Below are 44876 nucleotides of genomic sequence, written 5' to 3'. Positions count from 1 at the left end.
GATGCAGCGCAAAGGCAATTTGTTCTTCCGTAAACTTGCTGGTCTTCATGAGCTTCTCCTCTTCGTTTGGCTCAGTTTAACCGCTTTTTTCTAATTATCCCTGATACACTTTTTTGGGAGGACGTCACTGACTGTTCACGTAGGTTATCGCACGATAATTTTCGCTGAAATTATAATAATTCTTAGTCGCTCCATAAATTAACCAATTACTGAAATACATGCAGATTAAAAAAACGTATCTTGTGCTTTCCACATAATAAAAAATAAGTGTTACTAAACAAGCTTGAGCGACTATAAAAATGAGAATATTTTTTTTCATCATTCCTCCTTTATTAAACCGCGAATTAAACTACGAAAGGCAATTTCGTGAAATTTACAGCAATTTTGGGACTTAACCCTAAAATGATCCATATCATTGCATCAGTAATTTTCGCCATTTTGGGAGGGGGGCTATAACCTTGCACAACGCACTGACAGGTATTAGTATCGGAATTTAAGCTCTATGAGTGGAGGTGGCTAAGTACGGGAAATACAAAATGGGAGAACACAGAACAGATGCTCCCCCATTTTATTAACAACAGGCCACTAAAACAATACCACTGTTAAAAGTTAACCCCCACTGGTGTCTGCTAACTCACTTGCTTCGAAGGGATCAGCGGCGGTCTTATGGTGATGGTTTGACTCAGGTGATTTTGTACCTGGTAGTAATTCAAAATTAGGCACAAAGCGGACAATAGACGTACGTAGTAAATCAAAATATTTACGATCGCCGTCAAGTTTAGCTTTACCATCTGCAATGAGCTGATCAAAAGTTGCAGTCCCACCCATGATTTTTTCCAGCTCAGTGCGATTGATAGTTAGCGTTAAGTCAGGCTTAGTTGCCTGTTGGCCCTTGATGTTTGTGAGTGCGCTGTTGCTTAACTCCACAACAAATTTTTCACCGTTATCTGGCAGCACAAGGTTCATGACAAAATTAACGCCATCTACTTTTTTAACGTCCATGGCAATTGCCAATGAGTTTAACCATAACTCGGTCGCCATCGCTTTAATCATATCTGGTCCATTTGACTTCGGTGGTGTGCCAGATGGCATGCCATGACGCAGCTCATAAGCAGCAGCCAAAAAGCTGTTCCGAACACTAGGGCTTTCTTTTTGGTAGCCGATTTGCTCAAAAGAGTCCGCCAATAAGTCTTTAGCCTCTTGGTTTGTTGGTTCAGCATAAACCAGCTTGTTCAAAATCTCCATTGCTGCTCTGTATTCGCCTTTGTCATTGAGCTCTTTGGCTTTTCTTATGATTTTCTTAGCACCCCCCATCATTTCAACATACAAAGGGGCTGAGTCTCTGGGTGACAAAGGAATCAATGTTGCAGGATTGGCATCCCAATAGCCTAAGTAGCGATTGATGACTGCGCGACTATTGTGCTCTTCCGAGCCATGATAACTATGGGCGTGCCACTTATTTTTCAAGGAATCGGGTACTTGATATTCATTGTGAACTTCATTGATAGTGACACCTTGATTAGCCAAATGCAAGACTTGATTGTTCAAATGAGCATAAGCATCGCGTTGGGTGCGCATGACATCTTGGACACGTTGGTTGCCAAAACGTGGCCATGAATGTGATGCAAACATGTATTCTGCTTGTGTACCGTAACGATACAAAGCGTTATTAATATGTTTAGACCAAGCTAGAGGGTCACGTACCAAGGCACCGCGTAGCGTATAAATATTGTGAATTGTGCCTGTGATGTTTTCAGCAGCCCAAAATGCTTTAAATTGAGGAAACCAAGTGTTCATTTCAGAAGGAGCTTCTGTACCAGGCGTGCTTTGAAACTCCATGGCCACGCCATCAATTGTAATAGTCTCGAAGTCTTTTGACACATATCGAGATGGTTCGATTAAGCCTAAATTACCCGAAGCCGTGTTTTTGCCAATGGATTGATCAACATGGCCAAATGGGCTACGCGGCAATAATACGCCATATTGAAAGAACATCCGTCGGTTCATGGCATTGCCCGCATATACATTTTCAGCAACAGCATGCTCCATAAAGCCTGCTGGGGCAATAACAGGTACTTTGCCGCTTCTCACGTCCGCCTCATCCACGACACCACGCACACCACCAAAATGGTCCGCATGAGAATGTGAATACACAACGGCCACTACAGGTCGTTTGCCCAGTTTTTCGTTAATGAAGTCCAAGGCTGCTTTAGCTGTTTCTTTAGCGGTCAATGGGTCAAATACAATCCAACCTTTGTTTGTTTTCACGAAACTGATGTTTGCCAAATCAAAACCACGGACTTGGTAGATTTTCCCTGGGACTACTTCATATAGCCCATAGGCCATATTCAAAATAGCTTGACGTTGTAAAGATGGGTGAATGCTGTCAAAATTTTCGCCTTCCTTTAACAGGTAATCATAGCTGCCCATGTCCCAAGCAACGTTACCAGCTTCAGCCATAATTTGTTTGTAATTGGGAGCAGCTATAAAACCCTTTTTTGCTTCTTCGAAATCAGTTTTATCATCAAACGGCAACGATTTGCGTAAACCGTTTTGCAATTCAATTGTAAATTCTGATGGCATTTTTCCTTTTGGATCAAAATGCTTGCCCTCCTTCGCGCCTGGATCAACGATGATCGCACCACCACCAGCAGCTAGAGATGATTGGTTGCTGGCGAGCAGAAATATAAATGGCAATGCTAATTTACTTAAACGAATAGTGTAACTCATAAATTTCCTTTGCTTTCTTTGTGTATTGGAAAATGAAAAACACACCTCAATTTAAATTTGAGGGGAGTTTAAAAACTAAATTATTATCGTGAATTAAACTACGACAGGCAATTTTCAAGAAGTTTCAAAGTGAGCACTTGAGTCGGAGCTTAGTGATTGAAATAAACCATGTGATGCTTCACTTGGTCTTTTTCAATCTAAGTAAATTGCTATTCGTACTATACACCCATTTTAATAATGGTTTATTTTATTGTGCTTAAATGACCACTGTCAACTAAAGTTGACACTTGCCTAAGTTAGGCTTAGGCTGTATTTGCATAAAAATCAGCCCAAGTGAGCACTTTGTTTTGCTATGCTGAAGATTTTCTGACATCAATGCACGATGGGATTACAAGAGCCTAGATAAACCACGCAGTAAATAGAAGAGCAATTATCAAAATCGCAAGAAAGTTCTTTTGCCTACAACCCTCATTTAGAACATCCAGTCTATTCAGATCTGAGTCATAGCTGGAAAGCCACATGACGTGGCATTTGAGTATTCACAAAACCCCAAGCATTTTCAAGAGCAGGCGACCCGCTATTGGGTGCTCTTAACAACAACCGTGCGGCTGGTGCTTTTGGGATCATTTAGTTGTTGTAATGAGGCAGACTCAACTTCTTGCTCTCTCAGTGTTTCAGGAGATGACTCCAAAAACTGATTAATGTAGCGCACATCGTCGTCATGCAATTGACCAATCGCTGCTTTTAAGTTCACATTACCGATGATAGTATTGTACTGAGCCTGTGCCAAATCAATCTTGGTCTGAGCGTCGGTTTGTTGCGCATTAAGCACATCAATGTTGATCCGCATACCCAAATCATAGCCAATGAGGTTGGAGCGCACCGATGCAGCGGACGCTTTTTGAGCCTCCTCTAGCGCCGCGATGGTCTTTAGGCCAGAAACAGCTTGGTTGTATGAGCTTCGCGTGCTCTGAGCCACCTGCGTTTGTATGCTTCGCACCGTTTGAATGCTTTTGGTTGCCAATGCTTCTGCTTCGCGGACCTGTGCACCAATCAAACCACCATCAAAAATAGGCATGGACAATTCGAGTCCGACACTGGTGACTCGACTTTTAACATCTTTGTCGTGATTCAGTTGTGTGGCTTTCCACGTCTGGCTGGCCACAAAATCAAGCTTGGGTAAACGTGCTTGAGCGCGCTTGGTTACTTCGAGCTTGGCAATGTCCAAAGAGAGTTTTGCAATGCGCACATTATAGTTTTCGGCTTGAGCACGCTCCACCCATTTAGCTTGGCTATCTGGCACGGGCATTTTGAGCTTGAACGATGCAGTAAGCGCCGCCAAAGGCTCATTAATGGGCTGGCCAATCATGTCCTCTAACGAGGCTAAGGCATTATCCGCATTGCTTTTTGCCGTAATCGCCTCAGCTTCAGCACGATGATAAGCAGCCGTAGCTTCTTGAACGTCAATGATGGTGGTATTGCCCACATCAAAATTGCGTTGTGCCATTTTGCGCTGTTGCTCAGCAGTGGTCTGTTTGTCCATCGACACTTGCGCTATCTTTTGAGTCAAGAGTGCATTGCAATAAGCCTGCACAACCCGAGAAATCAAATCCTGACGAGCTGCTTGCAATGTCAGCTCGCCAATATTGATATTGGATTTGACCTGTTTGAACGCCGTCAAACTATCGAGTTGAATCAAAGGCTGAGTGAGCGTCACAGAGGCACTGGCAGGATACGTTTCAGACACCCTGTCTTGATTATGAAAGGTTTCGCGGGTTGATCTTAACGCCCCTGCCGCGACAACCGTAGGCAAAAGTACCGCGCGAGCTTGCTTCTTTTGCTCATCGGTGGCTATTTTTTGTGCGCTGGCAGCCTGATACGTTGCATCATTGGCTTGCGCCAACTCATAAGCCTGCCATAAATCAAGCGCGTACACTGGCCTGACCAATAAAGCACTGGCAAGACCGAACACACTGATGACTAAACTGGTTTTTTTCATGGCAGACACTTAAAATCGAAAGGTGTTGCTTGGGTTTGGCTGCTTCAATGCAGGCACAAGCGTTTCAAACAAAACAGTTGATGACCAACTGTTCTCTGATTCACGCTCTACCAAACAGGCGTGCATAACAGGTGCATCAGCAGCACCAATTACCGCAAACATCCGCCCACTCACTTTGATTTTTTGCTTGATGGCATCAGTCAGCACCGACACACTGCCTGCCAACACAAAGGCATCGAATTTCTCACTACTGTGCTTCAAACCATCTGATAACTCAAAATTAATGTTGCGCACATGATGCGCATTCAAATTTTTCTGTGCGAATTGTAAAGTGCGCTCATCAAGCTCATAGACTGTCACACTGCGTGCAAACCGGGCCAGTAAAGCCGCGAGATAACCGTCACCCAACCCCACCAAACCCACTTCATCGGTGGATTGAAGTGACAAGCTTTGAACAATGCGAGCCACCACGCGAGGCGGCAACAAACGCGTACCCGTGTCCACCCCATCAATCACCAACGGCAAATCCGTATCCATATAGGCAAATGACCGATGCGTTATAGGCAAGAACGGCGCACGAGGGACGTCATTCAACGCTGCCAATACCGCAGTATCGTGCACATCCCATGGCCGAATTTGCTGCTCAATCATGTTAAACAGTGCGTCTCGTTTCATCGAACTTCCCTCAGTTTTTATTCAGTGCTTCAGTGTGTGTGGGGATCAGGATTGTTTTTGGCAAATATTTTGCGCAACTTGTGTCCCCAATCATCCAAGTAGGTGTAGACCACGGGCACCACCACCAAAGTCAGCAGCGTCGAAGTAATCGTACCGCCAATCACCGCCTGTCCCATCGGTGCACGACGCTCCGCGCCGTCACCGAGTGCCAGCGCCAGCGGAAACATCCCAAAAATCATAGCAAGTGTGGTCATAAGAATCGGTCGCAAACGTATCTTCGCCGCTTCCATGATGGCCTCTGTGCGCGATGAGCCTTCGGCACGCGCTTGGTTAATGAAGTCGATTAATAAAATAGCATTTTTCGTTACCAACCCCATGAGCAGCACGAAACCCACCATAGAGAACATATTAAGTGACGATTTGAAAATCAGTAGTGCCAAAAAAACACCAATCAACGACAAAGGCAACGTACTCATAATGGCCACAGGCTGCAAAATACTATTGAACTGCGACGCCAGTACCATGTAAATGAACACCACCGCAATTGCCAAAGCGGTTAGAGCATAGCCACTTGACTCTTTTTGATCCTGAGAATCACCAGAAACGACGTAGCGATAACCCATGTCCCATTTCATTTTGGACAGAACCGCTTCCATGTCTTTGGCCACATCGCCCGAGCTGCGTCCCGCAGGATTGGCATCAATTTGAATCTGACGTACAAGGTTCTGGCGCACAATTTCATTGGCCGTCTCACCCTCAGTCAATGTCGCCACATCACCAACCCGAACCAGTACAAGCGAGCCATCGGCATTGGTCGCACCGCTGGCTATGCGCAAGTTAGCAATGTCTGCGGGTTGCGCGCGCTGAGACTCTGACAAGCGCAGTGAGATATCGTAATCTTCATCATTCGGGGCACGCCATGTACCCGCAGTATCGCCCGTGACCAAGTTGGCCAGCGTGTTCGCCAAGCCAGTGGTGTTCACACCAAGATCCGCGGCACGTTGGGCATCCACTTTAAGGTCAATGGCCGGCTTTTTTTCAGCCACAGATGACTCCAAATCTTGCACACCTGAGACTTCTTTCAGCTTAACCATCGCCTCTTTGCTGTAGGCTTCGAGCCGCGTTAAGTCAGGACCTTGAATGTTATAGACCAGCTGCTTGTTGCTGCCTGATGGACCGCCTTCTTGACCTGCCACCTTTGAGATACTGATGCCAGCGATTTGACTCAAACGACCACGTACGGCAGTTTTGAGCTCATCTGTTGAGCGAGAGCGCTCACCTTTTGGTACCAAGCGAATATTGATTCGAGCTGAATTACTGCCCGACGTACCACCACCGATTCGAGCAAAACTGTAGTCAACCTCCGGGAACTCGCTTTTCAGGACTTCTTGAACCTGTTGGGTTTTTGCTGTCGTTTGCTCAAGCGTACTGCCCACCGGCGTTTTGAAACTGATATTCATTTCTGAATAATCACCCTGTGGCAAAAACTCCGTGCCAATGAGCGGAATGATGAGAAAGCTGCTTAAAAACGTCCCCAACGCAATGGCCAAAGTGGCCAACCGATGACGCAAAGACCACCCCAATAAACGCTGGTAGGTCTGAGAAAATCGCTCAACATAACCCTCAAACCAGACCAAAACTTTCGCACCACGTCGTTTTTCCAAAGGCTTATTCGCTTCAGGGTCGTACCAAATAGAAGACAACATCGGGTCAAGTGTGAATGAGACAAACATCGAAAGCAAAACCGCCACCACCACCGTGATGCCAAATGGGTGAAAAAACTGCCCAATCACACCATTCATGTAAGCAATCGGTAAAAACACAGCCACAATACTCAGCGTGGTCGCGAGTACCGCCAAAGCAATTTCCTTCGTGCCATCAAGTGAAGCGGTGTAATGATCTTTGCCCATCTGCACATGGCGCACAATGTTTTCACGCACCACAATCGCATCATCAATCAACAAACCGACAGACAAAGACAGTGCCATCAGCGTCATGGTGTTGATCGTGTAGCCAAGCAAAGAAATAAACGCAAACGTCCCAATCATGGCAACAGGCAAGGTCAACGCGGTAATCACGGTGCTGCGCCATGAATGCAAAAATAAAAACACAATCATGATGGTGAGAATCGCGCCTTCAAAAATCGTATTACGCACCTCATCCACACTCGACTTAATCGACACCGACTGATCTGTGCGCACCGCAATATCAATGTCTGCCGGCAAATTTCGCTTTAAATCATCAAGCACCGCGCGAATACCTGTGGCAACCGAAAGCGTGTTCGTTCCACTGGATTTAGAGATGGACAATGCCAGTGTTGGTTGACCATCAGTCAGTGATGCACTACTTTTTTCTTTGATACCGTCCTCAACTGTCGCCACTTGAGACAAGTACACAGGTTGGCCACCACGTACTCCGATGACCAGCCGCCTAAAGCCCTCAAGGTCAACGATTCGGCCTTTGACCTGCACGATGATTTGTTTCTCTTGGTTGTCAATCGTCCCAGCAGGCAGCTCTTGATTCGCGGCCTTAATCGCATTGGCAATCGCATCCACACCAATGCCCAAACTTTCTAATTTATTCGCATCCAAAATGATGTTGATTTGGCGAGTCACGCCTCCAAAAACGCTCACTTCACCCACACCCGATGCTGTTTGCAGGCGTGGTTTGATGGTGTTTTCCGCGATGTCGGTTAATTCGCGTAAGCTGCGATTGTTGCTGGTCGTGACGACCAATGACATAATCGGCGCGGCATTGGGGTCATTTTGTGACACCACGGGATCGTCGACTTCATCACGCAGACTACGTTTGGCCCGATCAATTTTTGCCCGCACGTCTTGCATGGCTTGATCCATGTCCGTATTGAGCTCAAACTGAGCCACCACCACAGACACCCCCTCATACGATCGTGAAGTGAGTGTTTTGATGCCATTGACAGTATTCAATGCCTCTTCAATCGGCCGCGATACATCATTCTCAACCGAGGTTGGCGCAGCACCCGCATAGGTGGTTTGCACCACAATCACAGGCAAGGTCACTTCAGGAAACTCATCAACCGCCATTTTTTGATAGCCGATGACGCCCAAAACCACCAATGCCAACATCATCATGACGGCAAACACGGGGTTTCTGATACTGACTTTGGTGAACCACATAGAGACAGGCCTTGTGAGTAAGTTTTATTGGGCGGGTGCAGGAGTGATCGCTGCATCATTGAGAATATTGACGGAAACACCTTCTTTCAGCTCACCCAAATCCAATCGGATGACCGTGTCATTCGCCGCCAAACCCGATGTGATTTCAACCGCCGCATCTATCGCATCACTGGCACGCGTACCAATTGTGACAAACTGCTTAACCAACTTGCCATCAGCAACTTTATACACATAAACCTTACCCCCGACCGTGTGAAGTGCCGTCGCTGGCACAGACAAGGTATTCGGACTGGTCGATAAGACAATCTTACCTTGCGCAAACATGCCTGCCTTAAGCAGCCCTGTTGGGTTATCCACTCGAATATACACGAGGTAACTGCGCGAACCGCTTTGCGCCGCAGGATTGACCCGCTCAACCACACCATCAAATAGCTGAGCGATACCTGTCGCAGACAGCTGAACGGTTTGCCCTGCACGAATCATGCCTACCTGCTCTGCAGAAATGGGGGCTGCCAACTCGAAGCTGTCAATATTCACAATCACAAACATCGCTGTATCGCTGCCCACTGTGTCACCCTTTTGTGCCGAACTGCTTGCTACGTAGCCCGCGACAGGGGCGCGAATCACAGTTTCGGATGCGGATTGTTTGGCAATAACCAAGGCTTGTTTGGCATTGTCGAGCTGGGTCTGCGCCGCAGCCACGTTCACATTGAGTTTATCCAAGGCCATCTTTGAGATGAATTTCTCTTCGAATAGCTGTTGGTTGTTTTTATAGTCCTGTAAGGTCACATCGAATGAGCGCTGCGCCGAACTGACATTGGCCTGAGCTTGCGCTAACTGAGCCTGATAAGTCGTGTTAACTAACTCGGCTAAAACTTGATTGGCCTGCACGGCTTGACCTTCTCGCACCAAAACACGCGCCACCTCACCACTGGCACGCGGCCGCACAGTGGTTTGCACATACGGATTGAGCGAACCCGATAAAGGCAGAGTTTGCTCAAAAGTGCTGCCCCCCACAGACACCAGCTCGCCTTGTTTGATTTGCACCTCAGTCACAGGCGCTGGCTTGGCACGCGCCGCTTGAGTCAACGATTGATATAATCGCAGCGCAATCAGTGCAATCAATGCCAACAACAACACCCCCAAGGCAATTTTGAGCCAAGAGCGCGACGAAGCTTGTTCGGCTTTGGGCTTAAAGTAGGGATCAGAATCTGGCATAAAAAATCTCGTTTCTCACAAATTTGGTCAAACAAAAAACTCAAGTGCGTCATCGTAAAGCAGTTTCATGGATAAATCATGAGGCCACAAGCCAAGTATCAGCCCTTAGCCATCAATCTAAAATCCCGCACACGAAAGCCCAAAGCAAACAAAACAGCAAAGTAAACCAACGCACCAGCTCCAATCACAGAAAAAAGCACCGTAATTCGCTCGACTTTTGACTGCCAGCGTCCGTCAGCCACCAACGCTGTCCAATCAACCCAGCGCACCAAGCCATAAACAACCGCCGCCATAAACATCAGCGCGACAAGCAGCCGAACAAAAAAAACCAGCCAACCCTGATGTGCTGACAACGTACCACGCCGCACCAGTAAAGCGGCCAAAATACTGGCATTCAAACACGCCCCCAAGCCAATCGACAAAGCCAACCCCGCGTGCCCGAACAACGGTACAAAAATCAAATTCATGCCCTGCGTGGCCACCAGCACAAAAATCGCGATAAACACAGGGGTTTTGATGTCTTGCTTAGCGTAGTATGCACCGGCCAACACCTTGACACTAATAAGGCCAATTAAACCCACCGCATAGGCTGCTACAGCGCGCGACGTCATGGTGACATCATAAGCATTGAACTTACCGTAATGAAACAACGTGCTCGTCAAAGCCTCAGACATCAAGCCAAGTCCCACAGCTGCGGGCAACGCCAACAAGAACGTCAAGCGCAAGCCCCAACGCAACAAGTCGTTATACTCAGCCACATCATCTAAACTATGCGCCCGAGTCAAACTGGGCAACAAAATCGTTCCCAAGGCCACACCCAAAATCGCGGTCGGAAACTCCATCAGTCGGTCAGCATAGGTAATCCAAGACACCGCACCGTCGCCAAGTCTCGACGCCCAGTTGGTATTGATAATTAAACTCACCTGTGCGACAGACACCGCCAAAGTCGCAGGCAGCATCAGCTTGAGCACACGGCGCACACCCGCGTCCTTAAACGCCGATGATAAATCAAATGAGATTTTTGGCAACATGCCAATGCGTCTCAAAGCGGGTAACTGCCAAGCCAGCTGCACCGCACCGCCCACAAAAACACCGATGGCCATCGCCAAAATCGGCGGTTCCATGTGCGGTGACAACCAAAGCGCAGAGGCAATCAAGATTAAATTCAGTAGCACAGGCGTGAACGCTGGCGTCTTAAAGTCTTTCCACGTATTGAGAATCCCCGCCGCCAAAGCCGCCATGGACATAAAAATGATGTAAGGAAACATAATCTGTGTCATCAAGCTCGCTTGGTCATAACGCAATGAGCCCACTTCAATCCCACTGGCCATGATGAACATGACGCCACTGACCCCCACAATGCCCAGCAACGTCACCATGCTCACCACCCAGAACAGCATGGTCGCCACACGATCTACCAAACGCTTTGTCGCATCTTGGCCATCAATATTTTTACTCTGCGCCAAAATCGGTATAAATGCCTGCGAAAATGCCCCCTCGGCAAACAAACGACGCAACAAGTTCGGAATCCGAAACGCAATAAAAAACGCATCCGTGGTTGCACCAGCGCCAAAAATCCGCGCCATTAATGTTTCTCGCACCAAGCCCACAATGCGCGAGAGCAAAGTCATCCCGCCCACAGAGGCCAAAGTTTTTAATAGATTCATGAAATCACTTATTTAATCAAACAGCAAAGAGCACCACACAAAAATCATGGCAAAAAACCACAATTTTTCACAGCACAACCGACCACAAAACCAACGAAACGTAAAAGTCGTTGCGTCAATCGCCGAAAAATGGTATATTTTACAGCTATTTTCTTGAAACGCCCTTAATTTTTATGGCCTAAACGCCATTTAAACACACAAAGAGCCGCGAAAAAAGTGAGCCGCGCGTTTTGCGCAAAGCGCGTATTTCATCGCATCAAGAATCCAGAAAATCGATTTTCAATTCACAAGTATTAAGGAACCCTTAAAAATGGCAAATTCAGCTCAAGCTCGCAAACGCGCGCGTCAAGCCGTCAAACTCAACGCACACAACTCATCTTTGCGTTCGCAATACCGCACAGCAGTTAAATCTGTTCGTAAAGCTGTCACTGCTGGTGACAAAGTCGCTGCGGCCGCTGCATTACAAAGCGCGATGAAAATCATCGACTCAATCGCCGACAAAAAAATCGTTCACAAAAACAAAGCCGCTCGCCACAAGAGCCGCTTGAACGCCAATGTTAAAGCATTGGCATTGGCTGCGTAAGCGAGTCATGTTTGTTGAGCACGCAGTGCTCTACACAAAAAAAGCGAAACCGACGGGTTTCGCTTTTTTTTGCGCACCGTTCCGAAACAAACGGTTGTTTGAGAAAATATAGACCGAGGCCAAGCAAACACAGGCGGTCAATACAGTCTATAATCAAATCAGGATCCAAAGACACAGGAGAACGACATGTTCACATATGCTTGGTTAATCGTTGGGGCGATACTGCTCGCGGTTGAGCTGACCACAGGCACATTTTATTTACTGATGCTGGCTATCGCCACCATCCCAGCGTGGGTGGCAGATCGACTTGGCGCATCATTTTTCACGCAGTCACTGATTTACTTGGTCTGCGCTACAGTGCTTGTGTGGTTGGTGCGACGCTACCGTAAACAACTCAATCTTCAGCCCAACACCAAAACGCAAGTTGATGACTTGGATGCTGGCGCCATAGTTCAAGTGGTCAACTGGCAAGATGGTGTCGGCCATACCAGTTATCGCGGAACAAATTGGCAAGTCACACTAACCCACCCAACAGAGAAGCCCACAGAAGGTGCTTATCGGATTGTGCGTCTTGATGGCACACGATTGTTGGTTCAACCCATTTGAAACCCGTCTAATTAATCAAGGAGACTTCCATGGAATTCATTACATTCCCACTCATCATCCTCGTACTTGCCGTTGTTTTTGTCTTGCAAGCTGTCAAAGTCGTGCCACAACAAAATGCTTGGGTGCTTGAACGCTTTGGTAAATACAACCGAACGTTATTACCTGGCTTGAACATCATCATCCCATTCATTGACCGTGTCGCTTACCGCCACTCGCTCAAAGAAATCCCCATGGATGTACCGAGCCAAGTTTGCATCACCAAAGACAACACCCAACTGCAAGTAGACGGGGTGATTTACTTTCAAGTCACCGATCCGATGAAAGCATCTTACGGTTCGTCAAACTTTATCTTTGCCATCACACAGCTGGCTCAAACCAGTTTGCGTAGTGTCATCGGCCGCCTCGAGCTCGATAAAACTTTCGAAGAACGCGAAGTCATCAATGCTCAAGTGGTCAATGCTCTTGACGAAGCCGCCACCAACTGGGGGGTCAAAGTCTTGCGTTACGAAATCAAAGACCTCGTACCACCAGCGGCTATTTTGCACGCTATGCAGGCACAAATCACCGCCGAACGTGAAAAACGCGCATTGATTGCAGCTTCTGAAGGCCGTAAACAAGAGCAAATCAACATCGCCACAGGTGAGCGCGAAGCCTTCATCCAACGCTCAGAAGGTGAAAAACAAGCCGCCATCAACAAAGCTCAGGGTGAAGCCGCCGCGATTTTGTCCGTTGCCGAAGCCAATGCCTCAGCCCTGCGCCAAATCGGTGAAGCCACACAAGCGACTGGCGGCCAAACCGCGATGAACCTCAAAGTAGCCGAACAATACGTCCAAGCCTTCCAAAACATGGCCAGCAAAAACAATACATTGATTGTGCCTGCGAACATGGGCGATATTTCAACACTAATTGCCAGCGCCATGAAAATCGTCGAAACTCAAAAGCAATAAATCGGCTTTGCCGCAAACAAACATGCCGTAATAGTGATCAAAGGATCGCAGCCCATACGGGCTGCGATTTTTAAACAGAGAAACAAAACACCATGCCCACACTCACACTCGAATACACACCAAACCTGTCGTTCGACAAACAACACGTCCTCACTGAGCTAAATCGCACCCTAATCGACTCCAAACAATTCTCCGAAGCCGATATCAAAAGCCGTGCCATCTGCATGACAGACTTTATGATTGGGATCAGCACTGAACCTCGCGCCTTCGTCATCATTAAGCTCGGCTTACTTTCTGGCCGCAGCATCGAAACACGAGATGCCATCGCAGATGCATTGCTGAGCAGAACCCAAGCCTTGATTCCAGCGCCCAATGGCGTTCACACCCAGTACTGCATTGACCTCGTTGAGCATGAGCGCGAACGCTATCGAAAAGCGGTTGTCAGCCACCCTCATTAATCACATCCCCACGCAAAAAAGCCTGCGATGACCGCAGGCTTTTTAAATGCATTGAATCAAATACTACACAGGATCATCTTCAGCAGGCATTTCTTCTACTTTCGCTGCTTTGGTTGATTTTGACTTGGGCTCCTCTTTCAACGCACGCATCACAGCGCGTGATTTAACACCGAGGTGGTCTCGAACCAAATTCTCAATCTCGACCGACAATTCAGGATTTTGACGCAAGAACTCACGGGCGTTGTCGCGACCTTGTCCCACACGCTCTTTGCCATAGCTGTACCATGCGCCTGATTTATCCATGATTTTTGCTTCGACTGCCATATCAATGATTTCGCCTTCGCGCGAGATACCTTCACCGTAGATAATATCAAAAATCACTTCTTTGAATGGAGGAGCGACTTTGTTTTTAACGACTTTGACGCGAGTCTCATTACCGACAATTTCATCGCCTTTTTTCAACGAGCCAATGCGACGGATGTCCATGCGCACAGAGGCGTAGAACTTCAGGGCATTACCACCCGTGGTCGTCTCTGGCGAACCAAACATGACACCAATTTTCATACGGATTTGATTGATGAAAATCACAGTACAGTTACTGCGATTAATCGATGCGGTTAATTTACGTAATGCTTGGCTCATGAGACGTGCTTGTAAACCAGGTAACGAATCTCCCATATCGCCCTCAATCTCGGCACGCGGCACCAATGCCGCCACAGAGTCGACGACAATCAGGTCAATAGAGCCTGAACGCACCAAAGCATCAACGATTTCAAGCGCTTGCTCGCCTGTATCAGGCTGAGACACCAGCAACTCTGTCAAATTCACACCCAGCTTCTCGGCATACGCCACATCCAAAGCATGTTCGGCATCGACAAACGCACACGTTCCACCGAGTTTTTGCATTTCAGCAACCACATGCAAGGTGAGCGTGGTTTTACCAGATGACTCTGGACCATAAATCTCAATCACGCGTCCGCGCGGCAAACCACCCACGCCCAGCGCAACGTCCAACCCCAACGAACCAGTTGAGACCACTTGAACATCAGGCTTATCGGCTGAATCGCCCAAGCGCATAATGGAGCCTTTGCCAAATTGTTTTTCAATTTGCGCCAATGCGGCGGCCAATGCCTTGGCTTTTTCGTCACCAGTGTTTTGTTGAACTGCTGGTTTGCTATCGCCTCTTGCCATGATTTGGTATCCTTTTTCGATGAAGTTTTCGGGGGTTTTAACACATTATTAGAATCCGCACTCTAACATAAATCCATACAAAAAGCCCTTATCAGAAGAATTGTTCAGATAAGGGCTTGAAACAGCACCACGACAACTCACGCCTATGATTTTTTCTTGCGTGAACGCTCTTCTTTACTGAGCATACCGTCGCCATTGGTGTCTTTTTTGGCCAAACGTTTGTCCACCCCTTGTGCCGAATGAGCTTTGTATTCATCCCACGTAATCATGCCGTCTTTATTTTGGTCTGCGCCTTTTGCTACAGTCAGTTTTTTGCCTTTAATCTCATCCATGGTGACGCGACCATCACCGTTGACATCGGCTTTTTTGAATTTTTTCTCCGCTTTTTCATAAGATGCCGCCAACAATTCCTCTCGACTAAAGTTGCCATCCTTGTTGGTATCTGTCGATTTAGCCATCGCCACGCCACCGACAAAAATACCCACCACCAACATGCCTAAACGAATTTTCATAACTTTATCTCCTTATCAATTGTTTTTTAATACACAACTCTATTTTTCTGAACCATTTCAAGAAAATCTCATGGCACAGCGCAAAAAGTATAGCAATTAAAGGCGAGAGACTCAAGACGGACAATCAACTTTATACAGCTTCCTTTCAACACCGATGAATAGTTATAAAAAAACACGAGAAAAGGTGAAAACCCATTTTTCCCGTGTTTTTTAAGAACGAGAAGGTTGCGTGAGCAAACCCACAATGACTTAATCGCTATTAGAGCCCAATCAATAGGTTAAGGTTAGATATTTCTTATTTTTGGTGCGCCATCGTCAAGTCCTTGTAAGCGGCAGGAACATTCAACCTAGGGTTGACCCAGTCAAACAGCGCATAGCCACGAAAATCATCCATGCTCACCTGAGCGACAGTTTGCTCAAGCGTCAAACCTTTGTCAATCGCCGCTTGAACGCGAGATTTAATGGCAGCTAAGTAATCAATGTGCCACTTGATATCCGTTTTGCCCATCACAGGACCGTGACCTGGCACGACTCTGGCATCATCAGGTAAAAAATCGTAGACTTTTTGAAGCGTGCTGAGTGTCTCAACCAAATGACCGTCAAGCAGCCACGGCAATGCAGGCTTTGGCGCGATAATCGCATTGCCCGCCCACAAAATTTTATCGTTTTCATACCAGACAAATAAATCACCACCTGTTTGAGCAAAACCAAAGTCAATCACATCAACTCGCACACCACCCAAATCCAGCGTAATTTTACCGTTACTGCCCACCAAAACATCGGCATCTGTCGGGCGAATGTCTTCAATGCCACGGCCTTTACCAAAGTTTTGAATCATAAACTCTGTATCTGCTTTGAAATGCTGATGGATGTACATGCTGGTGTTGGCATGTTGAACAATTTTAACGCCTTTGGGCAAATACATATTGCCATAAGAATGATCCCCATGCGCACTGGTGTTCAAAGCGTAAAGAATCGGTTTTTTGGTTTGTTTGGCGATTAAATCCAATACTTGTTGACTCAAACGCTTATTGAGCATTGTCTCGATGAGCAACACCCCTTTTTCCCCAACAATGAAACCACCACTGGTGGCAACAGGCTTGCCTTGTTTGCTCAACTTAACAGCATCGTTTGCGTAATACGCAAAAATATTCGGTGCCAATTGCTCAGACTCAAGCACAACCTTATTACCATCCCAAACGGGTTCTTGTGCTTGGGCAACATGTGCTGTGAGCGCAAGAGTTGCAGCTGTGCTGAGCACGAGTTTAGTCAAAACATGTTTCATAAAAAATCCTTAGCATTCAAAAAAATTGATGACCACCCTACTTAAAAAACACAACAAAACAGCCGAAAAAATGCGAAATTAATATCTCTACCAAAGACCCATATTGAATTACAATCGTATTCCAATGAGCATCAAAATAAAAACACTGGCCATCCTTTTGATTTTATTGCGATTTTCATAATGCGCCACTTGATTAAGCTTTTTAACCCAAACCACTGACAAAACAGACTCGCACTTTTCAAGCTTTTTATCAAGCATGGTTTACATTATAAGAAGAAAGTATCGCCGAAACTTAAAATATTTTGCATTGAACAATCAAATAAATCGAACATACTATGAGTAAACTAAATTTAGATGCCATCTCCGTCATAGATGCCATTGACCGCTACGGCTCATTTTCAGCCGCTGCCGAACACTTATCCAAAGTACCTTCGGCCATATCATACACAGTGAACAAATTAGAAGAACAGTTGGGCATCTCACTGTTCGAACGCAACGGCTCCCGCGCATCACTCACGCCAGCAGGTTTAGAGCTGCTCCGTGAAGGACGGTTTTTACTGCGGGTTGCTCAGGACTTAGAAGGTCGTCTTCAAAGCATCGCCACAGGTTTTGAGTCTGAGCTTCGCATCTCCATTGATTCGATAGTCCCCATTGAAACGTTGATTCCACTCATCGCCACATTTGAAGCACTCAACTGTGGCACACGACTTCGTCTGAGCCATGAAGTCATGTCGGGAGCATGGGAAGCACTGCGAGACAATCGCGCGGATCTGATTATTGTTGGAGGTGAGGTTCACTCATGGGCACATAGTATGGGTTATCAAACCGCCACATTAGCCAGCATCCCTTTTGCCTTCTGCGTCGCCCCCACGCACACGCTCACACAGACGCAGCGAACGCTAACACCCAATGACCTGAGAGAACACACCGCCATCGTCGTGGCTGATAGCGCTCGCAGCCTCCCCACCAGAACAGCAAGGCTACTATCTGGACAAAAACACATCACAGTACCAAATATAGACTGCAAAATCGCCTTACAAATAGCGGGTTTAGGTCACGGATTCCTACCCCGTGCCACAGCACAAGCTGCACTCAATGACGGCAGCCTCGTCGAATTGCCTGTCGAACAAACCCGCGAAAACGAAACCCTATACCTCGCTTGGCGTAGTGCGACAGCAGGTCGGGCAATGGCATGGTGGCGTGAGCAATTCAAACAAATTTCGCCACAGCATTGGTTGTAATCGCGTTGGGCGTGTGGTCTTTAACGAAATTGAAACATTGTAACCACCGTCGCCCAAAAACCACACTCAAAACTTTTTTAAATACACCTCAAAGAGCTGCGACTTCCCAACACCGTCATTTGGGCTTAGAATCACAGCAACAAACAAGCCAACCACACCAAAAGGGGAATGCCATGACGGCCAACCTTGCCAAGACACCCGCACAATACAATCGCTGGATGAATAGGCGCTTATACGAGACATGCCGTGAACTCACGGATGAGCAATTAAGCGAAGACTGTGGTGCGTACTTCAAATCCATTATCGGCACACTCAATCACCTCTCCATCGACGACAGTGTTTGGATGGCGAGATTCACGAATCAGAGTAGTCCATATCAACAACTAAATGCCATCATTTACTCTGACTTCACAACACTCAAAATGGCACGTGAACGATTGGACGAAGAAATTGTATTGTGGGCAGACTCTGTCACACTAGAGCGTTTACAAACGACCCTGCATTACACCAGCGTGGTCAATCCACAGCCCAAAACCCTGAATATGGATATCGCTGTCACCCATTTCTTTAACCACCAAACCCATCACCGAGGCCAAGTCACCACACTGCTCTCGCAACGCGGCATCGACATGGGTGCGACCGATTTACCGTGGATGCCCACAGACAGTCTCTAAATCATGACCGACCAATCCATCATCGAAGCTACCGAAAAGTGGCTCACCCGCGCTGTCATCGGCCTAAACTTGTGCCCATTCGCCAAAGCTGTCCACACCAAGAAACAGATTCGTTATGTCGTCTGCCACGCGGACAATAAAGCAGACTTAGAGTTAGCACTTGCCCAAGAGCTCGCGCTGCTTGCCTCAACACCTACCCACGAAATTGACACGACATTGCTGATTCACCCCTTTGTATTGACTGATTTTTTTGATTACAACGATTTTTTGAGTGACACCGAAAGTCTGCTCACCCGCATGGAGTTGGATGGTGAGATTCAAATTGCCAGTTTTCATCCTGATTATCAATTCGCTGATGCGCCCCCAGACGACATTAGCCATTACACCAATCGTTCACCTTACCCCACTTTGCATCTGATACGCGAGGCGAGTATTGACCGCGCTGTGGCGGCCTATCCTGACGCGGCGGTGATTTATGAACGCAACATTGAGACATTAAATCAGCTGGGGTTGGATGGTTGGCGACGAATCATGAGCGAATAACACCCTTGCTCTCAGAGTGTTGTATCATGAGACAGGAGCGCCAATGATAATGGCGTAATCGCGATTACCAATAACCCATCTATTTCAAGAGACACTGAAAACCCAATAATTTACACCATTCAATTTGCTCTATAAAATACGTGACTCAAAAACCCCTAAAAAGCCCCACCATGAAACTTTACTCAGACAGCTTTCCCAATCAAGGCGTGATTCCTGCTGAATTTGCATTTGCAGTCATAGATGAAAAAACACGCGTCAAACTCTCAAGCAACAAAAATCCTCATCTGGCTTGGTCTGAAGCGCCCGCAGACACTCAGTCCTTTGCGATTTTGTGCGTTGATGCTGATGCGCCAACCGATGCGACAGACGTCAACCAAACAGACAGAGAAGTCCCCGCTGACTTACCGCGCACAGACTTCTCTCACTGGGTGCTCATCAATATCCCAGCGCACATCAATGAAATCACCGCAGGTCAGTTTTCACATGAAGTTACCCCGAAAGGCAAGGCAGGGCCTGTCATAGCAGGGCAAAAAGACTCGCTGATGCGTCATGGGATCAACGACTACACGCACTGGTTCGCAGGCGACCATGACATGGAAGGTGACTACTATGGCTACGACGGCCCATGTCCACCGTGGAATGACTCGGTCGTACACCGTTATACATTCACCGTGTATGCGCTTGACACGCTCGAGTTAGCGCTGCCTACCGATGGCAAGCTCAACATCGCGAGTGTCCAGCGCCGCATGGCTGATCATGTTTTAGACAGCGCCAGCTGGACTGGGGTGTACACACTCACACCTCGCTTGGCTGCAGCACTGGCGATCTAAGCCAAAAGAATCGTAAAATCGGGCTCGGTGCCATGGGCGCACCGATGGCGTCGCACCTGCTGCGCACATTCGGCTCGGTCAATGTTTATAACCGCACACACGCGAAAACCCTCTGGTGGTGCGAACAAAACATCGGTAGTCAAGCTTTTGACAACTTAGCAGAACTTGCCAAAGCCTCTGATGCAGTATTTTTGTGTATCGGCAATGACGATGATGTGCGTCACACTATACAAACCATGCTGCCACACCTCAAGCCAGCCAGTGTCATTGTTGACCACACCATCACTTCACGCGCTTTGGCACAAGAAATGGCGACATTGTGTGCGAATCATCAAGTCTCATTTCTCGACTGCCCCGTATCAGGCGGTCAAGCAGGTGCACAAAATGGTGTGTTGACCATCATGGCTGGTGGAGATGAAGCGACTTTTGAGCGAATCCACCCGTTTTTACAAGCGTTCTCCAAACACCAACAATACTTCGGTGTCAGCGGCAACGGCCAATCCGTCATTAAGTGTGTACACAAGTGCCTTGCCTGCGACGGCGAGCTTGGTCAGGCCATAGGTAGCCAAGCCGTCAGTGACGAGGATGACGAGATCGCTGTTGTCACTGGGTTTGAGTGCATCTAGTCGAGTCGCCCCGTCGTATGGCGTTTTTTGCAACAAGTCGAGCAAGCTGGACAGGTTATCTCGTGTAAGTGCGATGGTTTCGAGTGTCTCGACACGGTTGCGCACGAGGTGGACGGTAATGTTGGGTGTCACATTTTGATTGAGCAATTGATTCAAATACGCCTCAATGGCAGCAATGGCACGTGTGGTCTGTGCGTCGTTCGCTGAGGCGGATGCGATGCGTCCCAAAACACATCAATATGATTTGGCAAAACACGCGGCGCCTCGATGGCAATTTTGCTGGTGCCTATCGGTAACTGTGCGAGGACATAACGCTGGTTGCCACGCGTTTCAATGTGCCACTAATCGCTTATTTTTCTCGGAATACTAAAGGCAAGCCAATCTTTAGCGACGTAATTCTTCGCGCTGAATGTGAGGTTTTTGCCATTTGATTGAACATTTGGCAGGCCGCGAGTGGCAGTGACTTTTTGAGAGGAGCGCACGCTAAGAGCGAAGTTCTGAATACTGCTCGAGAAACTCATCGGTAGACGCAGTGCGTAATCATCACCACTGACCGTGAGCAATTGATCAATTGTGATTTGTACCGTGCGTGTGCCATTTGCGGGAATTGGGTAGACACGCAAGCGATAAACATTGCCCGCGTTTTTCTCTAATAAACCGGGGTCAAGGTTCTAACGGCGAATTTCTTCAAAGACCTCTTCCGCGCGGGCTTTCGGCACGGATGACGCTGAGCGCAATTTGCCATTGATGTCCAGAGCGAAGCCGCTCACATGCTGCTCGGGCAACAACGGAAATTCGAAACTTCCTTCAAGTTGACGGCTGTTCGGGTTTTTAGCACCACAATAACGACTGTTCGCGCATGATTGGCAAAACTTGGGGGCTCATACTCACGTCTTGCAGCACAATCGGCTGCATTTTTGCGTCATTGATAATGACCCGAGCAGGCGGTAAAAAAGGCGCATCCAGTGTCTGCGCCTGCGCAAAAGGCATAAGCAAACAAAAAAACAGCTGAAGCAATCAGTGTACGGCGCATGGTTTCTCCCACGAAATATCTTCACTTAAGGTATGAGCACAGGCTCGGTTGACAGGCTATTGTCTCAAACCAACAAAAATAGGGTATTTAAGAGCAAATCTAAAGCAATTATCAGGCAAACTTATCATTTCAACTAGCGGCTCAGGTTTGACAAAACCTGTCAAACCCCGTACATTATTGCATCCGTGCGGAGAGGTTCAGACCATGTATTTCACGACTGAACGCCGAAGGTGTAACCCACAAACTCTCAGGCAAAAGGACGCGCGGATGGCTTTGTTTTTCTGGAGAGCGGCAGCTTGGACTGCCCACCGAAGGGGCGTGGCGCTTGATGGTGGCCACACAATCTCTCAGGTATCAAGGACAGAAGGGAATATCTGCAAACTTGATACCGAATACTCCCTCATGATTTTTGCAGCGCGTTGCTTTTGACCCACCCAAGCAACGCGATTTGGTTTTTAAGTTCAATTCTATTCACCATTGATTTCATTCTTAAAGGACACACCATGTTTGACCGAACCAAGAACAACTTAAGCAACACCGACCCAGAGCTTTTAGCCGTCATTCAATTAGAAAACCAACGTCAACAAGACCACATCGAGCTCATCGCTTCCGAAAACTACACCAGCCCAGCGGTCATGGAAGCCCAAGGCTCACAACTGACCAACAAATACGCCGAAGGCTACCCAGGCAAACGCTACTATGGTGGTTGTGAACACGTGGACGTTGTTGAGCAACTCGCCATCGACCGTGTCAAACAACTGTTTGGTGCAGAAGCAGCAAACGTGCAACCCAACTCTGGCTCACAAGCGAACCAAGGTGTTTTTTTCGCCGTCCTTCAACCTGGCGACACCATCATGGGCATGAGTTTGGCCGAAGGTGGTCACCTCACGCACGGCATGAAACTAAACCAATCAGGCAAATGGTTCAACGTCGTCTCCTACGGCCTTGATGCCAACGAAGACATTGATTACGAAGCGATGGAAAAACTCGCACGTGAAACCAAACCCAAGCTCATCATCGCTGGTGCTTCGGCATTTGCATTAAAAATCGATTTTGAACGTTTCTCTAAAATAGCGAAAGAAGTCGGCGCGTATTTCATGGTGGATATGGCACATTACGCAGGCTTGATTGCGGCAGGTGTATACCCGAACCCTGTGCCCCACGCTGACTTCGTCACCACCACCACACACAAATCTCTGCGCGGCCCTCGCGGTGGTGTCATCCTCATGAAGGCCGAGCACGAAAAAGCGATTAACTCAGCGATTTTCCCAGGTATTCAAGGTGGCCCGCTCATGCACGTCATTGCTGGCAAAGCCGTCGCTTTCAAAGAAGCTTTAAGCCCAGAATTTAAAGCCTACCAAGAACAAGTGGTCAAAAATGCAAAAGTGCTCGCTGAAACATTGATTAAACGTGGCTTACGCATCGTTTCTGGTCGTACTGAATCACACGTGATGCTGGTTGACTTGCAGCCGAAAAATCTGACGGGTAAAGAAGCTGAGCGCATCCTAGGTTTAGCACACATGACCTGTAACAAAAATGCCATCCCGAACGACCCACAAACCCCATTCGTCACCAGCGGCATCCGTGTCGGCACACCCGCACTGACCACACGCGGATTCAAAGAGTTAGAAACCGAAAAAATCGCCAACCTCATCGCTGACGTACTAGACAACCCGACAGATGAAGCTATATTGGCTCGCGTACGTGATGAGGTAAAAGTGTTGACGGATGCATACCCGGTCTATCGCTAAAAAACGAGCACCATTCACTCAAAAACCAATGGTTTTGAAGAATAGCAAACCATGCATCGCTTTATTTTTGTCATCAAATCAAAGACATGCATGGTTTGCTTTATTTTTAGAATAAGGCTCCTTGGCTCAATCGACACACCCATCATTTCGCAAAGAACCCATAATTTTTAGGAAAATTGCCATGCTCGTTCAAAAAACCATAAAACCCTTCTTCATATTTATCGGGATTTGTGCAACACTTTTGTGCGCAGCCTGCACCACACAATCCACCCCCATACCTGCCTCAGTCTTAAGAGCGATAAAACAAGAAGAGCTAAAGCACAATGCACGAATTGGTGTGGTGGTCTTAAATCACGAGCGCCAAACTTTAATTGATTACAAGGGGAATGAACGTTTTCCAATGAACAGCACATTTAAAGCTTTTTTGTGTGCAGCGGTATTAAAAAAAGTGGATGAACACTCGTTATCACTTAACGAAGCAATTAAATTTGATAAACGTAATTTAATCACTTACTCGCCAGTCGTCGAAACCATATTATCAGGCACAACCAACCCTTCGGAACTGTGTAACGCCACATTAACATACAGTGACAATACAGCAGCCAACCTCCTACTTTCCAGCATTGGCGGACCTCTTGAGTTCAACCGCTTTATGCGTTCGATCAACGACCAAACGACGCGGCTTGATCGAAAAGAACCTGAATTAAATGAAGCCACACCTGGCGACTTACGAGACACTACAACACCTTTAGCAGCTGCAAAAAGCCTTCACTCAATACTCTTATCTGACGCCTTACAACCACTCTCAAAAACTCAACTCACGCAGTGGATGATGCAAAATAAAGTTGCAGATGCACTATTGAGAAAAGCCTTGCCAGAAAATTGGAAAATTGCCGACAGAACTGGGGCAGGAGGTCATGGCTCTAGATCAATCATCGCTGCGGTCTATCCTCCAGATCAAAAACCTATGATCATCGCGATATACATCACACAAACCAGCGCAAACACACAAGAGACCAATGATATCATTGCTAATATTGGGGACAGCATTTTTACAACCCACATAAACAAAGTAATCCAGTAGCTGCTGAGCTCAATCCTTGCATTTCTCACGCTACTCATCAACTATGAATGAAATATGACCATTTCAACTCGCACACTAAAATTGCTCATCATTTCCCTCACGCTCTTATCGTGCGTGGCGGTGATGTTTATTGCGCCTATTTCTCAGGATGCGGCCTACCATCATTTCGCAGACAAGAGAACGCTGATGATGATTCCGAATTTTTGGAATGTGGTGTCAAACCTCGGCTTCTTGATAGTGGGGATTTGTGGATTGTACCAACTATGGTTCACCCATTCATTGCGTTTGGTAACAGCAGTTAAGACTTCGTATATTGTATTTTTTGCTGGAGTCAGCTTAGTGGCTTTTGGATCTGCCTATTATCATCGGTTTCCATCAAATGTGACACTTGTTTGGGATCGATTACCGATGACCTTAGCATTTATGGCCTTGATGTCATTTTCGTTGGCCGAGTTTTTATCCATTACTTGGGGAAGAGTGGTTTTATGGCCGTTGTTGTTAATGGGTGTCATCTCTGTGGTTTATTGGTACTGGGGCGAGTTGCGCGGTTCTGGCGATTTACGATTTTATGCGTTAGTTCAGTTTCTTCCCATGATTTTATTACTAGTCTTATTTACATTTGGACACCGAGTATTCAAAGATAACTCTGGATATTGGTGGCTGTTACTCGCATATTTGCTGGCAAAAGTAGCAGAGCACTTTGACATTCAAATTGATCAATGGACGTCTGGTTTGATGGCTGGTCATGCATTAAAGCATATATTTTCAGCATCTGGCCTATGGTTATTGCTACGTTGCTTTACAAAACGTACAGAAGCAATGAGCAAGACGCATGGATGATTTTTATTTAAATCGGTCTCTTATTTTAGCGGAGCAAGCCATTAGCTTATCTTCACCCAATCCTCGTGTTGGGTGCGTATTGGTGAAAAATGGTCAGATCATCGGCGAAGGTCATACACAAGCCGCAGGCTCTGCACACGCCGAAGTCATGGCCATACGCAACGCGACCGAACGCGGACTTGATGCAACAGGTTGTACCGTCTATGTGACACTCGAGCCGTGCAGTCACTTTGGCCGAACGCCGCCCTGCGTCAACGCACTAAAGTCAATCCAACCCGCGCGTGTGGTGGTGGCGTTGCTTGATGTGAATCCGCAGGTGTCGGGGCAAGGCGTTTCGGCGTTGCGCTCGGCGGGCATGCTTGTGGATGTGTTGCCTTCGTCTCACCCTATCGCCGTCGCCACACATGAGTTGAACATCGGTTTCATCGAACGCATGACGCGTGGCAAAGTGTACACACGCCTAAAAACTGCAGCCAGCTTGGATGGTAAAACCGCATTGCCCGATGGTCACAGCCAGTGGATTACCAGTGATGCAGCACGCACGGATGGCCACAGGTGGCGCGCGCGTGCAGACGTCATCGTCACGGGCATCGGTACAGTGCTGCACGACAATCCGCAGATGAACGTACGTGGCGCGCGCGTCGCGCACCCACCGATGAAATGCGTGCTCGATAGCTACGCGCGCACGCCACTGAATGCGCGGCTATTTGAGGATGATGCGTCAGTGTGCGTGGTGTGTGCAGATTTAGATGAGTCACACGATGAGCACGCGGGGCAATCGGCGCGATTGGCTGCGTTATGCGCCGCTCACACTGCTGTGCGCATTGTGCGAGTGCCGATGTTGAATGGACGTGTTGATTTGGCGGCGCTGTGGGTGTATTTTCATGAGCAATCATTTAACGAAATTCACGTTGAGGCGGGTGGTGTGCTCAATGCGGCATTGTTATCTGCGAGGCTGATTGATGAGTTACTCATTTACCAAGCACCGCGGGTTGTGGGTGCTGGTTTACCGATGGCTGATTTCGGTGATGCGTTGATTTTAGACGACTTGCAGAAAAAACCAAACTGGCAATGGTTGGATGTGGTGCGTTTGGGTGAAGATGTTCGGTTGCGTTTGCGTAAAACACAACACCATAATGAAACGTGAATCATCCTGCTCATAAATACAATCCAAACACACCACTTTCATCTGCAACAAACAACCAAAGAAGCGCACATGAACCTGAACCTCACCGATAAAGTCGCTATCATCACTGGCGCGAGTCGCGGCATTGGCCGAGCGATTGCACAGAGATTATCCGCTGAGGGCATGAAATTAGTGATTGCGGCGCGCACGGATTCATTACTCGATGAAGTGGCACAATCATGCGCGACGGAGGTTTTGCCCGTGGCCCTCGATTTACGTGAAGCGACTGCGGCGCAGAATTTGATTGACCGCGCAGTGGCGTATTTTGGCGGCGTGGATGTATTGGTGAATAATGCAGGTGCGACCAAACGCGGTGAATTTCTCACACTGTCAGAAGATGACTGGACGGATGGTTTTGTTTCAGCAGTGTGTGCTGCGCTCGCGCAGCGTGGCCGCATTTGCAAACGCGTCATGGTGCCATCATTAACATCATCGGCGTCGGCGGGCGCACAGGCAGTGCGGAGTTCGCCATCGGTGGCTCAGTAAATGCGGCATTGATGAATTTGACCAAAGTGCTCGCGGATAAAGGCTTAGCAGAGGGCGTGAAAGTCAACGCCATCAACCCAGGCTCCATTGCCACCGAACGACTCCAAACCCGCATCGCCAACGTCGCCGCAGAGCAAAACCTATCGCCCGAAACCGCAGCCACAAGAATGGCGAGCAAACTCGGCGTCGCACGCTTCGGCACACCCGACGAAATTGCGCGCGCCATGGCATATCTCGCAGCATCGAGCTACTGCCAAGGCGCGGTACTGGATGTCGACGGTGGGCAGACACGCACGTTGTAACGTCTTGTGCATCTATAAAACCACGGTATGAAGGAGAAAATCATGTCGAATGCCACACTCAAAGGCGGCTGTCAATGCGGCCACATACGTTATCAGCTCACAGGCGAGCCACTCATGACCGCACTGTGCCACTGCACCATGTGCCGTCGCGCAACTGCAGCACCTACAGTGGCGTAGGCCATGTTCATGCAAGAGCAGGGCGAATTCACGACACAATCACCAACACTTTATGTATCTTCTGACGAAGCCCGCCGCGGTTTCTGCCCACACTGCGGTACGCAGATTAGTTTCACGGCAGACTACATTTCAGGCTTGATTGACATAACCATCGGCAGCCTGGATGACCCGAGTCAACTGCCCCCGAGCTTTGACTACTGGGACTCAGAGTGTTTACCGTGGTTGAGCATTTCGGATGATTTACCACGCCACGCCGAGTTCCCGCCAATCGAATAAATAAGATTAGTCGCCCTCAAACAAAAACTCAAACTCTTGGCTGAATGACGTTACAGACACCTGCCAACGCTGCACCATTTACTGCGCTGGATCACGATGCACCCAACGAATCGCATCAATTGATTTAAGCAGCTCTTCTGATAGCGTCACTTCATGTGCATCAATGCATTCATCGAGCTGCGCGATGCTGGTCACGCCGATGATGGTGCTGGCGACTTTGGGTTGTTGGTAACAATACGCCAGTGCGAGCTGGCTCGGCGTGAGGTCGTTGTCACACGCGAGCTGGTTGTAGAGTTTCGCGATGTTGAGTGATTCGGGGCGTCCCCAGCGTTGGTTGCGCATCGAGGGAAATTTCGTCATGCGACCTTCAGCGGGTGCGCCGTCGCCTGTTAAACCCGACGCGTCGTATTTACCCGTGAGTAGGCCGAATGCGAGCGGTGAGTAAGCGAGTAGCGAGACGCCGAGGTGGTGCATGGTTTCGTCAAGGCCGTTTTCATAGCTGCGGTTAATCAGTGAATAGGGATTTTGTACCGTGCTGATGCGCGGTAGGTTGTGTTGCTCAGCGAGACGAACGAACTCGTGCACACCGTAGGGTGTTTCGTTTGACAATCCCACCGCTTTGACTTTGCCTGCTACGACAAGCTCGCCCAATGCGGCGAGCTGCTCGTGCATGGTGTCGGTCACGCGCGTGTCATCAGACGGATTGAAATAAATCCCGCCAAACATCGGTGCGGTGCGGCTCGGCCAATGAATCTGGTACAAATCAATCACCTCGGTTTGCAAGCGGCGCAGACTGCCTTCGCACGCGGCGATGATGTCGTTGCGCGTCAGCTCGGCGCTACCACCGCGTATCCACGGCATACCACGAGAAGGCCCTGCGACTTTAGTGGCGACTGTCCACTGCGCCCGCGCACTCGGATTGGCCGCGAAGTAGTTGCCAATGATAGTTTCAGTCGCGTTGAAGGTCTCGGCTTTCGGCGGCACGGCGTACATTTCGGCGGTGTCGAGAAAATCCACACCACGCGCCAATGAGTGAGCGAGGATGCGATGCGCATCGGCTTCGTTGACCTGCTCGCCAAAGGTCATGGTGCCGAGGCAAATCTTGGGGACAGCGATGTCGCTATGACCGAGTGTCGTTTTTTTCATGGGATTGGTTTTTCTTAAAGATGATAAAATTGGCTGATTCGTATTTGAAACTCTTGGAGATTTTACATGTTTACAGGCATTATTGCCGCCATCGGCAAAATCAGCGATGTTGAGCCACTCGGCGACGCTCATGCAGGCACACGACTGACAATACAGGCAGGCGATTTGGATTTATCCGACGTGGCGTTGGGCGACTCAATTGCGATTAACGGCGCGTGCATGACGGCGGTGGCGATTGACTCGACGGCAAACACATTCACCGTCGATGTCTCACGCGAGAGCCTGAACAAAACCACGGGTTTATCCAGCGTCGGATTCGTGAATTTAGAAAAAGCCATGCGACTATCCGACCGCCTCGGCGGCCATCTGGTCAGTGGTCACGTCGATGATGTCGCGGTCATCGACTCCTTCAAATCTGTCGGTGAGTCGTTCAAGCTCATCATCAAAGCCGATAAAAAATGGCAGCGCTTCATGGCAAACAAAGGCTCGGCCACCATCCACGGTACCAGTCTGACCACGAACCGCGTTTGGAGCGACGAGACATCGGTGTATGCTTCCATCAATCTGATTCCACACACCATGAGCCGCACGATTTTTCAGTACCTTCAAGCTGGCAATAAAGTCAATTTAGAAATTGATTTACTCGCACGCTATGTCGATCAGCTGATGAGCCAATCAGAGTCTTCATGACAACCCACGAGATGGTGTTGTATGAAGCACAACAAAATTAAAAAAAAGCGTGTTGAATCACTCAACACGCTTTTTTACGACACTCACAAGCCCAAACCGCACCATAACCCATCGATTTTTTGTTTCACATCGTCTGTCATCACAATCGTTGTCCCCCATTCTCGCGTGGTTTCGCCTTTCCATTTATTGGTCGCGTCCAACCCCATTTTTGAGCCCAGTCCCGATACGGGTGAGGCAAAATCAAGGTAATCAATCGGTGTATTGTCGACCAGCGTGGTATCGCGCGTCGGATCCATGCGTGTGGTTATGGCCCAGATGACTTCGTTCCAATCGCGCACGTTGATGTCGTCATCGACCACGATGATGAATTTCGTATACATGAATTGTCGCAGATACGACCACACGCCAAACATGATACGTTTGGCGTGGCCAGCATATTGTTTTTTGATGGAAACCACCGCCATGCGGTATGAGCAGCCTTCGGGGGGTAGGTAAAAATCCACAATTTCTGGGAATTGTTTTTGCAGTATCGGTACAAAAACCTCGTTAAGCGCCACGCCGAGCACAGCGGGCTCGTCGGGCGGTTTGCCTGTGTAGGTACTGTGGTAAATAGGGTCGTGGCGCATCGTGATGCGCTCCACAGTAAAAACAGGAAATGTTTCTTGCTCGTTGTAATAGCCAGTGTGGTCACCATAAGGCCCTTCAAGCGCCGTCTCATTCGGGTAAATCACGCCCTCAAGCACGATTTCGGCATTGGCGGGAACAGTCAATTCGTTGCCAATACACTGAGTTAATACAGTGCGAGAGTGACGCAATAAACCTGCGAATTGGTACTCCGACAAGGTGTCTGGCACAGGCGTAACCGCGCCGAGAATGGTGGCAGGATCGCAGCCGAGCACGACGCTGATGGGAAATGGCACACCAGGGTTTGCAATGCAATGGTCACGAAAATCCAACGCACCGCCACGGTGAGCAAGCCAGCGCATAATAAGTTTGTTGCGCCCAAGCAGCTGTTGGCGATAAATACCAAGGTTTTGGCGGGTTTTATGTGGGCCTTTTGTGACCACCAAGCCCCACGTGACGAGTGGCGCAACATCACCTGGCCAACAAGTTTGAATCGGAATTTGCGTCAAATCAACATCATCGCCTTCAATCACAATATCATGCACCGCAGCACCTTTAATGACCTTGGGGCGCATGTCCCACACGGCTTTGACCATCTCGCCCAGTTTGCCAATTTCTTTGATGCCCGCAGGTGGCGTAGGCTCTTTGAGCGCAGCGAGCAAGCTGCCAATGTGGCGCAACTCTGATATATCTTCCGCCCCCATGCCCAGTGCGACACGACGCAGTGTCCCAAACAAATTGGCCAACACAGGCATATCGTATTTTTTGACACCGTCAAAAACATTTTCAAACAGAATCGCAGGACCTGCTTTTTTTAAAGTTCGGTCAGCAATTTCAGTCATTTCAAGGACGGGTGAAATCGGCTTTGCAATGCGCTTTAGTTCGCCCATTTTTTCAAGTTGCGCCATAAAGTCGCGTAAATCAGTGTAGTGCATATTGGCCTATTGGTTCATCAAGTAAAATTGCTCAAAAAACGCCGCCATCACCCCAAAGTCATGGCGGCGTTTCTCAAGTCTGCATTGCGCCGTTTTGATGCCATCAAATGGTTTGAGTCTTGGCTTTAAAACCACCCAGCGCATCCGCTGACAAATGCAGGGCATGGGTATGGTAGGTTTTTAGTTGTTCATGATGAGAGACGCTCACCAAAGTGATATTCGGCAAAAACTCCAGCAAAGTGGCATACAACGTCTTTTCATTCTCAATATCGAGCGACGCTGTCGCCTCGTCCAAAAACAGATAATCAGGCCGCTGCAAAAACACTCGAGCAAAAGCCAAGCGCTGCTGCTCGCCACCAGACAAAACCTGCCCCCAAGTGTTTTCTTCGGACAATCGTGTCTTCAAGTGAGACAATTGACACATTTCCAAAACCGTTTCATAAGCCGCGTCTTGATACATATCCGCAGGCGCTGGATAAGCCAGAGCTTCACGCAAAGAAGCAATCGGGAAATAAGGCCTTTGGGGCAAAAACTGGATTTTACCTTTGCTTGGCACATCAATATGCCCCTTGCCATACGGCCATAAAGCAGCCACCGCACGAAGGATGGTGCTTTTCCCTGAGCCAGATGCACCAGTCACCAACCAGCGCTGCCCTTGCGAGATTTGCCAATCAATTCCCAATACTTGAGGTTGCTCATGCATCACACCAAAATCATCAAACTGTGGACGGTTGAGAGAAACATGACCCAGTGCAATACCACCAACATTATTCGGAGTGACAATGAGTGGTGAGCGTTCATTAAAAGCATCTACCTCAAGCATACCCTTCTCAAGGGTAAACAAACGAGTAGCAGTACCACGCAACTCAGCAATGTTTTGATATTGATCAATAAACCATGACAAGCTTTCTCTTAACTCACCAAAGGTTCGTAAAATTTGCATGAAGTTACCCCAAGTCATGGCCTTATCTGCAAAATATTTAGGTGCCATAAGTAATATGGGCACGATGACAGAAGCTTGGTTATAAGACAAGCTAGAAAAGCCTAAGAACTTCAAAGCCCACATACGAGTGTTCCAGTTACTGCGTACAATACCAAATAAACGACGGCTCTCATTATTGTGATTCAACTCTCCTCTCAAAAAGGTAATACCTTCAGCATACTCACGAGCACGAATCAAGTGATAGCGGAAAAATGCATTGTATCTCTGGCGCAAGACCTCAACTTTAATCAAGCGACGACCAACAAAGCTAATAAAGATTGAACCAAAAATCGCATAAACCACAGCCGTCCAGAACAAATAATCAGGAATAATCACATCAATGCCAAAGCGGGTAAAAGCCAAATCCCCAGAGATTTCAATCATTAATTTAGAAAACTCGTACAAAGAGGTAATTGCAATATAAGCCCCAAAATACAAATAAATGGCCAACTCAGTGAACTTATCTAAATCTTCAGCAATGCGCTGGTCTGGATTTTCTTGTTTGCTTTGTTGGGACAAATAATAAAAACGGCTTTTGTCAAAATATTGTGTCGAAAAAATCTGCGTCAGCCATGTTCGCCAGCGAATCTGTAGCAATTGCTGAAAAAACTGCCTATAAGTTCCAACCAACACCCAAAATACTGCCAATACTGTGAAAACACCTGTCTGAATCCAAAACTCGGGCTCATTCCGATTCTGAATAGCATCGTAAAATGACTTAGACCAGAGCGCAAACGCTACATTCAACTTCACACTAACAGATGCCAAAAATAAAGTGAAAGCGCTCAGAATCCATGCACGCACAACACGAGCCTCAGGATGCTTTTTGGAGTGCCAACGATAAAAAAGCACAGAAAACGACGCGATTGATACAGGCAAACCAACCAATAAAAACAAGTCTTGCCCAGATGACTGCTGAACACGCTCCATCCACTTCATAAATCGCTCTTCGACTTGTTCACTGGTTGTCAAAAAAGCAAAAAATGCAATCAGCACCACAGACCCAATCAAAGCCCACAAACCGCCCCAATAACGAGCACTGAATGAAAAGATAGATGAGTAGGTAGCCAAATCTCGATAGCCAATGGCTCGCTCATCCGCACTGAGGTCGGGTAGCCCATCCTGCTCCCAGCTCAGTTCTTGTTTTTGTGATACATTTGATGTACTGATTGTCATACAGCCCTCTATAAATCAAACTATTTTTTACGAGATTTACTAATTGTAGTACGCGGCCGCCTCACCACAAACTTCGCAGCCAGAAATGCCGCCGTGACGGTAATCAGCACACCACGTACATCAGTTGGAAAAAATGCCAGCGCAGGCCAAATGCCTTTGGCTGCCATGCCAAACCAGCCGACCAGCAGACTGGCCGCACTGGCAAACAATGTGACACGAGACAATGGCGCTGGCGAACCGCTGGTTTTTTTCACCACCAGCGCGACGATAAAGCCCAAAAGAATGAGCCAGAGCTCTTGTTGTAAAAACATAAATGACGTGCCTTGTGTGACGCAAGATGACTTGAGCACAAGGACTAATAGCCCTTGCGCGGATTGCCGAGTATAATACCAAGTTTCCTGCGGCCCTTTAAACGATTTGCCGCGTTTTTTGCCCGAAACTCTGATTTATGCCGCTATTTGTGATTGGATTGAACCACACGACTGCTCCGCTCGCCTTGCGCGAGCGTGTCGCGTTTGCACCATCAGAATTAAGCCACGCACTGCCTACGCTATGCGATGCGCTCGAATCTGGCGCACAAGTGGCTGTGCTTTCCACCTGCAACCGCGCAGAAGTATACGCAGTGGTCGAATCAGCCGAGCAATCAACACAAGCAGCCGCGCGTGCTTTAGCATGGCTAGCCGATTACCACCACGTACCGACAGCCGACTTGGCGCAGCACATCTACGTGCTGCACGGTCAAGCAGCCATCGAACACGCATTTGCGGTCGCCAGCGGTATGGATTCGATGGTGCTCGGCGAGCCGCAAATTTTGGGTCAAATGAAGCAGGCCATACGCATCGCCAGCCACGCAGGTACGAATGGCACTGCACTACAGCAATGGTTTGACAAAAGTTTTACAGTGGCAAAAGAAGTGCGCACCCAAACAGCCATCGGCGAGCACTCGGTCTCAATGGCAGCGGCATCTGTCAAGCTCGCGCGGCACGTGTTTGATGATTTTACTTCCCTTCGCGTGTTGCTCGTCGGTGCAGGTGAAATGATAGAGGTTGTCGCCGCGCATGTCGCAGGCCAAAACCCTGCCAATCTCTCCGTCGCCAATCGCTCGTTAGAGCGCGCCGAAGAGCTGCTCGCCCCCTATCAGCACCTGACCACCACTGCGCTGCGACTGGCCGAACTACCAGAACAATTATCCGACTTTGATCTCATTATCACCAGCACTGCCAGCACCTTGCCCATCATCGGCTTGGGTATGGTCGAATTCGCACTAAAGCAACGCCGATACCGACCCATGGTGATGGTTGACCTCGGCGTACCACGTGACATCGAAGCGGCCGTCGCCAAGCTCAATGACGCTTATCTATATACCATTGATGACCTATCAAATATCGTCAAGCACAACAGCGCACAGCGCGAAGCCGCTCTTACCGACGCGCAAAAAATCATCACCAGTCACGTCGCCCAATTTGACATTGAGCGCACCCGTCGCAATCACAGCTCAGACGTCCAACTGCTGCGTCAACACTTTGACCGATTGCGTCAACAAGAATTAGACCGCGCCATAAACGCCTTCACAGGCCAAACCAACATCAGCCATGAAGAGCTGCGCACAGCCATGAGCCAAATGTCGCAACGTCTCATCAATAAAATCCTACACGAGCCCACCATCGGCATTCAAAGCACCGACGATGCCACACGCCAAGCATGGCAAACCGCCATGCGCGAGTGGCTGAACAACGACTCGTAGCATTTCATTGTCCCACGCCCATAAATCAGGTTGATAAACCTGACTTGAATCCACCAACACACTGAAAAGCAGAAACACACCATGAAAAACTCCATGCGCGAAAAGCTCGCTCAACTCGACCTGCGTCAAGCTGAAATTGACGCCATGCTGCAGCAACCAGACGTCACTGACGACATCAATAACTACCGAAAATTATCCAAAGAGCACGCCGAAATCACCCCCGTCGTCGAAACATTCAAACAATTCACCCAAACCGAAAAAGACATCGAATCCGCCCACGAGCTGCTCACCGACCCTGATTTCAAAACCATGGCTCAAGAAGAGATTCAAACAGGCAAAGACAAACTTGAAGCGCTCAAAGACGAGTTGCAAACCATGCTTTTACCCAAAGACGAAAATGACGAGCGCAACATCGTTCTCGAAATCCGTGCAGGCACAGGCGGTGACGAGTCTGCCTTATTCGCAGGCGATCTTTTGCGTATGTACACACGCTACGCAGAACGTCAACGCTGGCAAACCGAAATCATGAGCGAATCCGTATCAGACTTGGGCGGCTACCGCGAAGTCATCGTGCGCATCGCAGGACTCAACGTTTATTCCAAAATGAAATTCGAATCAGGCGGCCACCGCGTCCAACGCGTCCCCGAAACCGAAGCCCAAGGACGCATCCACACCTCCGCCTGCACCGTCGCCGTCATGCCCGAAGCCGATGAAATCGGCGACGTCCACATCAACCCAGCCGACTTGCGCATCGACACCTTCCGCGCGTCAGGCGCAGGTGGGCAACACATCAACAAAACCGACTCCGCCGTGCGCATCGTCCACATCCCAACAGGCACTGTCGTCGAGTGCCAGGATGGCCGTTCTCAACACTCGAACAAAGCCACCGCCATGAAAATCCTCGTCACGCGAATTCGTGATGCCCAAGTCCGCGAACAACAAGCCAGCGAAGCCGCTACCCGAAAATCCCTCGTCGGTTCAGGTGATCGCTCTGAGCGCATTCGCACATATAATTTCCCACAAGGTCGCATCACAGACCACCGCGTTAACCTCACGTGGTATAAAATCGACGCCATGCTCGACGGAGACCTTGACGACATGTTCAACGCTCTATCTGCCGAACACCAAGCGGAGCAACTCGCCGCACTCGGAGACGAGTAAGCGTTAAAACAAAGCCCTCAAACAAGCTCATTAATTTACGTATAATGCAACACCTCACCCACAGGAGTTCACCATGAAATCATTAAAATGGGCAGCCTTGACTGCCGTTGTCGCTCTCACCGCTTGCACCCAAGAAACCCAAAACCAAATCGGTCGAAGTGTCCAAAACTGGACAGGAACCAATGGCGTTTTAGAGGTGTATGCAGGTCAGGTTCTGGTCAAGCGTTTCCTGCAAGTGGACAAGCTCTCCACTGCCTATGGCACCAACGACAAAGAGGCACGTCCCTATCGATTTGGCAATGGCCGCATTGATTTAAACCTAAACGGCAAAGTTGACCCAGGTGAAAACAAAGTGTATTTTGAGTTCAGCGACTACTCAACCAATTATATTTTTTACGAAGCACCGTAATCGGTCTCTATCGATTTTCGCCGTACAAAAAAACCAGCATTTTTGCTGGCTTTTTTGGTGCTTGCTTTTACTATTGTTCACATACTATATTAGTTGAAAATCATTACGCTGACACAGGTTTGGCAATGTACACAGGTGCGGTCAAGCCACTTTCAGATGAAGACACATCCGCTTTGCTAAACCCCAAACCATCACTTGAATAACCCGCTTCTTCATGACTGGCGATATCGATACCTTGTACCTCATCCGCCTCAGACACACGCAAACCGATGGTGAATTGAATTGCTTTGAGGATAATGTAAGTTACCACGGCAGAGTACACAATCGTCGCACCAACCGCCGTCAATTGAATCACCACTTGTTCGCCAACAGGTTTAGCGGCCTCACCCAACGTTGAAAAGGCAAAAGCACCTGTAGCCACCGCACCGATAATACCCGCTACGCCATGGCAAGCGAACACATCAAGCACGTCATCAACACGAAATGCTCTTTTATACTGAACAGCCCAAAAGCTGCCTGTCGCGCCCAACACACCAATGACGAGAGCATAAGCAGGACTGACCAAACCAGCCGCAGGCGTAATAGCCACTAAGCCAACCACCACACCTGTTGCCGCACCAACAGCACTCATAGCATGACCAGAGATTTTTTCCCAAACGAGCCATGTAGCCAACGCTGTACCTGTGGCGATTTGAGTCGTCAACAACGCCAAGCCCGCATCATCGTTCGCACCCAATGCACTGCCGGCATTGAAACCGAACCAGCCGAACCAGAGCAAGCCAGAACCGAGCATAACGAAAGGGATGTTATGTGGAATCGCTGTTTGACGAGATGTTTTTAAACGCGGGCCGAGCACAATCGCAGCGACCAAGGCCGACACACCAGCATTGATGTGTACCACCGTACCACCAGCAAAGTCGAGCGCACCGATAACAAGCAACCAGCCAGAAACATCCCAAACCCAGTGAGCAATCGGACTATAAACCAGTAGACTCCACAAGGCGATAAACGCCAAATAAGCACTGAATTTCATGCGATCAACCAACGCACCGCTAATCAGCGCCGCCGCGATGATGGCAAAAGTCATTTGAAACATCACAAACACATATTTCGGAATGGCGTGACCATCGGCCGCCTCAAATGTCCCCACCAAAGTCCCCATGTCCATGCCTGCCAGCATGATATTGTCAAAACTACCGAAGTATGCACCCATAGGATTGTCACCAAAAGCGAAAGAAAACCCAGCCACCGTCCAAACAATGGTCACCACGCCGAGCGCACCAAACGACATCATCATGGTGTTCAAAACGCTTTTACCTCGCGACAAACCACCGTAGAAAAAGGCCAAAGCAGGTGTCATTAAGAGCACCAGAGCCGAGCAAATCAGCATAAATGCTGTGTCACCACGATTAAGTACCAGCTCAACAGCCGCAGGAGTGGGGGCATCTGCAGCAGGTGCTACCACCTCAGGCGTTGCCTGCGCCAGAGCCACACCCGAAGCGAGGGCCAGTACAAGGAAGGTTAAATATCGTTTCATGGGATTCTCCTGTTGATTCTCGGTGGGTTTTATGAATAAAAGATACAAAACATCATCTCTCGATGAAAAGTAGAAAGCTGCAGCAATCAAAAATCAGTGAACCGCTCTTTCTAAGTCTGTTTAATGCTTAATGATCAACAGGCGTCAACGCACTGTTGTCCAGCTCATTCGTGCGAATCCGCACCACATGGTCTAATGGCTGGACAAAGATTTTGCCATCACCCACGTCACCTGTTTGTGCCGCCTGACAAATCGCATTGATGGTGACATCGACAAAAGTCTCACTGACAGCGATTTTCAATTCGATTTTGTCGTGAAACTCCAGTTTGACTTGTTGACCACGCTAGTGCTCCAAAACCTCATGCTCACCACCATGTCCTGCCACCTTAGCCAAGCTCATGCCTGTGAAGCCAACCTTGAACAAAGCCTCCTTAACATCAGAGAGCTTTTCTGAGCAAATGATTGCGGTGATAAGTTTCATGACGTCTCCTTTTGATAAAACAGGGTAAAACCGCACCCTTTTGACCTTAGTGTGCCCAACAAAACCCGATTTGTAAAGTGCTGCAACGCGACAAAATACACTTTAAGCCATTGATAAAAAAGAATTTTTGCAACAACCCAGTGCACAACTGTCAACAGTCACACCAATAACACACCAAATCAGAGCACAAAAAACTCCTGCAATCTCTGAGCCATCAAAAAGCGCACCAAATAGGTGCGCCAAAAATAATTCAAAAAAAATAAAAATGTTGCAAAAAAGTAGTACCAGCCCGAGTCACCGCCCCGAATCAAACAATTGATTCACAGCATCAATTGCACACTGCGTCCGTACAGGGCCAATACCACGCACTTCGGCCCATGGCGTATGTTGACTCTTCAAAATCTCTTTATAAACTTGATATAGCTTATCGCGCGTCTCCAAATCAGGATACTCGCGCAAATGATCACGTGTCCAAGGCAAATCAGGACAAGCCAACAAATACATATCATACTCTCGCCGTGCGCGCTCTTGCTCAACCAGTTCATGCTCTTTGCCAAAGACAAACGTGCTCCACACATGCATCACGTGCATGTCGGTATCAAAAAACAAATAGGGCGTGCCCTCACGCACTGCCAGCGCCGTCGCAGCATCTTCCAAAGCCAACTGGCCTTTGGCGATGGTCAACAAATCCTCAAACGAATAATCTGTTCCATGCTCAGTCAAGTATTCACGAGCAAACTCTCGCACCCACAAGCCTTGATAATGCTCTGCCAACGCTTCGCATAAACTGCTTTTTCCCGTTGACTCTGGCCCCACCACCACAATTTTTTTCATCATTCACCTCAATTAATTAACTACATCCATAACTAAATTTGGTGAAAATAGTAGCATAAAAAAACGCTCATCACGCTGAAAAGCCCCTCAAATGCTGCATCGCGACTTGACTTTTTCAGTCGCATCCGCCATCCTTGCGTGCTGCATCGCGACTTGACTTTTTCAGTCGCATCCGCCATCCTTGCGCCTTGTTTCACCGCAGGCTGGGCAAAGACCCATCACTCATGTCGCCTCGGTTTATCGACAGATACTATTTCGCACAAAAGGAGCTTTTATGCAGGACACGGTTAAGATTAAATCACGAGGGCGCACGTTACTCGAAGACCCTTATTTGAACAAAGGCACGGCATTTTCCATCGAGGAGCGCCGTGCCTTTGGCATTGAAGGGCGTTTGCCACAGCGTGTCGAAACATTAGAAGAACAAGTCGCACGCAGTTATGAGCAGTACCAAAAATTCGCCACACCACTCGACAAATACGTTTATCTGCGCGCTTTACAAGATTACAACCGCACCACGTTCTATGCTCTAGTGATGGCACACATCGAAGAAATGCTGCCCATTGTGTACACCCCCACAGTCGGCGAAGCCATTCAGGAGTTCAGCCACATTTACCGTGAGCCGCGCGGCTTGATTGTGACCGAAGACAATTACCAGCGACTCGATGAGATTCTCGCCAGTTATGGCGAAAATGACCTCGCGGTGGTCACCGACGCAGAAGGTATTTTGGGCATTGGAGATCAAGGTTTCGGCGGTATCGCCATCTGTATGGGCAAGTTAAGTTTGTACTCACTCACAGCTGGGATTGACCCAGCACGCAGCCTGCCCGTGTTACTTGACTTCGGCACGGACAACAAAAAACTCCTTGAAGACCCATTCTATTTAGGTGTGCGCAAAACACGCATCCGTGGCGATAAATACTTTGAAATCATTGATGCGTTCATCGCCGCATGGAAAAAACGCTTCCCGAAAGCCTTGCTGCAATGGGAAGATTTGAGCAAATCATCGGCATTTGAAGTCCTTGCCCGCTACCGCGACGTCGTACCATCGTTTAACGACGACATTCAAGGCACAGGCGCGACTGCACTCGCAGGCTTACTCGCAGCGACCGAGCAAGGAAAAACTTTACCAGACCAAGTGTTCCTCGTCAGCGGCGCAGGCGCAGGCGGTATCGGGGTGGCCAAACAAGTGAAAAACGGCCTCGTCCGCCTCGGCTTGTCTGATGAAGAAGCAAAAAAACGCATCTATGTACTGGACTCACGCGGTTTGATTTTAACCGACCGTGAAGGCCTTGAAGATTATAAAATGGAGTTCGCACACCCACGCAGCGATTTGGCCAACTGGGAATTCGCGAGCAAAAACCCAAACTTGATTGAAACCATCCGCAATGCGAAAGTGACCGTATTGCTCGGTTTGTCAGGCCAAGGCGGCTCATTTGACCAAAAAGTCATCGACGAAGTGATGAAAAACACCCCTCGCCCCATCATTTTCGCGATGTCAAACCCAACCAACCTCACCGAAATCTTGCCGAAAGACGCCATTTGCTGGACTGATGGCCACGCCATCGTTGTGACAGGCAGCCCATTCTCCCCTGTGGAGTGGAAAGGCAAAACCCACCAAATCGGCCAAGGCAACAACACCTTTGTCTTCCCTGGCATCGGTTGGGGTGTCGCCGCCGCAGGTGCACGCACTGTTGAGGCAGAAATGATGACAGAGGCCGCATTTGCCCTCGCCACACAGGTCACATCAGAACGACTCGCCACAGGCGCAGCATTCCCGCCCATCACTGACCTAATGAAAGTCACTAATCACGTGGCACGTGCGGTTGCTGAGTGCGCATTCAGACTCGGCGTTGCGACAGTAACACGAGAGGAGATGGAATCACGACTGGCTGAACGAGATTGGGTACCAAAATACTCGACTTATGAATACGACCCAAGCTAAGTCACGTGTAAACCACGAAACCAACAGAAAGCGAGCATCATGCTCGCTTTTTGCTTAATGCTGCCCACTCTTTCTGATATTATGCGCCCTGTTTGTAACCATCTCACAGGCAGCATCATGACGACCCCATTCATCATCGGCATCGCAGGCGGCAGCGGCAGTGGCAAATCCACCGTGACCCGCAAAGTCATCGAAGCGGCAGGCACCGAGCACACGGCGGTGATTATTCAAGACAATTATTATCGTGACCAAAGCGATTTGACATTCGAGCAACGCATTCACATGAATTATGACCACCCACATGCTTTTGATTGGGCATTGATGGCAGAGCAGCTCGATGATTTGCGCAACAACGTACCGATTCAAATGCCCACCTATAACTATACCGAGCACACCCGTGCAAAAGAAACGGTTGTGGTCGCCCCCGCCACGGTGATTGTTCTTGAGGGGATTTTTGCGTTGTATGACAAGGCATTGCGTGACATGATGTCGCTCAAAATTTACGTCGATACAGATCCCGATGTTCGCTTCATCCGCCGTTTGACTAGAGACATCCAAGAACGTGGCCGTTCAATGGACAATGTCATTTCCCAGTACAAAGCCACCGTTCGCCCGATGCACAACCAATTCGTCGAGCCGTCGAAGCGATTTGCCGATGTGATTTTGCCACACGGTGCGAATGACCCTGCTGTGGACATGATCACGGCGAAAATCATCAGCTTGATACAGTCTTCCTAACGACCAAGCGATTCAGCTCTGGCTTGTTGTTTTGTTCTATTGCTTGAAAACATGCTGATTAAATCACACGAACCAATGTTTATTCAAAAGCAGGCCCTCGCAGGGTCTATCTGCACGGAGCATAATCGCGTACAATGCCACCTATAAGCGAATCTCCAACCGTGAGGTACGCAGCAATAAATAGGAATTTCACATGATTGAGCAATTCAAACCCATCATCTCAGGTAATGGCTTACGCATAGGTATCGTTCAAGCCCGTTTCAACGAAGAGGTCTGTGAAGGTCTCTATCAAGCTTGTATCAATGAGCTGCTCGCACAGGGCGTGCTTGAAGATGACATTCTCTACATTACTGTCCCCGGCGCACTCGAAGTGCCGTTGGCATTGCAAATGCTGGCTCAAACCGAAGAGTTTGATGCATTGATAGCACTCGGTGCGGTCATTCGCGGTGAAACGTATCATTTTGAACTGGTTTCAAATGAATCAGGCGCAGGCATCACGAAAGTTGGTTTGGATTTCAACATGCCCATTGCCAATGCCATTTTGACCACCGAAAATGACGAACAAGCCATCGAGCGCATGGCCACCAAAGGGTCAGAAGCAGCGCGTGTCGCTATCGAAATGGCTTGTCTGTACGAAGGGCTTGATGCATTCATGGGCGGCAATGCCGTTAATGCAGATGATGCTGCAAACATCTGAACGTTCAACGAACGAGATTACGACACTTTTATGGTGAGGCAGCACTCAGACACTTGTCACTGCTGCCATTCCAAAACTCAGCAATTTATTGCATAAAGCGCCATTCACGAACAAAGTCATTGCTTACTTTGTTCTTTTTCATTAAGGACAAAACATGAAAAGTGCACGCAGACGCTCGCGTGAATTAGTGGTACAAGGTTTATATCAATGGCTCGTTACAGGCGAAGACATCGGTGCCATTGACGCCTTTGTGCGAGAAACGCCAGACTTTCACAAGGCTGATGAAACGTATTTCAAGCAATTATTCTACGGCGTGGTCAAAAACACCGATGATTTGCGAGCCAGTATCGCCCCGCATTTAGACCGCACCATTGATGAACTCAGTCCCGTCGAACACGCTGTTTTGCTTGAGTCGGCCTATGAGTTGACCCACGAATTAGCCGTACCCTACAAAGTAGTCATCAACGAAGCAGTGGAAATCACCAAAAGCTTTGGCGGAACAGACGGCTTTAAATATGTCAATGGCGTGCTCGACAAAGTCGCAGCTGCTACTCGTTCATTAGAAATTTCTGCAGAGCAAAAATAGCTAAAGATGTCAGACGAGTTCTCGCTCATTAAAAAATACTTCACTCAAACCCCGCATCAATCAGGTGCGGTGAATTTGGGAGTTGGGGACGACGCCGCATTATTCACCATCGCAGATCATCACCAATGCGTCATCACCACAGATGCCCTGATTTCAGGCAGGCACTTCTTTCCCGACACTAACCCTTATCGGCTTGGTCAAAAGTCTCTTGCGGTCAATCTCTCAGATTTAGCGGCCATGGGCGCACAGCCCATCGCATTTACTCTGACACTTGCGCTGCCTCAAGCCGATGAGTCATGGCTATCAGCTTACAGCCAAGGACTGTTAGATACCGCCGCTGAGTTCAACTGTGACCTTATCGGCGGTGATACCACCGGCAGCGATCTACTCATGATTAGCATTACAGCCATTGGGCAAGTACCGCGCGGACAAGCTATTCGCAGAAATACAGCTCAAGTCGATGATGACATTTGGGTGACGGGTACGCTGGGCGACGCCTCTCTTGCTTTGTCATTGCTAAAAAAACACATCAATGACGAGCACCTAAGAATCATCAGAAGTCGGTTAGAGAGTCCTACACCACGAATCAGCACAGGAATGCAACTTCGTCACATCGCTCATGCGATGCTCGACTTATCCGATGGTCTTGCTGGCGACTTAAAACACATATTACAAGCCTCTAAAGTCAACGCGTGCATTGATTTAGATACCCTGCCCACCTCACCGACGTTGCGGCAATACCCAACACTCACCCAATGGCAACATGCCATCTCAGGCGGTGATGATTATGAATTATGCTTTACTGCCCCAATCAGCCATCGCAGCTCAATCAACGCCCTTCAAAACCATACAGGTGTACATTGCACGCGTATTGGAACAATCACAGCGCCGACATCTACTCAATCCCACATCATCAGCTGGCACTCGCGCAAATACCCTGAACAAGCAGTCAAAACACAAGATTGGTCTGGCTATACGCATTTTTAAATGAACACAACCTTGCCCATCAAACACTGGCAGAATTTGTTCAACCAAAAGCAAGCGCCAGAGTTGCACAAGCATCCTTCATTGTTTCTGTTTTTGGCTTGATTTGGTTTTATCGCCGTGTTGTTTTGAGCG

The 44876-nt window shown here is 48.4% G+C and carries 40 protein-coding genes, 3 pseudogenes and 1 riboswitch; of the genes and pseudogenes, 25 read left to right on the top strand and 18 right to left on the bottom strand.

What is annotated here, in order from left to right; genetic code table 11:
* Positions 1-609: 609 nt before the first annotated feature.
* The 6 genes from IE082_RS10380 to murJ all read right to left on the bottom strand — a co-directional run bounded on the left by IE082_RS10380 (position 610) and on the right by murJ (position 11444).
* A complete protein-coding gene (locus IE082_RS10380) occupies positions 610-2730 on the bottom strand; it encodes an alkyl/aryl-sulfatase (protein ID WP_229809822.1) in 2121 nt (706 codons plus the stop codon).
* 577 nt (positions 2731-3307) lie between these two features.
* A complete protein-coding gene (locus IE082_RS10375; protein WP_189493844.1) occupies positions 3308-4729 on the bottom strand; it encodes a TolC family outer membrane protein in 1422 nt (473 codons plus the stop codon).
* A 9-nt stretch (positions 4730-4738) separates the two neighbouring features.
* On the bottom strand, positions 4739-5404 hold the full coding sequence (locus IE082_RS10370) for a protein-L-isoaspartate O-methyltransferase family protein (RefSeq protein ID WP_189493843.1): 666 nt from the start codon (positions 5402-5404) through the stop codon (positions 4739-4741).
* A 29-nt stretch (positions 5405-5433) separates the two neighbouring features.
* A complete protein-coding gene (locus tag IE082_RS10365) occupies positions 5434-8559 on the bottom strand; it encodes an efflux RND transporter permease subunit (RefSeq protein ID WP_189493842.1) in 3126 nt (1041 codons plus the stop codon).
* A gap of 24 nt (positions 8560-8583) precedes the next feature.
* The gene (locus IE082_RS10360; protein WP_189493841.1) at positions 8584-9777 is read right to left on the bottom strand and encodes an efflux RND transporter periplasmic adaptor subunit; all 1194 of its coding nucleotides are present in this window, start codon (positions 9775-9777) and stop codon (positions 8584-8586) included.
* Between the two features lie 98 nt (positions 9778-9875).
* On the bottom strand, positions 9876-11444 hold the full coding sequence (gene murJ, locus IE082_RS10355) for a murein biosynthesis integral membrane protein MurJ (protein WP_189493840.1): 1569 nt from the start codon (positions 11442-11444) through the stop codon (positions 9876-9878).
* Between the two features lie 310 nt (positions 11445-11754).
* Here murJ and rpsT point away from each other — a divergent pair, with 310 nt between their 5' ends.
* The 4 genes from rpsT to IE082_RS10335 all read left to right on the top strand — a co-directional run bounded on the left by rpsT (position 11755) and on the right by IE082_RS10335 (position 14038).
* On the top strand, positions 11755-12027 hold the full coding sequence (gene rpsT, locus IE082_RS10350) for a 30S ribosomal protein S20 (RefSeq protein WP_189493839.1): 273 nt from the start codon (positions 11755-11757) through the stop codon (positions 12025-12027).
* Positions 12028-12213: 186 nt separating this feature from the next.
* A complete protein-coding gene (locus IE082_RS10345; protein ID WP_189493838.1) occupies positions 12214-12633 on the top strand; it encodes an NfeD family protein in 420 nt (139 codons plus the stop codon).
* A gap of 29 nt (positions 12634-12662) precedes the next feature.
* Positions 12663-13580 (top strand): SPFH domain-containing protein, encoded by a 918-nt coding sequence (locus tag IE082_RS10340; RefSeq protein WP_189493837.1) that lies wholly within the window; start codon positions 12663-12665, stop codon positions 13578-13580.
* Positions 13581-13672: 92 nt separating this feature from the next.
* A complete protein-coding gene (locus IE082_RS10335; RefSeq protein ID WP_189493836.1) occupies positions 13673-14038 on the top strand; it encodes a 5-carboxymethyl-2-hydroxymuconate Delta-isomerase in 366 nt (121 codons plus the stop codon).
* Positions 14039-14101: 63 nt separating this feature from the next.
* Here IE082_RS10335 and recA read toward each other — a convergent pair whose 3' ends face one another.
* The 3 genes from recA to IE082_RS10320 form a co-directional block, all read right to left on the bottom strand.
* Entirely contained in the window at positions 14102-15229 is a 1128-nt protein-coding gene (gene recA / locus IE082_RS10330) for a recombinase RecA (RefSeq protein ID WP_189493835.1), read from the bottom strand.
* A 143-nt stretch (positions 15230-15372) separates the two neighbouring features.
* On the bottom strand, positions 15373-15741 hold the full coding sequence (locus tag IE082_RS10325) for an EF-hand domain-containing protein (protein ID WP_189493846.1): 369 nt from the start codon (positions 15739-15741) through the stop codon (positions 15373-15375).
* Positions 15742-16036: 295 nt separating this feature from the next.
* Entirely contained in the window at positions 16037-17026 is a 990-nt protein-coding gene (locus IE082_RS10320; protein WP_189493834.1) for an MBL fold metallo-hydrolase, read from the bottom strand.
* Positions 17027-17361: 335 nt separating this feature from the next.
* Between IE082_RS10320 and IE082_RS10315 the strand changes: the two genes are divergently transcribed.
* The 5 genes from IE082_RS10315 (at position 17362) to IE082_RS10295 (ending at position 20940) form a co-directional block, all read left to right on the top strand.
* Positions 17362-18267, top strand: coding sequence for a LysR family transcriptional regulator (locus IE082_RS10315; protein ID WP_189493833.1), 906 nt, complete (start codon positions 17362-17364; stop codon positions 18265-18267).
* A gap of 173 nt (positions 18268-18440) precedes the next feature.
* On the top strand, positions 18441-18941 hold the full coding sequence (locus tag IE082_RS10310) for a DinB family protein (protein WP_189493832.1): 501 nt from the start codon (positions 18441-18443) through the stop codon (positions 18939-18941).
* Positions 18942-18944: 3 nt separating this feature from the next.
* The gene (locus IE082_RS10305) at positions 18945-19484 is read left to right on the top strand and encodes a DUF1415 domain-containing protein (RefSeq protein WP_189493831.1); all 540 of its coding nucleotides are present in this window, start codon (positions 18945-18947) and stop codon (positions 19482-19484) included.
* 170 nt (positions 19485-19654) lie between these two features.
* Positions 19655-20314: a YbhB/YbcL family Raf kinase inhibitor-like protein gene (locus tag IE082_RS10300; protein WP_189493830.1), complete on the top strand. Its 660-nt coding sequence runs from the start codon at positions 19655-19657 to the stop codon at positions 20312-20314.
* Complete coding sequence (locus IE082_RS10295) at positions 20260-20940, top strand: NAD(P)-dependent oxidoreductase (protein WP_308429030.1); 681 nt, start codon at positions 20260-20262, stop codon at positions 20938-20940. The genes IE082_RS10300 and IE082_RS10295 overlap by 55 nt, the downstream gene beginning before the upstream one ends.
* 341 nt (positions 20941-21281) lie before the next feature.
* Here the strand turns inward: IE082_RS10295 and IE082_RS10290 are convergent, their stop codons facing one another.
* Both IE082_RS10290 and IE082_RS11500 read right to left on the bottom strand, forming a co-directional pair.
* Positions 21282-21563, bottom strand: coding sequence for a hypothetical protein (locus IE082_RS10290; protein ID WP_189493828.1), 282 nt, complete (start codon positions 21561-21563; stop codon positions 21282-21284).
* 48 nt (positions 21564-21611) lie between these two features.
* Positions 21612-21764, bottom strand: a pseudogene (locus tag IE082_RS11500) (VIT domain-containing protein); the annotation flags it as partial.
* 386 nt (positions 21765-22150) lie between these two features.
* Positions 22151-22246: riboswitch (glycine riboswitch) on the top strand.
* A gap of 230 nt (positions 22247-22476) precedes the next feature.
* Between IE082_RS11500 and glyA the strand changes: the two are divergent.
* The 7 genes and pseudogenes from glyA to IE082_RS11525 all read left to right on the top strand — a co-directional run bounded on the left by glyA (position 22477) and on the right by IE082_RS11525 (position 28075).
* Complete coding sequence (gene glyA, locus IE082_RS10280; protein ID WP_189493827.1) at positions 22477-23724, top strand: serine hydroxymethyltransferase; 1248 nt, start codon at positions 22477-22479, stop codon at positions 23722-23724.
* Between the two features lie 181 nt (positions 23725-23905).
* Entirely contained in the window at positions 23906-24808 is a 903-nt protein-coding gene (gene bla / locus IE082_RS10275; protein ID WP_189493826.1) for a class A beta-lactamase, read from the top strand.
* Between the two features lie 54 nt (positions 24809-24862).
* Complete coding sequence (locus tag IE082_RS10270; RefSeq protein ID WP_189493825.1) at positions 24863-25648, top strand: alkaline phytoceramidase; 786 nt, start codon at positions 24863-24865, stop codon at positions 25646-25648.
* Complete coding sequence (gene ribD / locus IE082_RS10265; RefSeq protein WP_189493824.1) at positions 25641-26795, top strand: bifunctional diaminohydroxyphosphoribosylaminopyrimidine deaminase/5-amino-6-(5-phosphoribosylamino)uracil reductase RibD; 1155 nt, start codon at positions 25641-25643, stop codon at positions 26793-26795. The genes IE082_RS10270 and ribD overlap by 8 nt, the downstream gene beginning before the upstream one ends.
* A gap of 69 nt (positions 26796-26864) precedes the next feature.
* Positions 26865-27320, top strand: coding sequence for an SDR family oxidoreductase (locus IE082_RS11495; RefSeq protein ID WP_373295100.1), 456 nt, complete (start codon positions 26865-26867; stop codon positions 27318-27320).
* A complete protein-coding gene (locus IE082_RS11490) occupies positions 27233-27622 on the top strand; it encodes an SDR family oxidoreductase (protein ID WP_373295099.1) in 390 nt (129 codons plus the stop codon). Before IE082_RS11495 ends, IE082_RS11490 begins: the two co-directional genes overlap by 88 nt.
* 27 nt (positions 27623-27649) lie before the next feature.
* Positions 27650-28075 (top strand): annotated as a pseudogene (locus IE082_RS11525) (GFA family protein).
* A gap of 78 nt (positions 28076-28153) precedes the next feature.
* Here the strand turns inward: IE082_RS11525 and IE082_RS10250 are convergent.
* Positions 28154-29221: an aldo/keto reductase gene (locus IE082_RS10250; protein WP_189493823.1), complete on the bottom strand. Its 1068-nt coding sequence runs from the start codon at positions 29219-29221 to the stop codon at positions 28154-28156.
* A 66-nt stretch (positions 29222-29287) separates the two neighbouring features.
* Between IE082_RS10250 and IE082_RS10245 the strand changes: the two genes are divergently transcribed.
* Complete coding sequence (locus IE082_RS10245) at positions 29288-29911, top strand: riboflavin synthase (RefSeq protein ID WP_189493822.1); 624 nt, start codon at positions 29288-29290, stop codon at positions 29909-29911.
* Between the two features lie 83 nt (positions 29912-29994).
* On the opposite strand, the gene ubiD is transcribed toward IE082_RS10245, so the two are convergent.
* The 3 genes from ubiD to IE082_RS10230 all read right to left on the bottom strand — a co-directional run bounded on the left by ubiD (position 29995) and on the right by IE082_RS10230 (position 33939).
* Complete coding sequence (gene ubiD, locus IE082_RS10240) at positions 29995-31470, bottom strand: 4-hydroxy-3-polyprenylbenzoate decarboxylase (RefSeq protein WP_189493821.1); 1476 nt, start codon at positions 31468-31470, stop codon at positions 29995-29997.
* 103 nt (positions 31471-31573) lie between these two features.
* Positions 31574-33628, bottom strand: coding sequence for an ABC transporter ATP-binding protein/permease (locus tag IE082_RS10235; protein WP_189493820.1), 2055 nt, complete (start codon positions 33626-33628; stop codon positions 31574-31576).
* Between the two features lie 20 nt (positions 33629-33648).
* The gene (locus tag IE082_RS10230; protein ID WP_189493819.1) at positions 33649-33939 is read right to left on the bottom strand and encodes a hypothetical protein; all 291 of its coding nucleotides are present in this window, start codon (positions 33937-33939) and stop codon (positions 33649-33651) included.
* Positions 33940-34088: 149 nt separating this feature from the next.
* Between IE082_RS10230 and hemA the strand changes: the two genes are divergently transcribed.
* The 3 genes from hemA to IE082_RS10215 all read left to right on the top strand — a co-directional run bounded on the left by hemA (position 34089) and on the right by IE082_RS10215 (position 36942).
* Positions 34089-35372 carry a glutamyl-tRNA reductase gene (gene hemA / locus IE082_RS10225; RefSeq protein WP_189493818.1) on the top strand — a complete coding sequence of 428 codons (1284 nt, stop codon included), beginning with the start codon at positions 34089-34091 and terminating at the stop codon, positions 35370-35372.
* 81 nt (positions 35373-35453) lie between these two features.
* Entirely contained in the window at positions 35454-36533 is a 1080-nt protein-coding gene (prfA, locus tag IE082_RS10220) for a peptide chain release factor 1 (protein ID WP_189493817.1), read from the top strand.
* 73 nt (positions 36534-36606) lie between these two features.
* Positions 36607-36942 (top strand): hypothetical protein, encoded by a 336-nt coding sequence (locus IE082_RS10215; RefSeq protein WP_189493816.1) that lies wholly within the window; start codon positions 36607-36609, stop codon positions 36940-36942.
* A gap of 103 nt (positions 36943-37045) precedes the next feature.
* On the opposite strand, the gene IE082_RS10210 is transcribed toward IE082_RS10215, so the two are convergent.
* From IE082_RS10210 to IE082_RS10200, 3 genes and pseudogenes are all read right to left on the bottom strand, one after another.
* Positions 37046-38479, bottom strand: coding sequence for an ammonium transporter (locus IE082_RS10210; protein WP_189493815.1), 1434 nt, complete (start codon positions 38477-38479; stop codon positions 37046-37048).
* Positions 38480-38606: 127 nt separating this feature from the next.
* Positions 38607-38960, bottom strand: a pseudogene (locus IE082_RS10205) (P-II family nitrogen regulator).
* Positions 38961-39254: 294 nt separating this feature from the next.
* Positions 39255-39797 (bottom strand): AAA family ATPase, encoded by a 543-nt coding sequence (locus IE082_RS10200; RefSeq protein WP_229809820.1) that lies wholly within the window; start codon positions 39795-39797, stop codon positions 39255-39257.
* A 271-nt stretch (positions 39798-40068) separates the two neighbouring features.
* Between IE082_RS10200 and IE082_RS10195 the strand changes: the two genes are divergently transcribed.
* From IE082_RS10195 to thiL, 5 genes are all read left to right on the top strand, one after another.
* Positions 40069-41736, top strand: a complete 1668-nt coding sequence (locus IE082_RS10195; protein ID WP_189493814.1) for an NAD-dependent malic enzyme — start codon at positions 40069-40071, stop codon at positions 41734-41736.
* Positions 41737-41853: 117 nt separating this feature from the next.
* Entirely contained in the window at positions 41854-42474 is a 621-nt protein-coding gene (udk, locus tag IE082_RS10190) for a uridine kinase (protein WP_189493813.1), read from the top strand.
* A gap of 193 nt (positions 42475-42667) precedes the next feature.
* Entirely contained in the window at positions 42668-43171 is a 504-nt protein-coding gene (ribH, locus tag IE082_RS10185; RefSeq protein WP_189493812.1) for a 6,7-dimethyl-8-ribityllumazine synthase, read from the top strand.
* Positions 43172-43325: 154 nt separating this feature from the next.
* Positions 43326-43757 carry a transcription antitermination factor NusB gene (gene nusB, locus IE082_RS10180; RefSeq protein WP_189493811.1) on the top strand — a complete coding sequence of 144 codons (432 nt, stop codon included), beginning with the start codon at positions 43326-43328 and terminating at the stop codon, positions 43755-43757.
* A 6-nt stretch (positions 43758-43763) separates the two neighbouring features.
* Entirely contained in the window at positions 43764-44744 is a 981-nt protein-coding gene (gene thiL, locus IE082_RS10175; RefSeq protein WP_189493810.1) for a thiamine-phosphate kinase, read from the top strand.
* Positions 44745-44876: the final 132 nt, after the last annotated feature.

Source organism: Formosimonas limnophila (assembly GCF_014652675.1).
In the GTDB taxonomy this organism is placed as follows: Bacteria; Pseudomonadota; Gammaproteobacteria; order Burkholderiales; family Burkholderiaceae; genus Hydromonas; species Hydromonas limnophila.
The sequence above is the reverse complement of the archived record's forward strand: the minus strand, read 5'-3'. Positions and strand labels throughout refer to the sequence as shown.

Bases quoted from the DNA above. Each gene is read 5' to 3' on its own strand.
- IE082_RS10380 (WP_229809822.1), bottom strand. From the start codon at position 2,730: ATGAGTTACACTATTCGTTTAAGTAAATTAGCATTGCCATTTATATTT.
- IE082_RS10375 (WP_189493844.1), bottom strand. From the start codon at position 4,729: ATGAAAAAAACCAGTTTAGTCATCAGTGTGTTCGGTCTTGCCAGTGCT.
- IE082_RS10370 (WP_189493843.1), bottom strand. From the start codon at position 5,404: ATGAAACGAGACGCACTGTTTAACATGATTGAGCAGCAAATTCGGCCA.
- IE082_RS10365 (WP_189493842.1), bottom strand. From the start codon at position 8,559: ATGTGGTTCACCAAAGTCAGTATCAGAAACCCCGTGTTTGCCGTCATG.
- IE082_RS10360 (WP_189493841.1), bottom strand. From the start codon at position 9,777: ATGCCAGATTCTGATCCCTACTTTAAGCCCAAAGCCGAACAAGCTTCG.
- murJ (WP_189493840.1), bottom strand. From the start codon at position 11,444: ATGAATCTATTAAAAACTTTGGCCTCTGTGGGCGGGATGACTTTGCTC.
- rpsT (WP_189493839.1), top strand. From the start codon at position 11,755: ATGGCAAATTCAGCTCAAGCTCGCAAACGCGCGCGTCAAGCCGTCAAA.
- IE082_RS10345 (WP_189493838.1), top strand. From the start codon at position 12,214: ATGTTCACATATGCTTGGTTAATCGTTGGGGCGATACTGCTCGCGGTT.
- IE082_RS10340 (WP_189493837.1), top strand. From the start codon at position 12,663: ATGGAATTCATTACATTCCCACTCATCATCCTCGTACTTGCCGTTGTT.
- IE082_RS10335 (WP_189493836.1), top strand. From the start codon at position 13,673: ATGCCCACACTCACACTCGAATACACACCAAACCTGTCGTTCGACAAA.
- recA (WP_189493835.1), bottom strand. From the start codon at position 15,229: ATGGCAAGAGGCGATAGCAAACCAGCAGTTCAACAAAACACTGGTGAC.
- IE082_RS10325 (WP_189493846.1), bottom strand. From the start codon at position 15,741: ATGAAAATTCGTTTAGGCATGTTGGTGGTGGGTATTTTTGTCGGTGGC.
- IE082_RS10320 (WP_189493834.1), bottom strand. From the start codon at position 17,026: ATGAAACATGTTTTGACTAAACTCGTGCTCAGCACAGCTGCAACTCTT.
- IE082_RS10315 (WP_189493833.1), top strand. From the start codon at position 17,362: ATGAGTAAACTAAATTTAGATGCCATCTCCGTCATAGATGCCATTGAC.
- IE082_RS10310 (WP_189493832.1), top strand. From the start codon at position 18,441: ATGACGGCCAACCTTGCCAAGACACCCGCACAATACAATCGCTGGATG.
- IE082_RS10305 (WP_189493831.1), top strand. From the start codon at position 18,945: ATGACCGACCAATCCATCATCGAAGCTACCGAAAAGTGGCTCACCCGC.
- IE082_RS10300 (WP_189493830.1), top strand. From the start codon at position 19,655: ATGAAACTTTACTCAGACAGCTTTCCCAATCAAGGCGTGATTCCTGCT.
- glyA (WP_189493827.1), top strand. From the start codon at position 22,477: ATGTTTGACCGAACCAAGAACAACTTAAGCAACACCGACCCAGAGCTT.
- bla (WP_189493826.1), top strand. From the start codon at position 23,906: ATGCTCGTTCAAAAAACCATAAAACCCTTCTTCATATTTATCGGGATT.
- IE082_RS10270 (WP_189493825.1), top strand. From the start codon at position 24,863: ATGACCATTTCAACTCGCACACTAAAATTGCTCATCATTTCCCTCACG.
- ribD (WP_189493824.1), top strand. From the start codon at position 25,641: ATGGATGATTTTTATTTAAATCGGTCTCTTATTTTAGCGGAGCAAGCC.
- IE082_RS11495 (WP_373295100.1), top strand. From the start codon at position 26,865: ATGAACCTGAACCTCACCGATAAAGTCGCTATCATCACTGGCGCGAGT.
- IE082_RS10250 (WP_189493823.1), bottom strand. From the start codon at position 29,221: ATGAAAAAAACGACACTCGGTCATAGCGACATCGCTGTCCCCAAGATT.
- IE082_RS10245 (WP_189493822.1), top strand. From the start codon at position 29,288: ATGTTTACAGGCATTATTGCCGCCATCGGCAAAATCAGCGATGTTGAG.
- ubiD (WP_189493821.1), bottom strand. From the start codon at position 31,470: ATGCACTACACTGATTTACGCGACTTTATGGCGCAACTTGAAAAAATG.
- IE082_RS10235 (WP_189493820.1), bottom strand. From the start codon at position 33,628: ATGACAATCAGTACATCAAATGTATCACAAAAACAAGAACTGAGCTGG.
- IE082_RS10230 (WP_189493819.1), bottom strand. From the start codon at position 33,939: ATGTTTTTACAACAAGAGCTCTGGCTCATTCTTTTGGGCTTTATCGTC.
- prfA (WP_189493817.1), top strand. From the start codon at position 35,454: ATGAAAAACTCCATGCGCGAAAAGCTCGCTCAACTCGACCTGCGTCAA.
- IE082_RS10215 (WP_189493816.1), top strand. From the start codon at position 36,607: ATGAAATCATTAAAATGGGCAGCCTTGACTGCCGTTGTCGCTCTCACC.
- IE082_RS10210 (WP_189493815.1), bottom strand. From the start codon at position 38,479: ATGAAACGATATTTAACCTTCCTTGTACTGGCCCTCGCTTCGGGTGTG.
- IE082_RS10200 (WP_229809820.1), bottom strand. From the start codon at position 39,797: ATGATGAAAAAAATTGTGGTGGTGGGGCCAGAGTCAACGGGAAAAAGC.
- IE082_RS10195 (WP_189493814.1), top strand. From the start codon at position 40,069: ATGCAGGACACGGTTAAGATTAAATCACGAGGGCGCACGTTACTCGAA.
- udk (WP_189493813.1), top strand. From the start codon at position 41,854: ATGACGACCCCATTCATCATCGGCATCGCAGGCGGCAGCGGCAGTGGC.
- ribH (WP_189493812.1), top strand. From the start codon at position 42,668: ATGATTGAGCAATTCAAACCCATCATCTCAGGTAATGGCTTACGCATA.
- nusB (WP_189493811.1), top strand. From the start codon at position 43,326: ATGAAAAGTGCACGCAGACGCTCGCGTGAATTAGTGGTACAAGGTTTA.
- thiL (WP_189493810.1), top strand. From the start codon at position 43,764: ATGTCAGACGAGTTCTCGCTCATTAAAAAATACTTCACTCAAACCCCG.